A 57671-nucleotide genomic window follows, 5' to 3' on the forward strand; every position below is an offset into this window, starting at 1 on the left:
GCTGTTAATTTTTGTATATTCCTGTTCGGATTGATGGCCTTGTACATCTGGATGGGGCAAGCGGCAATGGCCTGCCACTAAACTTCGCTCAGAATTTGATGAATGCGCTTCCCTGATTTATCATCTATGAAAAGGGCTGTCCACAACGTCAAATGCAGACAGCCCCTTCCTAGTCTCCTTCTTGACTTCCAGAGACACGGATATCCTCAAACATCCGCTCCCACTGGTGATCCGAGTTGTTTCATAAAGGTATTTACATTCAGTACACCGACTCTAATAAATTTCCGCCGCATATTCAGCTCACACGAAAATTCCCCAGACATTTAGCTGGGGAATTTTCAAATCATATCATATATCAAATAATTTACCGCCGGATGCTTCAAATAATCTAGAGTACATTTTTAGCGCGTAATTATCAGTCATTCCTGCAATATAGTCACAAACCAGTCTTGCATTATGGTAGTCCGACGAAGCGCTCCATCGGTTTTTCACATCTTCTGGCAGCAGATTCTGATCATGTATCATGGCGTCGAACAATTTATCAATGATTTGACCGCCACGCCATTCAAAGGTTTGAACTCTTTGCGATAAGATTACATGCTGCTCCACCAGCTTTTTGAGGCTGTCCAAAAAGTTCATCGTATTCTGCGGCATAACAGCCTTAAACCGCAATCGGTTTGAAATCAAATGCGGCATCTTTTCTTCCAGAGATACATCATTGATGAACCCGGAAACCAAATCGGCAAACAACTGCTTAACCGGGTACCCTCCGGATTCTTTTTGAGCAAGATACGTAACAATCACGTTCTTTATCCGCCCCGAGGCTAGGTCCGCATGCTGCTCCAACACTTCATAAAGATGATTATGGGATATAAGATTCAGCTTTAAGGAGTCCTCCAGATCGTACGTTGCATAAGCAATATCATCCGCCAGTTCAATAACAGAGCACTCCAGCGTCTTGTTTATCGTTCTCAGATGTTTTCCATCTTCCATATCAGAACACATGAGCAGATACTTCTGTTCCTCCGGTGTAAACTCTCCAATGAGCCATTGAAAGACGGCCTCATCTTCGTCAAAAACGCTGCATTTTGGCGGTTTCTTCACTACTGCATGATTATTAACGTTTTTCATGACGGAAGGATATTTTAGAATAGAAAGCAGAGAAGCTCTGGTTAAATTAAGACCAATCTCCCTCTGTCCTTCCAAGCAGGTCAACAGTCTAAAAGTATGTGCATTTCCTTCAAAATTCAAATCGAAGGTCCGCATGCATTTATTTAGGGCGCGCTCGCCTTGATGTCCAAAGGGTGGATGTCCCAAGTCATGCGCTAATGCAGCAGCTTCAACCAGAGAAATATCGATATTCTCCTCTTTATCTTTCAGAAATTTATCATTATCATTTAAGGACGTACCAATTCCCCTTGCAATCTGGGCAACTTCCAGGGAATGAGTTAATCGCGTTCTGTGAAAATCACCTTCGCTGACTGCGATAACCTGCGTTTTAGCCTGCAATCTTCGGAAAGCAGCTGAGTGAATAATTCTCCCGTAATCCCGTTCAAAATCATCACGCACAGAGATCCGCTGCTTGGCATTTTCCTGATCTACTTTTCGCTCGATATCTTGTTCATTATAAAATGGATTTCGGAAAGGTTTATGAAGGATCATTACAGTTCACCTCGGATTCAGAGATTCATTTTCTTACTTTTTATCCCATATGTTTCAAGTCCAAGCTGTTTGATAAATTATACCATACTCCAAAATAGGAAGGATGAATGGTTCTGGGAACTATATTCGTATTGTACGGGCCCTCTGCATCGGGGAAGACCGAAATACAACGCCACTTGACAACAGATCATTTATTTCGAATCATTACGGTCACTACGCGACCGCCTAGAGAGCATGAAATCCATAGTATCCACTACATCTTCACGGATAAAAAGCAGTTCAAGCAAGGTGTTGCCGACAATCAATTCGTAGAGTGGACGCAGTACAATGGCGAATTTTACGGAACTTTAAAATCCAGCGTTGAAGAAATCATCACTGGAGATCAAAATGCGGTGATCATTTTAGATATTGCAGGCGTTCGCGCACTAAAGAGCTTGTACAACAACGTTACAGCGATTTTTATCGGAGCAGATTTGGAAAGCCTTCAGCGAAGACTGGAAAACCGTAATATGTCTAGAAAAGAATTGACTGAGCGGTTAAACAAAGCCAAGTTTGAAGAGTTGAGCGAGCCTTATCTTAACCTCGCGGATGCCATCGTGTGGAACAGCGATGAAACTCCTCTGGAACAGTCCATTCACCGAGTCCAAACAATCATATCGCATGGTGTCAGCGCAGAATAAACATGACTGTTGCTCAACCTCCACGCTGGACGGCAAGGGGCTGCCTGGACAAAATCTTATTCAGACTTTGCCTCGGCAGCCCCTTTTACGTTGTATTTCTTATTGATTGAGTAGAAATTCCTCGCCTGCAATACCGGGCGAAGTCATATGGTACGGATCCAAAATCACACGGATCTGTTCTTCGGTCAGAAGACCTTTCTCCAAAATAATCTCTTTCACATTCTGTCCTGTCTGCTGCGCTTCTTTCACGAGACGGGAAGCGACATCATACCCCAGATGCGGATTCAAAGCGGTAATAATACCAAAGCTTGTGTCTACATAATGCTTGCATCTGTCGATGTTAGCCTGCAGATCCGCAATGAGGTTTTTGTTGAACACATCCATGCCGTTCTTCAGAATCTTGATGGAATGCATCAAATTGTTCGCCGCGACCGGCATCATGACGTTAAGCTCGAACTGTCCCGCTTCACAAGCCAGACAGATCGTATGATCATTGCCCATGACCTGGAAGGAAATCTGATTCATCACTTCCGCCATTACCGGATTGACTTTGCCCGGCATAATGGACGATCCCGGTTGTCTTGCCGGTACCAATAGCTCATTAAATCCGGCCTTTGGCCCGGATGCCATCATACGAATGTCATTGCACATCTTGGATATATTGACAGCACAAACCTTCAGCGCCGCCGACAGCTCCAGATAAGCATCCGTATTTTGCGTAGCGTCAACCAGATCCTCAGCCTGCTCCAGAGCTATTTGGGTCTGCTCCTTCAGCAAGCTAACAACACTCTCCATATATTCTACAGGTGCGTTGAGGCCCGTCCCTACGGCCGTCGCGCCCATGTTTATTTGTAACAGACCTCGTGCAGCCCGCTCAATGCGTCCGATGTCTCTGCTAAGCACTTTACCATAAGCGCTGAATTCCTGGCCCAAACGGATTGGCACGGCATCCTGAAGGTGGGTCCGGCCCATTTTGATGACATGGTCAAACTCCTTAGCCTTCTCGTTAATACCGTTAACAAGGTTACGGAATACTATCAGCAAATCCTGTGTCAAACGGTAGGCTGCGATACGAATGGCGGTCGGAATGGCATCATTGGTCGATTGGGACATATTTACGTGATTGTTAGGATTACAGTAGAAATAGTCCGCTTTTCCCTTACCCATTAACTCCAGCGCCCGATTAGCCAGCACCTCGTTCATATTCATATTAATGGAGGTACCTGCTCCACCCTGAATGGAATCGACGATAAACTCTGAACGAAACTGTCCTTCGATAACCTCATGAGCCGCTTCTACAATGGCATTGCCGATACCTTTTGGTAGCAGACCCAATTGCATATTCGCAAGCGCCGCAGCTTTTTTCACTTCAGCCAGTGCGGAGATCAATTCTCCATGGATAGGAACTCCACTGATCGGAAAATTCTCCACTGCTCTGACCGTATTAATTCCGTAATAAGCCTGTGCGGGAAGCTGTCTCTCACCGAGGAAATCTTTTTCAACCCGATAATTCACGTCCATGATCTTCATCACCATTACCTTTCGAATTCCAGCATGTCATGTCTGGTACTGTAAACATTCGGTTCCGCCTATAATATTCCTTTAATTTTATTAAATATTTTGTAGAATAATCCATGGATTCTTTAGACGGTCATTTCGAACTAATTAAAGCATATCCTTCACCGAACGGAAAAAGACGCTCTATGTTCAACTTCACAATAATTTCTCAGACTTTTGATTTCATCATTTGCCCACTTTTCAAGTGATTCAAATCACCCGACTTAACCACAGCACTCCCTATACTTAACCATATAGAACAGCTTTTAACTTTAACAGTCACCGCTTCGATCTCTATAGAACTGCTATAAACAGGAGGTTTTACACATGAGTCAAATCACGCTAAACACGCTTGTTGCCGATATTGTTACCGCTGTTCCTCAGACTGCCGATCTGTTCCGCAAGCTGCGGATTGATTTTTGCTGCGGTGGGAAAATCGCGCTGGAACAAGCATCACTAAACCGTAACTTAGACCCGCTGCAAGTCCTCTCTGAGATATTAGATATAGACAAGAAGCAAAAGGAGTATGCGGAACAACACATGGCCGCAGAGCGTAGTGAAAAAGAACTGATCACCTTCATTCAGCAAAAACACCACGCTTTTTTGAGAGACGAGCTGCCCCAGCTAACTCCATACGTTACAAAACTTGCTCGTGTGCATGGGGAGAACCATCCTCATCTCTTACGTGTACAGGAAATCTACTCTAGTCTGAAGCAAGAGCTTCTGGAACATACCGAGGATGAGGATCAGGTTGTATTTCCACGAATCATCGATTTCGTGAATGAACCAACGGCCATAGCCGCTGAGGCACTCAAACCCCATGTTCTGGAGCTTGAGAGCGAGCACGAAGCCGCAGGCGATCTGCTTAAGGAGCTTCGTGAAATCACGCATGACTTCGAACCGCCTGCCGATGCCTGCGGCACGTATCGTCTCGTATACCAGCGTCTGGCGGCTATCGAGAAGGACACCTTTGAGCATATTCATCTAGAGAATAATGTGTTATTCGAAAAGGTCCGCGCAGCCATGTAAGTAAGAAAGACCTGTCCCGTTACGATCTGGGGCAGGTCTTTTTGCTATTGTTGAAGGGATATAACATCAAACTGACAAAAAGCCGTTTCGGATAGACCTCAGGTCTAAACGAAACGGCTTTTATATGCCGACTATATCGCTGATGTATCTACAAACAGCGTATCCACAAAACTTCTGCAATACTCATCGGCAATCTGCTCCGCACTGTATCCCTTATCGCGCATATACAGAATAATATCAGCCCGTGGAAGTGAAGACAGTAATATGGATGTGAATTCCGGATCCATTGGCTTCAGCTCTCCTCGCTCAGCCGCATGCTCCAGAAGGCTTTTTATCTGTAATCGTAGATAAGTGAACGGCGGGTTTTCACACAGCTCGTTCTTGGTGTCCTCCAGTCGGCCGGTGGACAGTATAATCCGCAGCCATTCCAGATCTTCATTGAAGTGAAGAATCAATCTAGTCATAATAGTGCGAATCCGAACGGCAACCGATTCTTCACCGCTGCTCTGAAGGTAGTCATCCAATTCTTGCATAAATCGATCGATCTTCGCTTCCATCAGGGAGAAGCAAATTTTGCTCTTGCTAGGATAACGGCGATACAAGGTCCCTTGACCTATACCAGCTGTTTTCGCCACCTGATGCATGGAAACGTCCTCGACTCCGTATTTATTAAATAAAGCTTGAGCCGTATCCAAGATTTTCCGACCTAATACGTCATACTGTTTTCTACTCGCCAATGCATGCATCCCTCTCTAATCGAATACACGGCAACCTTTATGCGGCGGACTTTTCTTCTGCGGACGGTGAATACGTACGCTTAACAAAGAAGCCCAGCACCAAGGCAACTACTGCAAGAACGAGTCCGGTTATAAAGGCACTATGAAGGCCTGCAACCATACTCTCCACCGGATTCAGATCCCCGGTCGTCTCAACGTAATTTTTAGCTCCTGCTGTCATGATACTAATAAAGAGTGCCATACCAATAGCCCCTGCTACCTGCTGCAAGGTGCTCATAATCGCTGTTCCATGCGGATACAACAAACGTGGCAACTGATTCAAGGCCGTCGTCTGAGCAGGCATCATGACCATCGAAATTCCTATCATCATCATAACATGAAGGAAGATCACATAACCACCCGTCCATGAAGCATCAACGCGTGAGAATAGGAAGATGGCGATACACAAAAGAGTCAGCCCAGGTATAACCAAAACTCTCGGTCCGAATTTATCAAACAGCTTACCCGTAATCGGTGCCATCAGGCCATTGATAATTCCCCCAGGCATCATAACAAGACCTGCCGACAGCGCAGTTAGCCCCATCACTTTTTGCAGGAACAACGGCAGCATAATCATGGTCGAGAACATACTCATCATCAACACAAGCATCAGCACTGTCACCAATGAGAACATTGGATATTTGAATGTGCGCAGATCCAGCATAGGTTCCTTCATTCTTAATTGACGCCATACGAAGAGCAGCAAACTGATGGCGCCTGCAGTAATACACCATACGACCTTCCAATCAGACCAGGTACCCTCTCCTGCACTACTGAAACCATACACAATCCCACCGAAACCAATCGTCGACAATATGATCGAGATGAAATCAACCTTCGGTTTCGTCAGTTCCGTAACGTTCTTCAGGTACATACTTGCAAACAGAATCGAGAAAGCTGCAAGCGGAATGATAAGGAAAAATAACCAGCGCCAATTAAGCGCATCAACAATCAGTCCCGAAAGCGTAGGTCCGATGGCTGGGGCTGTCATCATAACCAATCCGATCATCCCCATCGCTGCTCCGCGATTTTGAGGCGGATAAATACTAAGTATCGTATTCATCAGAACTGGTAACAAAAGCCCTGTTCCGAAAGCCTGCAAGATACGACCGAACAGCAGCACCCCAAATACCGGTGAAAAACCACAAACAATCGTACCCATTAAAAATAACGTCATTGCGCCTATAAACATCTGCCTTGTTGAAAACCACAGCTGGAGCAATGCTGTCACCGGTACCAGAATCCCGACAACCAGCATGTAGGATGTTGACAGCCATTGAACCGTCGATTCCCCAATACCGAACTGCTCCATCAAGCTTGGGAAAGCAATATTCAGCAGTGTCTCATTTAAGATAGAAACGAATGCGCCAATAATCAGTGCAGCTACAATCGGCCCTCTTTTTATCTTGCTTAAATCAATTTTGGCCGAACTTGGCCCCACTCCCATATCCAAGACCTTATCCTCCCTTGTTTCTGTATGCGGACAATTGTCCGGTAGTGCGTTTTTTATTTTATCGGACAATTGTCCGCGAGTCAATCCGAAAATTTATTTAAATTTTATGTACCAATTACATCGTATATTGTCATCAAAAAAAAGATCCGCCAGCTTCATAGTCTGGTCAGATCCTTCGCATCCTATATATTCTTCTATCAGATTCAATCTACCTTGATAGGTATTCGGTCAAGGACTACATATTCAGAGCATGCTTCTCCTTGTATACCTTCGCCCATCCCTCCAAATTATTCGTAACGATGAGCAGTTCAGGATACTGCGCAAGAGATTCTAGTACCGCTTCATTGTCAGGCGTCCAGACGATGAGCTGGATGTCTCTCTTACGTGCTTCCTCCATAAACCGGGGTGTCACATACACATATTTTACAGAAACATAGCGTGCCCCAATCTCAGCCAAGTAAGGAAATACAGAGGGTGTTGCTCCGTAAATAACCAGACCCAGTTCAATATCAGAGTCAAGCTCTCGTGCCCGCTCTATCGAATAATGGTCGAATGAGGTCAAGAACACCTGCTTCTCCATCCCTGTTTCCTTCACGAGGTCGATGACCTTTTGTTCCAGGCCAGGATACGTATTGCCCATCTGCTTCAATTCAATATCAACGATCATCCGATCCTTGGCAAAACGCAGTGCTTCCTCCAACGTGGGAATGACTTCTCCCTGACCAGCATCCAGTTTACGAAGCTCCTCCAGCGTGAAGGACTTGATCTCTCCTGTCCCATTGGTCGTCCGGTTTACTGTCGGATCATGAATAACGACGGGCACACCGTCCTTCGTTAACTGGACATCCAGTTCCAGATGCGTAAAGCCCAGTTCCAACGCTTTCCGAAAAGCCAGCATCGTGTTCTCCGGATATTTTAGCGGATACCCTCTGTGGGCCAATCCCCGTACTTCCATGCGCCATTCCCTCCATATGTGAAGTTATTTAAATGTCGAATTCGCCATAGCGGCTACGATATGCTTCTGCATGACCGTAAATACAAGCACGATCGGTATAATCGCCATCACACTGGATGCCATAATGACATTGAAGAACATGGCTTCATTCCCCGCGATGGAATCCCGCAGCATGGCGATACCTACTGTCAGTACACGCATATTGTTGTCATTCGTCATGATCAAGGGCCAGAAATACGAGTTCCAGGATGAGATAAAGATCAGGACACCCATCGTGACAATGGTAGGCCTCGCCATCGGGAACAACAGTTTGTACAGAATAGAGAATCGTCCGGCTCCATCTACACGCGCCGCTTCTAACACGTCGTTGTTAATCGATTTGAAGGCCTGCCTGAGCAGGAATATCGCATAGGCGGAAGCACCATGCGGCACGATGAGTGCCCAGAAGGTGTTCAGCCAATCAAGCTTGGACATCATGACATACACTGGAACGAAAGTAACCTGCTCCGGTACAATCAGCGCTGCCAGAACCAGGAGAAACAGAGCATCCCGTCCCCAGAACCGTCCCTTGGCAAAAGCATATGCCGCCATCAATGCCACATTAAGCTGCAGAATAATAGTCCCCACCGCCATAATCAGCGTATTACTGAAGAATCGCGCGTAAGGGATGACCCGGAAAGCTTCTCCAAAGTTCTCCCAGGTAATGGTCTCCGGCCAGAATGTAGGAACAGCCATCCGCATCTCAGACTGTGTCTTGAACGCGCTAATCAGGAGCCAATACACCGGAAAGAACATGACCAGTGTCACAAGAACCGCTGCACTAATCCGAAGCAGCAGTAGCAGCTTGCGGTTTTTCGCCGATCCAGCCATATAATTATCCTTCATAATGCACCTTCTTCCTGCTGACCAACCATTGAACCAATGTTAACAGCAATATAATGACGAATAGAATCATGACAAGCGCAGACGCCCTACCTGTTTTAAACTCCGTGAAGGCCATCGTATAAATCCAATACACGATTGCGTTCGTTGCTTTAAGTGGACCGCCGTTGGTCATCACATCAATCGACTGGAACACCTGCATTGACGATATAAAGCTTGTGATGACAAGGAACAGAGTCATTGGGGATAAGAGCGGCAGCGTGATATTGCGGAACTGCCTGAACTTGCTGGCTCCATCAATAGATGCTGCTTCGTAATACTCTGCCGGAATCCCGCGCATGCCTGCAATAAAGAGAATCATCGCGAAACCTACGCCCTTCCAGACCGAAACCGCGACTAGCGCCGGCAGTGCGGTAGAAGGATTGGTCAGCCATTCGACCGGATCCATTCCGAACCAAGATACAATCCCGTTTAGAAGTCCATATTGTCCGTTGTAAATCCATGTAAATACCATGGCCGCCACAACCATCGAGACATAATACGGCATAAAGATCACACCGCGCATAAAGCCGAATAGACGCGAAGATGAAACATTGAGCAGCAGCGCCAGCAGCAGCCCTATGACAAGCGTGAATACAACATCCATCAAAGTGTACAAGAACGTGACCTGTAAGGACTGGTAAAAGTCCTCATTGGTCAACAGGCGGGTATAGTTGTCAACACCCACAAATTTTTTCGCCGGACGCGTCATGTTCCAGTTCGTGAAGCTTATATAAATGGAATAGGCAAGTGGATAATACAAGAACACGCCCATGAACAACAGTGCGGGGACAGCAAATGAAAAATCCTTCCATTTCTCGATCAGCGTGTGAGACATCCGTTTAGAGACCGAAGCGGTCGCCCGATTGGACGCCGCCTTTGTCACTTGATGATTGGTCTCCATAGGCTCACTCATAGTCAGCCAGAATATCGTTGATCTTCTTGGCTGCATCCTGCATAAGTGGTGTCGGGTCTTTTTTGTTCAGTACCATTTCCCCTACAACTTCTTTGTAAACCTCACTGAATTCAGGATAAGCCGGGTGCTGCATGCGCGGTGTCACTTCATCGAAATGCTCGTATACCGCTCTGTACTGTGGCCATCTTTCGAAATATTGCTCGCCTTCCTCAGACTCAATGGCCGATTTTCTTGTCGGAAGGTAACCAACGGATTCAGCCCACTTGATATTGTGTTCAGCCGAAGTCATAAACTCAATGAACTTCCACGCTGCTTCTTTCTCCAGATCCTTGGCTCCATCCATCATGACGATACCTGCGCCGCCAATGTTGGAGGTACGGACTTTGTCCCCAGGAAGGAAGGATACACCCACTTCAAAGTCTGCATTTTCACGGTACATTTTGAGCATAGCGGAAGTATGCTGCACCATAGCAATCTCCCCATTCAAGAACATTTGACGCATGTTGTCAGAGGCACCTTTACCGAAGCCCATATGCATGCTGCCGTCATTTTGCCATTTGTAGAAGTTCTGAATGTAACGAAGTGACTCTTCATTCTCAACAGCCGAGGCACTCAGGTCTTCAGTCAAAATTTGCCCACCGCCGTTAATGTTCCAAGGATCATAGTACCAGGAATCCCAGCCTGGAACGGAGAAAGCATAACGTGTCGTTTTGCCGCCTTCTTTCTTCGCTACTTTTGCATTGAAGTCCTCAATCTCATCCCACTTCTGCGGCGGCTCTACGCCCAACTCGTCCAGTATCGTTTTGTTGTACACAAACACGCTGGTACTTACAATCAGAGGGAATCCATACTGCTTACTGTTATATGCGTAAGCGTTCAGCATCCCTTGGGAGAAATCGTCCATCTTCACTTCATCACGCTTGATCCATGGACTCAGGTCTGCAAATACACCGCTGTCCGCAAAGTTCGCTAGAGATGATACCTCAACGTTGGTTACAGCTGGTACATCATTCGCAGCTACTGCAGCCGACAGCTTCTTGTGAAGATCACCATAACCGCCCTGGAATACCGGCTCAACTGTGATATGAGGGTATTTCTTCTGGAACTCCGCAATCATATAGTCCAAGCCTTCAAGCTGGGCATCCGCATGTGAATGCCAATATTGGATTTTGATTGGAGTCGTGTCATTCTTCATATCCATCGAAGCAGCTTCCACATCATCCATGGAAACCTCTCCTCCGGCACTCTCACTTCCACCGCCGCCTCCGCATGCAGTGGAAATGACCATAAATACAGTCAGTAACGTCAACAACCATGTTTTCTTTTTCATAGAATTTCTCTGGCCCCTTTTCGGATTATGTACTCTTCCTACCCCTTTAAAAACGCACAAAAAATAGAGACATCAAATGAGTGCAACCTAAGAGCCACCACCTCCTAAAAAGCTAAAGTAGTTGCTACTCGGGTTATCTCATCGTCTCCACCCCTAGCAAAATATGAGATTATAGTAAATTCATCAAATACATGGGGATTCATACTTCCAAAAACGCGTATCTCCTTTACCCGACATCCTTATGATAAAGCGACATAATCAAGCAGGTATTAACGGTATGTAAAATTTATGTAAACGACATATAAGTACGACAATCGAAGATATTCTGACGAACAGAGACCCGCAGATAGAAAAAGTGCTATCGATAATAAAATAAATAAGCCTGCACCCGTTACAATTCTGGGGCAGGCCTTTTGTTCTATTTGTTGTTACATCGTATTATTTTTTGAAAAATAGTCCCCCTCTCAGCCTCTTTTTACAGATCGAGAGACCATAAATGCCTGGATTTCCCCTTTTGAGGGGATGGAGGTTTGCGCTCCCGGCCTCGTAACCGACAGGGCTGCCGCCGCAGTAGCGAAGGTCAGCGCTTCTGTCGTCCCCAAGCCGTCCGCACAAGCGGCGGCGTATGCGCCGATAAACGTATCGCCCGCTGCCGTTGTATCGACTGGCTTCACGCGAAAGGCCGGCACAATAATCCGCTCTCCGAGCTTGTTCATATAGAAACAGCCCTGCTCTCCGAGTGTAATAATGACATTCGATGTCCCTCGACCAATGATATGCTCTGCCGCAGCCTCGGCGGAGATAACATCATCGACCTTGACACCCGTGATGACGTTCGCCTCAGTCTCGTTCATAATGAGCGTATCCAGCTGGGGAAACAGCTCCTGAGGCATGTCTCTGGCAGGTGCGGGATTTAACCAGACGCGAACGCCAGCGGTACCCGCCGCACTTATGACATGCTGTGTCGTCTGCCACGGGATTTCGTTCTGGAGCAGTACGGCGTATACACCGTCCCATTGAACCTCCACGTCAACATCGTCCCCTGTCAGCTTGCCATTCGCGCCCTCCGACAAGACAATGTTGTTCTCGCCTTCTTCATTAACGGTGATGATCGCGAAGCCCGATGTGCCTTCTTTGCTTAAAATGGATTTAACTCCGACTTGACGGTCCTCCAAGCTTGCAACCAAGGTATCCCCAAAAGGGTCCAAGCCGACCGCCCCTACCATGGCGCAATCTGCCCCGGCCTGGGCCGTAGCAACCGCCTGGTTGGCCCCCTTCCCTCCCGGGAAGAACATCGTACCGCTGCTGTGAATAGTCTCGCCCGGCAGCGGAAATTGACTTACGCTGCTTACAACGTCCATATTAATACTTCCTATAACCAAAAGCTTTTGCAACGTTTTCCGCTCCTTTCTTCTTCACGGCTTCATTTCGGCATGAACCCGAACATCGCTAATCTCGTTCTCCCCTTGTTCAAGACAACCGAAGCCAAACATACCGTGATCGAAGGAAGCGTCCTTGCATTCCAGTACATTATCACCATTAATATACAGCGTGAACATATCTTTCTCCGCGACCAGCTTAAACCGGTACTCCTTGCCATGTTCCCAGTCGTAGCGGACGCTGATCAGCCGCTCATGTCCGAAATCCTGCCGAATGAACGAAACCGTGCCCGGACCATCGAAGCCTGCCAGATAGTGACGCATGATACCATTCGCTCTTGTAATCAGGCAATGGCTTGCACCGGAAATGGGCTTTATCGTCGCCTCCACAACCATATCGCCAGCATAATAATTGCCGGAGTAAGAGGAGCAATCGCCATCCGCCGTGCAGTGCAGCGTGCCGCCGGCAAGCTCCCACTTGCCCCTGTGATGGGAGAACGGTGTGATCGAAGCGAACTCCTTCACCTGCTTAGCAAAATCGATCGTGTAGTCCGCCGTACCAGTAATGCAGAATTGCCCGATGAACAGGCTGCCTAAGGCGCGGTTCAGGAGCGGCGAACGGCTCTCCAATATCCAGCCGATCTCGTCGATCATAGCACCCTCCGTATCCGGAAGGTCGAAGATGATGTCATTCCATTGGCCGCCCACCGGTGTGATGGTCACCAGCCGTAAGTCCTCCCGAGTATGCGTATTCCGCACATACGGCGTCAACGTAATCGGCTCGCCTTCCCACTGATCCACATAGATTTTGGCGGATACCGTCTGGCTGCTATATGCCATCGGTGCAAAGGTAGGCTTGTATTTTTCGTCATTAAATTCTTCACGTCGGTAAAAGGGCTTATAGTATATTTTGCTGTTGTCGCCCTCAACCAGTCTGTCAAAGACGACCTCCAGCGAGCCTCTTCCGTCACATACATGCTTATTAGAATGGCGAACAATAGGTGTCTTGAAGAGATTACTTGTCCGGAAGCCATGTGTTGAGCCCGGCAGATCAAAGTCAAAGTAAATCTCCCCTGGCTTCACCCGCTGAATCAATTCTTCCGGTGCCTTCTCGCCATTTAACCGGTAGCCTAGCAGTGCAAGCTCACGAGCGAAGGTTGGAAAGTCAACGAGATTCAAGTAACCGGACACGCTGGACGCAACGATAAAATCATTAATTGGCTTGCGGTAGTGCTCCGGAATGCCGTCCAGACCGCCGAACACACCGAGGATGGTTCCGACGTTGCCCGCATTGCAATCCGTATCCCAACCGCACATCGATGCGATCTCCACGGTTCTCGCGAAGTCTCCCTCACCGTACAGCAAGGCCAGTACGCACACGCCAGCATTCGGAATAATGTGGCAGACGCCTGTATATTTATCGTAGCCCCAATGGTCCTCCAAGTATTGACGGCAAGCGCGGAAGTCGGATGGATTCTCGCGGTGGAAGTTGATGACGGCATGCACGACGCGTGCATATGTAGAGTCTTCAGGAATCATACGAAGTCCTGCAGCCATGATCTCGTCCATGGAGGACGCATCGAAAGCCTTCGCGATGCAGGCTGCCATGAAGCGGGCGCCATACAAGCCGTTGCCGTCATGCGAGACACTGGCTGCTTTCTCGGCGTAATCCGCCGCCTTCTCCACCTGACCTGGGAACAAGAGTCCCCATGAATCAATGAAGATCTGGCCTCCGATCTGTTCCGCCATCTCGGTACCGTTCACTTCAATGGAGCCGGAACGCGGAGCTGGAATCCCTTTTCGCAGATTGACATAAGCCCGATGTTCCGTGCTTATATCCTCGCCGCCCCACCAGAACATGCCAATGCCTTCACGTGCATAATTGAGCCATGCTCTGCCTACATCCTCCGGCTCAAGCTCACGATCCACCGCATCGTCGTATAACGCACGGATAAAAAATACAGGCCCGTTCGCATCATCGTCGGCGGCAAAGGTATTGTATGATTTCACATAATCGCGAATATCGCCATACACATCCCGAATACGTTCATAGGTCCAGGCAACAGGCTCGATAGGTGCGCCAAGCCGTATGCCAATGTTCATCCCGATAAATCCCGCGTATACCGTCTCTACATAATTTTTAGGTATCATTTGCTCTCCCTCCTAGCCTCACAAGCTTGTCATCACTACGAATGCGGATCATACCTATGATTCCGCCTTCTCCGTTGAAGTTCATGATTCTTTTGCTCATGTAATATTAGCTCGAGATCATGCTCAATCTCGCTTCATTAATCCGAAGATCATCCTCAATAATCTTGGCAGCAACCTCGCTAAACCGGTCGGCGATCGTGCACAAGTCGAGTCGATTAACCTTATTCAGCTGCTCAATATCCTCCTTATGAATGACCTCTGAGCCGTACATGGCACCAAGGATGACACCGATCATGACCCCGATGGAGTCCGTGTCCCGTCCGGAATTGACGCCGTCCAGAATCGAACGGTAATATTCCCCTTCGTTTAGGACCATAAAGGCAAGTGCCATCGGCAGCTCCTCAATCGACCATAGGCGGCTTGGTGTGTAATGATGGCTTGGAATGCCGACCTTGTCGATATGACGGCTAACATCATCGCCCATCGGAGAATATTTCATCATAATCGACTGAAACACATTGATTACTTTGTCCATATCATCCCGTTCCTGCCGCAGTTTGCGGGCCGCTTCCGTCAGCTCGTGAATGGCTGCTTTTGTCCCGTCTTTTGCTAGGCTGATCGCGGTATCAACAATGTCATCCACCGTCACACCAAGCTCAAAAGCTTTGGCAACGCAAGCTGCCAGGACCCCTGCCGCCTCCAGCCCGTAGCTGCTCTGATGACCCATCGCGAACAGAATCGCTTCGTCATAAGCAGCCTTGGGATGGCCTGCATTAACAATCCCAATCGGGGCGATGTACATCGCCGCCCCGCAGTTTACCATATTCCCGATGCCGCCTTCTCTCGGGTCGCAGTTCGCAAGCACATGGCGCATGAAGATATATTTTTCAGGGTAGAACAAACGGTCAATAATGAACGTCTCTTGATTCAGTTCGGGTACGAACGTTTTGCGAAAGGCGATCTCTTTTACGAATTCATTGCCCATATCATAAGCGTCCAAATGTCTGCCCTCAGTGAGGTACACATTCATAAGTGCAATGGTCATGAGCGTATCGTCCGTGACAATACCGTCGCCTCTTACCCGGCCGAGCCTCGCGTCTGCATGTAAATCCATCTTGTGCCATCTTGTTATCAGAGACTCCACCCGGCCATATTTTGATTTAATCTCCCCGTACGTTAGCTTCTCAATCGGTGCTCCCATTGCATCTCCGAGCGCGGTAGAGATCACCACGCCCCTTACCCGGTCACGAAACGAAGTCATAGTCATTAAGCTCCTTACTTGATGTTTTCGTTAGCATACTTCGTAATTTCTGCTCCGCCAGCCGCATTCCATGCCTCTACAAATTGATCGAACTGGGACAGATCTTTCTTGCCTGTAATAAAGTCCGTTGAATATTCCTTATACAGATTGTTCATCGCATCCCAGTTGGCTGTGAACTGCTCGGGAATGATGAAGTTATTATCTTCCGTATAAAAATCGGTCGCCAATTTCAGCGATTCTGTTCCCGGCTCTCCTAGCAGCGGCGTTTTAAGCGGGGTATCCGCCTTCATCTCCGTCGGTTCCCAGAAACGTGCATACCATTCGCTATAATATTTCTCATTCAGTTCAATCTTGCCATCGGCAACAGTGTAATGTTCATTCTCGAAACCGAGTCGATCCAGCATTTGCCCCTTCGGACTTGCCAGATAATCAAAGACCTTGAAAGCAACATCTTTATGCGGCGACTGTGTAGAAATAGCAAGCCCTCGTGATTCCTTCGTAACGTCGGTTGCGCCAAATCCTTGGGCTTCACCCTTAGCAGGCGGCAGCACGATCAGATTTGCATCATCCCCGCCCAGTTCCTGCATTCTGCCATTGTATAAATCAATGATTTTACCAGCTGTACCCGTAATAACAGCTGCATCACCTTTATAGAAGGCATCTTCCTTCGTATCCCACTGCTTTGTAATAAACTGCGGGTCAAGCAATCCTTCCTTGTAAAGCTTGTTATAGAAGGTCAGCTTTTCCTTCTCTTTTTGAGATACTTTAGAGTATTCATAAGTTCCGTCATCCTTCTTCAGCCAAGTCGTATCAAGACCGAAGGCGGTATTAAAAATAAAGTTGATCTCCGTAATATCTCCCGCTGCTGTCAGGGCATAGCTCGGCTTTCCTTTTCCCGGCTTCTTCTCCACCAATTCCTTAAAGAAGGCGTAATAGTTGTCTACAGTCGGGTCATCCATTAGCGCTTTGGAGCTTTCCATCGAATTAAACCAATCAGCACGGACGACCGGAGTTTTCGGAGCAAGCGGCTTAATCCACAGCAAGTACGGATAACTCTCCATCCGCGTTATGTTGTGCGGCTCAATGATGTCTTTAATGTAAGTTGAACTTTCAATGTACGGAGTCAAATCCTCCAGCAGCCCTTGATCAGAGATTTGTTGGTCACCGCCCTGGAAGTAAATAATATCCGGAATGGTGCCGCCAAGCAGAAGGAGGTTCAAGTTCTCTGCATAACTACCTTGTGCCAAATCTACAAGCTCAAACTTCACGTTTAATCCTTCGTCTTCCGCAAGTGATTTCTCCAGTGTTTCAAAGAATTTAACGGAGACAGGGTTCACCGTTCCTTCATCCTTGTACACGATCTTCAATGTAACCGGATCACTGTTTACCTCAGGTTTGGTACTCCCAGGCTCTGGCTGACTCGCACCTGGCGAGGTCGATTTCGATGTACATGCAGACATGACCATAACCAGCATGGCAACGATTAATAACAGGCTTACCTTTTTCATGTTCATTTTTCTCCCCTTTTTTGAATTTGAACATCATAGCTGCCACTAAGCTGCCCTTCCCCGTTTAATCCTTGACCCCTCCTTCCAGTTCACCTTTAGCGTAGTATTTCAAAATGAAAGGATATAGGAATAGCAGCGGCACAATCGCAATCATAATCGTACCTGCCTGCAGGGAAGCAAAATCAAAGTTAATCGCGCTGTCAAACATATTCTGGTTTCCAATCAATGAGGTATTGTCCTTACGAACAACAAACTGTCTCAAGACAACCTGCAGCGGCCATTTGCTTGGGTCTGAAATGTAGAGGGTTGCTCTGAAATATTCATTCCAGTGATACACTCCATAGAACAATCCCAATGTCGCGAGCCCTGGCTTCGACAGCGGCAGGATAATCTGGCTGTACAATCGGAAATGACCTGCGCCATCGATTCGGGAGGCCTCCAGGATTTCCTCCGGAATATCCTGAATGAACCGCATTAGAATAAAGAGATAATACACATTGATGGCTTTATACAGTATCAGTGAAGTAAGCGTGTTCATAAGTCCGAGATCCTTGACCAGCAGGTACTCGGGAATCATCCCTGGCTCGAACACCATAATGACGATGAGAAAAAACAACACTACTTTTTTACCAATAAATTCGGTTCTAGCCAGCACGTAGGCTGCCATGGAGGTAAGTAGCAGATTTAGAAACGTACCTGCGACGGTAATCCAGACCGAGTTCAGAATACTTCCCGTGATCATTGGATTGGATAATAAAAGTTGATAGTTGATCGTTGAGAACCCTTTAGGAATGAGATCCAGTCCGCTCATCAGATGGACCTTGCCTGGATCTGTCAGAGACAGCGCCAGCAGATTCAGGAGAGGAACCAGTACCATGAGTGTGAACACAAATAGCATCAGATATATGACAATTTTAGAAAACTCCAGCCGTCTCATCGTAAATCCCTCCTTTACCAGACACCCTTACCCGAGATGCGTTTCGATATAAAATGCGTACCCAGGATAAGAACGATACCGATAACGCCCTTAAACAAGCTAGCTGCAGTGGCGTAAGCAAACTGTCCGTTTCCGATACCAATTCGGTAAACATAGGTGTCCAGAATGTCCACCACACTAATGATAGAATTGTTCATAAAGTTAAATACCTGATCGAAACCAGCATTCATGAAGAAGCCAAGATTCAGAATGAAGACGGTTACAACTGTGCTGTATAAATGAGGAAGCGTAATGTATCTCATCTGCTTCAGCCGGGTAGCACCGTCAATCCTGGCTGCTTCATACAATCCTGGGCTGATCTTCATAATAGCTGCTAAATAAATGATGGAATCCCAGCCAGCACTCCGCCAAATTTCTGAGAAAACGAGTACCCAGCGAATATGCTCCTTGCTAGTCATGTAATCAACCGAAGGCAGTTGAAAAAAATTCGCAATCAGATTGACTCCGCCGTCGGCAGGATTCAAGAGGCTGATCCAGATCCCTGCAATAACGACCCAAGATAGAAAATGCGGCAAATAAACAACGGATTGCACATATTTGCGGTATCGGGAACTACGCACTTCATTAATCAGCAGCGATAGCATGATGGGGATCGGAAATACAAATATAATTTTCATCAAACTGATAATGATAGTATTCTCAAGTACGCTGGTGAAAGCGGGTGAGCTAAAGAGCGTCTTGAAGTGTTTCCAGCCAACCCAGACATGGTCACCCAGAATACGATAATCCTGAAAAGCGAGCTTCATGCCGTACAGCGGAATAAGGTGAAAGATAAAAAAGTAGAGCAGAGGTAATGACAGCATCGCGTACAATACCCAATCCTGTCTCAAGCGTCTTAGCACCTTCATAGACTACCCCTCCCCCGAATGATCGATGGTCAGCTTCATGAGAGGAGCATGCTGCTGGGCTCCATACACATCACGGTCGCCGACGTTGCCGGACGAAATGTCCCGCGAAATGGTAATCTTGAAACCGAGCGCCTGGTCGAAGAATACCAGGTGATGAATCTGCTCCTCCTTGATCTGATACAATTCACATATCGTTCGTTTGGTAATACAGCCGGATTGTTTCACTTTGTCATACTGCTCTTTGGAATCAAACAGCACGTCTAATGTAATTTCGAAGGGGCCGGAGTTTTTACTTCGCAGCACCTTCGCCAGGTCGCCGAGTTGAGTCACAATTTGATCCTCCTTATCGATGCTCTATCCGAAAAGCATTATTTTTCATTTCCATCAGGTGATACACGGAGAATTCATAGACAGGGCCGAACTCGATATCGCTTGGTGCGAATGGGAACGCCAGATTGCCAGCCGTTGATTTACGGCCCTCGTATCCGTAATGAAGGAAGGTGGAGCGGACCGTCGCGCAGATGCTGTTCGCAAGTTCCTGTGTCTTAGCAACCACTTCAAACATAACGCCTATTTCGTGCCCATTGAACGATTCAGGCTCCTTGTTACCTAGAACACCATTCATGCCGTAGTTATAAAATTGAATTTGGTAATCCGACTCCGGAATTTCACCGTAGTACTCCCTCGCCTGGTTTCGGACATAGTCCTCGACCTCAGCGAGCTTCCCGATCAGGATCGGGTCCCGGATGCCCGCTACGACGAAGGTGCGGTAAGCCACGCGCCGCGCCCCTTCCAGCTTGATATAATACTTCGCCGCTGGCAGAAACCGGCTGCCCGTTACACGGACCACACCTTTCTCGATTTCCTCAAAGCGGCAGTTCTCGAGATCAAGTGTGAAGCCTGGACCGTGAAGAATATATGGGTGCTCCTTCTCATAGAAGGTATGGGCAGCAACACTGGTCGGGCTGCATGTTCGGTCAGGGTTAAGTGATTGAACGGTAAAAGAATCATCGCTAATCGTCCCCAGTATGCTGTCCTTGGTTGTTCCAGGTTCCGCGCAAAGCGCGCCGCATTCCAATATTTTGCCCAGATGATAGGAGAGACCGGGATCTTTGCCATGATAAATGCCGATCGCTGCAAATGGCGACGGATCATAAGCACGGCCGCAGACGATAATCTCCCCTCCATCTTTAAGCGCTTCCACAATCGGCTCATGTCCCATCTGTGCAACGATACTGTTGGTCGTATCAATGTGCTCGGTTGTAAGCGGAGGAATATTCGGACTCAGGGCTTGAATACGTCCTTCCTCATTCGCCTGCTTGATTTCCTCTTGAGTAAAGTCCGCCCATATAACGGACACTTTCGCTTTCAATTCACGCTCTTTCAAGATTTCATCAATGATATCAAGCGTCCAGTTCACATGTGTCCGTGCTCCCGATCCCCCTGCAGAACCGATAATGATCGGGATCTTGCGGGCCAATCCGTTCGGGATAATAATGTCCAAATCCTTCTTGACCGCACGCTTGCTGACGATGGATACACCTGCGCCCAGTTTGTGCGGCCCCCCGTCCGTGGAGCCTGCATCCACCACGATTCCGTGCAGCTCATATCCCATTCCGTTCCTAAAGGACTGCTCTGGAAATCCGTATCCCAGCATGCCGCAAGGCGATAAAATTCGAATGTCTGTGTTCATGCAATCCCTCTTTGCCAAAGTATTCATTCACACCTATTGGATAATTGGATTACCCAATTTAACAGTAAAGGGTAGAAATTACCCTTTAGGTGTGAATGTAGTTTTTCTGTATGTTTTCCTTAACTTTGTTGAGATGGTTAAGCAAGGCAAGCTTCGCCTTTACCGGATCGCGCTGCTTGATCGCCTGCACGATGAGCAGATGCTCCTCGTATACCTCGCTCTTTCGGCCTGGAATCTCCAACGTCTTATTGAGCGTCCTCTGCAAAAGATCCATGTGCAGCTCGATCATATTGATAAGCACAACGTTATGTGTCGCTTTCGCGATGGACAAGTGGAAGGCTTGATCCGGCTCTGATCGGTCTTCTCCTTCAAGATCGATCTGCCCCCACTTTTCGAAGGCAGCTTCAATTTCTGCGATGTCCTCCTCGGTTGCACGCTTTGCCGCCAGCTCCACGATCCCCGTTTCGAACAGCTCCCTCGCCTCCAACAGCTCGATAATGGTCGCACGTTCGATATTGTCCATAATGCGACTTCTGTCTTCTGCCACATCAAGCGCCTTGCTGAGGTAGCGTCCTCCTCCCGGTTTGACCTCAATCAGCCCTTCACGCTCCAAGATGCGAAATGCTTCCCTCAAGGTGCCCCGGCTTATGCCGAACGACTGGGCCAGCTCGCGCTCCGTCGGTAGGACGTCTCCCGGTGACAGATTTCCTTCCAAAATGAGATTCTTAATCTGCTCAATAACATCCTCGTAAACCCTATGGTATTTAATTCTCTTAATGGTCATATGAATTTCCCTTACCCCTTCAATCCTTCTATCTCTATCCTGCGCATAAATTGGATCACCCAATTACCCGCATGTATAGAATAAACGCATCAAAAAGGGCTGTCAAGCATGAATATAGCGCTTACAATCGTGCTTTTAACAGGTGATACCATTTACAGGCTGTCACTGCGATGCAGAACGGCTAGGTTACATGCAATGATAATTCGTACATTTTAGCCTGATTTTATCAACACCTTAAGCAATCTCAGCGCCGACCGCATACGGGGACGCTTCAAATGCTCTTGTACATAACGGTAATCGGTCAAGATCACTTTCGCATCGCGCATCGTATAAGCGAAATCATCATCAAAAAGCAGCCGGTACTCCCACACTCTTTTCTGCCAATGCGGAATGTTCTCCAACATCCAAGGATCATCAGTGCCGGGATGGAAGTACGTTTCACTGACCCCGTCTGGAAGCTTGTAAAGCTTATCCAGAATGCTCTGTTTAAAGCTTTCATAGGTTTCCCCCTCAAGCGAACCGAAGGGATGCGAGAGCAAATAATCCGGAATCGGCACACCGAACGTATCCGCGAGCGCTGATGCGAGGGCAACCGGACGTTCAACATTGGACAGCGAGCTTAGAAGCGGGTCCTCCTTATAGATGTAGCGAAAAAACCGTGATGGCAGCCCCCAGCGGGACGTCTTCCACAGCGTCTGCGGAAGCAGGCTACGCCCGGTCTCCATGCCGTACAAACTGCCCATATGGTTATCGACATGGCTTATGTTGATCCCAGCCTTTTTCACGAGATTGAACTGCGCCTCGATTTCCTTGATCACCGCTTTTGTCTCTGCCCCCTGCTCAAACTCCTTCACCGTGCGGTACTGGTATCCGTACTCGTCATGAAGCGAAGAGTGCCCCGTCAAGCTGCTCCACCGAAGCGTTTCAAATTCGCTTGTCATCGTCAGATGAAGTCCCACATTCCGCTGCTTCCGCCGAGCGCTCCAGTCGGCCGCCTCTTCAAATCCGGGAGCAGGGGCCATAATCGTTGCCGACGATGCTTTGCCCTCCTCCAATATGTGCATAATGGCCTTATTCATGGCCGCACTCTGGCCGAAATCGTCACAGTTTATAATCAGCCTTTTTTCCATGGTCGATGCCGCCTCCCGCTTGGTCTTTGAATTCGATTTTTGTAACAAAAGAGATTAGGAAAGATACCAGGAGCAGACACAACGGAACGACACTGATCAGATACCTGAATGTCGATTCCGGATCAGATCCGGGGTTATCACCGCTTTCATAACCGAATATCAATCCGACGATGAAGAACGCCAGGGCCGAGATCAGACCGCTTGAGCGGGTAATAAATCCGCTGACCGCTGTGTAAATGCCCTCTCTACGTTGTCCTGTTCTCTCTGCATCCTCATCAATAATATTGCCGCTGACCATGGCTGGTGTCACCAGAAAGCCTGCAAGACCGAAGCCAACCGCAATTCCTGCCGTCACACCGCTGACCAGATCATATCCGAACCAGAGGGGAATAACGGACAGCCCGTACACCGCAAGAGACAACCGCCATGCCTTGACTCCATCCATTCTGCGAATAATCCAGTACCAGACGAAGACAAGCGGAATAACCGATATAAATACCGACGCCAACAGGATCGACACCTGTTCTTCCGGAATTTTAAGGACATACTTGGCGTAAAAAGGAATGATCGAGCTAATGAGTCCATTTACCGTTTGGGCGAACGAGTTGGAAATGTTAAACACCCAAAACTTTTTGTTCCGCAGCGTCTGACGAAACGCATCAACCAGCTTAAGCGGTTCGCTCTCCACCGGATCGTATCTTTCCTTCACACTCATCATACAGATGAACATAAAGGCACCAAAGATAAACGCATACAGTATTGCCATGTTGGAGAAGCCCATCGCACCGAACAAAATCGGGGTCAATGCTGTACCAATAAGAAGCGCCACCACCTGATACCCCTGTTGAATAGCGGAAGCTTTGGCGCGGGCCCGGTCTCCGCGGAACAGCTCGGGAAACAATGCGCCGTAGTTCACCCACAGCACGGTTTCCACCGCCTCATACAAAATAAGCGCCACCAGAAACCACGTAAACAATCCGTTCTCTGATAATCCTTCCGGTGGTGAAAATACGAGTACAAATGTCAGCATAAACAGTGGAATAGCCCCGAACACCCACGGCCTGCGGCGCCCAAATCGCGTCTTGGTACGATCCGACCAGTACCCAAATAAGGGGTTGTTAACTGCATCCCAGATGAGAAAGATCGTCCTTGCCAGCGTTGCCAGTCCAATGCCGAGCCCCAGCTTATCCACATAAAAATAGCTGTAAAATGAACTAAATGCCTGACTTGGAACCATCATCGCAAACATCCCTAACGAAAATGCATACGGTGAATTCATCCAGCTGCGCTTCATGCGCTTTCCCCCTATACGGTAAGATCAAGGAATAATAATGGTGTACAGTATTCGGCAGAGTCCCAGATTATTCCTTTAGTATAGAGGCGGGGGAGAATATTCCTATGGGACAAAAAAGCCTGACCGTATCCGGTCAGGCTTCAAGCTCGTTCTATCTCATGCTATTTCACAAGAACTAGTTTAGACGCATTGCCAATTGGCGGCAAGCTTTTTGTCAGCACAGGGCTGTAGAAAGCAAGGAGCTTGTCTTCCTTTTTCAGTTCGCTCGCTTTCACTTCCTTGCCGTCCTGATCCACAATGATTGTCTCAGGAGACAGGTTCAGCACTACTTCCTCTGGCGAGGTCTCCGTCATACCGAAGCCTTTCACCGTAATCTTCGTGCCAGCATCACTGGAAGCAACCTCCGTAACCGATCCTGACGTTCCGATCCAATCTTTCACTTCGGAATCCTTCTTCACCTTGATCTCATAAGCGTATGTCTGACCTGGCAGACTCATCGTCATAGCAAGGCTGTGCTCCACATCGATATCAAGACCGAGAGACAAGTCTTTAAGCTCAATCTTGTCACCGGCTGCATTCAGGATGACTGTGTTCTCATCCACATTCAAGATCGTACCTTCCGTTCCTGCGCCATTGATATGTACCGCTTTGCGGTCCGCATCGTTGTGAACCGCGGTAATGACGCCGCTGGATGTCATCGTCTTCACATCCTCTGCTTCTGACGTAATGCTCACACGTGCGCCGTCAACCGCTACGCCATGGTGAAGGACGTCGCTGAAAAACTTTGCAGGTACATACAGATTACCGAGGTTGTTTACTGGGGCCGATCCAAGCTCCACATTCATTTTGTTCACATTATACTGGTCCTTATCTGTTTGCACGAGGGTCCATACCGAAGTATCCTGCTTCGTTAACTCTGCAGAACGTTCCTTGGCGTTCCACTTGATTTCATAGCCCAAAGCTTCTGAAATCTCACGCAACGGCAGCATAATCTGTTTGCTTTCCTGATTCATAAACCCGGTGTTTTTAGCATCCTTGCCGTTAATGGTTACCGAATAGTTCAAAATGGCTGAGATCACTTCGGCTTGCTGGAGATCTCCTCCTTGGCTTACATCAGCGCTTGGTGCGGCATAAACTGCCCCACCGGATACAGCCAGTGCCGAGACCAGAAGTGCTGCTGCCTGCTTCTTAAGATGTTTCTTCATGTTCATCATCCTTTCTGGTTTGTCTGGGAAGTCAATTCCTTCTTGTCTATTGACGCAAAACTCCCTCATGATGTTGCACTATTAGAGAAATCGATGAATACTTCATGAAAGTTAGATGTGCTTGTTTTGTACAAAATTAAATACCAATGATATTTTTTGTCCATTGAGTAGAAGAAAGAAATCCTTTATTATTCACTTTATTAATCATTATCTATAATATTGCCATCTACTCAGGAGGAAAATACATATGAAACATACTAAAGCAATCTATACGTTTTTACTATTAGCTACATTGATCGGCTCTTTGTTAGTAGGTTGCAGCACGAATTCTGAAGAACCAAATAATGAAATGCCAACAAGTGCCGAAAACACCTTGCCTGCTTCGGATCAAGAAGCTGACAATACTAAAGAAATGGAGTCTTCCACACAAAAATATACAGATTATTTAGGTCATCAAGTGGATATCCCTACATCCCCGCAACGTGTCATTTTTGCTGGCGAGACATTTGGAGATCTAGTAGCACTTGACGTAACTGCTGTCGGAGGAAGTTATATAAAAGATCACGTGTTTGAAGATCAAGTGAAAGACACCGAAGAAATTGGTTTTCCAATCAGTTTGGAAAAAACACTTGAACTTAATCCAGATTTGATTATTACAGCAAATACGGATGAAAGTGAGTATGAACAGCTTTCCAAAATAGCTCCTACATTAATGTTTGATACTTTCGCACCATTGGAAGATCGGATGACCTTATTAGGCGATATCCTCGGGAAACAGCAACAGGCAAAAAAATGGCTCACTGAATACCAGACTAAAAACGAAGCGATGTGGAAGCAGCTTCAGGAGGAAGTCATAGAACCTGGAGAAACTGCTTCTGTCTTTACGTATTATCCGGGAGATAGACTGTTTGTCATGGCAGGCACAGGACTTCCACAGTTCTTGTATGATCCTAATGGCTTTAAACCTGTTGACATGATTCAGGATATAATCGATGCAAAAAAAGGCTTTGAACATATCTCACTGGAGCTATTGCCGAAGTACGCCGGTGACCGAGTTTTTATTCTAAACGCAGTCGGTGATGAAGCACAGCAGTCGACAGCAAATTTAATGAAGAGCAAAATCTGGCTTGATCTCCCAGCAGTTAAGAAAGGCAACGTCTACTTTATTGATATCATTAAAGCAAGCAGTGATGCCTCGACAAGAGAATGGCTGCTGGAGGAATTACCGCGAATGCTGAAGAAATAAGTGTTGATACCCATAATTGGAACAGATCAGAAGCGTTGTAATCTTTATTGCAATGCTTCTTTGTTCTTTATACAATTGAACTTATTTGATAATCATTATCAACCGAGAAAGGAGACCTATAGAGATGCTTCATCGCAAAAAAACGTCTGTGCCACTCCGTTCTCTTCTGTTTCACCTGGTGGACATTAATTTATATAACAGGCCTGCAGGCTGGGAATCCGAAAAACTATCGACCAATCAACATACACTTTACTTTTTTTCTAGCGGGAATGGAAGGTTATCTATTAATCAATATCCCTATCAATTATCTATCGACAAATGCTATATGGTTGCTCCTGGAACGATGCTCCATATTGAAAATATGGTAGATTCCCCTCTCTGTTATTATCAAATCACTTTTAATGCAATTCGAGTCGGGGATACCACCCACGATACATTTACAAATGACATTATTTCCAATCACAATGGATTTACTATGCACCACTATTCACGATTCATTCGACTTACTGAAGAATTACATTCCAATAAAAATAGTATTTCGGATATGGAATCTTTTCGGCAGCACCTTCGATTTCAAGAACTGATGGGCTTGTTGTTCGAGCATAACCTGTATTCTGATCAATCTTATATCACTGCTCTGTCGGTCAATAATACAATTCAGTATTTGCAGGATAATTACATGCATAGGATATCGGTCAAACAGCTTGCTGAGTTAGCAGAAGTTCCTTTGTGGCAGTATACACCCATTTTCCATAAATTAACCGGAAAGAAGCCTCTCGATTATTTAAACGAGCTTCGCATTAATCACTCCAAAGAATGGTTGATGTGTTCGGACGAACCACTGCGCAAGATCGCTCATCGGGTTGGTTTTGAGGATGAATTTTACTTCAATCGCCGTTTCCGACAAACGACGGGCATCACTCCAAGGCAATATGCCAATTCGATGCGCAATAAAAATCGTGTAAAGGATTGGACAGGCCATCTGGTCGCCATTCCGGATAAGCCCGCACGTATTATTTTCCATAGCGAGACGTTCGGTGACTTACTGGCTCTAGGCATTGAAGCAGTCGGGGGCGGGTATTCATTCATAGCACAAGCATTACTTGAGGATCAGATTCGCAATGTAGAAGATGTAGGGTGCCCGATTGATGTCGAGAAGTTAATCGCTATTAAACCCGATTTAATTATTTTTGCTAATGCTGACGAGAACCAGTATCAGAAGATCTCGCAGATCGCCCCAACCGTAACATTCAACTCCTTCGCGTCCCTTGAACAGCGTCTGCTTACCTTAGGAGATTGGTTTGACCGCAAACAAGCAGCTGAGCAATGGTTGAATATCTATCATACTAAAGCCGTTGCCATGTGGAAGCAGTTACGCTGTGAGATCAAACCCGGTGAAACAGCATCCGTGTTCATCATTGAGCATGGCAAACGGCTGTTTGTTATGGGTACAATCGGGTTGTCTTCCGCACTGTATCACCCGCTCGGCTTTCAGCCTGTAGAAAAAATCCAGGAGGTGCTTGACTTAGGTGAAGAATTCAGGGAAATCCCTAAAACAGATTTACCTGGATATGCCGGTGATCGGATTTTTATGCTGCTGCCTGACAATCCGGTATCCCGGAAAGAGGCTAACGGCTTGATAAACGATCCCATTTGGAAAAATCTATCTGCTGTAAAAAATGGTTGTGCTTATATCCTTGAAGCAAACGAGTGGAACCATAGTGACGCCTTAATTAGAGAAAAAGTGCTGGATATGCTGCCTAATTTACTGATAAAAAACAAGAGAGCACAGCTTTAATGCTTCATTTCATTAACAAACAATCCATTTTGCAACCCGAAGCCAACTTCGATAGACTTATAATATAGATATCCGGCTTAGCTGATAACCATTAATGAAACAGCAAACTTCATCTCACCAGAGGAGGAATTCCCCTCTATGACCATAGATAAAACATCCCTTGCTCTCTCCTTTAAAAGAGCCAATTCGGTAATGAACCACTCCTTAAACCGGATAGAGCAACCGGAGCTTACACTCGACATTCACTATTGGGGATTTATGCCCCAGCATTTTGATAATACGGAGCACAAGCATTCCTTTTTCGAAGCCTGTTATGTTTTGACGGGATACGGATCCTATTGGGAAGGTCCTAATCATTATGCCCTATCACCAGGTTCTTTGTTTCTCTCCAGACCGGGTGTCCTGCACTCAATCAAGAGTGATGAGGGCCTGTCACTGAGCTATGTTGCCTTCGAACCAGAAGTGTCAGCCTGCAGCGAGCTTTATCAACAGGCGTTCGGAATGCTCGCTAAACAGGGCACACCCGTGATACAAGAAAGCCTTCTGCAACCTCCGGGAATGTTATGGAATTCGCTCATATCCTTGTTCCATCATGACATGACCTATCCACCGCTCGCCCTGCAAAGCACGGCCCTATCCTTAATATTGTCCATTCTCGTGGCTCATGGGCCAAAACTGCATATGGATTCCGTTGATATTGAAATGAACGAAGAAGGGGCATCTATCGTCCACCAGGCTGAATTATTTATAAAAGATAATCTGAGTGAACCTCTTCCGCTCCAGCGGGTCGCCAATCATTTGCACATCACCTCACGGCATTTGACGCGACTGTTCAGTAAATACGGGCATCAATCATTTGTTCACTATGTTCAGGAGCAGCGTGTGCAAAAGGCCAAAAGCCTACTTCTGAACAGTGATCGGCAGATCAAAGAGATTGCCGTCATATGCGGGTTTGAATCTGTTCACTACTTTACACGCGTGTTTACAGCGAAGCTTGGTGTAACCCCCGCACGATTCAGACGCTCACAATTTACGGAAGGACGCTTCGATTCGAACCTGTAAACTGTAAGGTTTACGCACATACATGTCCTGATCGTACAAAAACCCTTCCTCTTTTTATAAAGACGCTTCTCCCTTCTGCTTCTACAATGAAATCGTATCACCTTACAGAAGGGAGGAAGTTTTACCCCATGACAACCTTTCAATCATTGCCGATCAACCATGTAAACGTTCAGGATGAATCGATTTCCATTCATCGCGGTGCGGATGCTTGGTGTTCTCAGATCTTATCAACATATAAACAGGCTGCCGAAGGCGACCGGGATTCAAAACATACCGTGTTTATATCTCTGGATGGAACGAATGGTGCAGACTTTCATACATTGCTTCATTCGCTTCACTTCGCATGTGAGCAGGAGAACATTCCTTTTACCAAACACTTCACAGCTGAATTTCTAAAATCCGAATCAGAGCTACGTTCGGAGATGGCGCATTATTTGACAGACAATCGTGCCTTCGGTTATACAGCGACTGATGTTCAACCCATTCAATATTTTCAAGAAGGAACAAGAAAAGCCTGGTCACAACGGACTCCAGAGCTATCCGCTAAAGGAGGCATCGTTGTTTTATTTGGACCTGGCGCATCGCTTATCTCCGGCGGGGAATCAGATCTGAACTTTTATGCAGATTACTCCAGAGAAAATCAGCAGAAGCGTCATTCACCGCAATTTGGCAACTTTGGATTCGGCGGCTCCTCGGACCGCGTTGAAATTTATAAACATTGCTATTTTCTCGAATGGCCCGTCTGGGAGACTTACCGCAATGACTGGCTAGCATTTTGGGCAGATCAGCCACATCAGAATGCTTACTACATGGATATGAATCGTCCCGATGAGCCAATTTGGCTGCCGGTAACATCATTAAAGCATGTACTGCATAAGACCTCTCGCCAGCCGTTTCGTGTAAAGCCGTTTTTTGCACCCGGCATCTGGGGCGGACAGTATTTGAAAGAGCTGTGCGGACTTCCAGATGAATGGCCGAATTGTGCTTGGAGCTTTGAGCCAATTGCTCCGGAGAACACTCTTCTACTCGGTATAGATGGGATTACGCTAGAGGTTCCTTTTACACTGCTGATGGAGGCTTCGCCCAATGACATTATGGGCAAACGCAATGTAGAGCTGTTTGGCAGCTATTTCCCGATCCGCTTCAACTATCTCGACACGATGGATGGAGGCTATCTGTCACTACAAGTGCACCCTAATCAGGAATATATAGAGTCCCAATTTAATCAGCATATGACACAGCAGGAATCGTACTATGTGATGAAAAATAAACCCGGTGCCAAAGTCTATCTCGGCCTGAAGGACGGTGTGACGGGAGACCAATTACTCATAGCTTCAGAGGAAGCTCATCATAGCAGAGTACCACTGGATCTGCCTTCCTATGTTAACGAATGTCCTTCTGAGAAAGGGACTCTTTATCTCATCCCTCCGGGAACGGTGCACTGCTCTGGCCAGAACAATCTGGTTCTTGAAATCTCTTCGACCACCTGGTGGTTTACGTTCAAAATATATGACTATTTGCGCAAAGATGCCGATGGCAAGCCGCGTCCGATGAACCCGGAGCATGCGCGCCACAATATCAATGATTCCATAGACACCTCGGCCGTAGAAAGCGGACTTATAGCCCGTCCTAAGGTAATCCGCAACCACGGTAATAACTCGGAGGAGCTGCTGGGACAGTGTGACGATCTTCTGTTCCAGGTCCGCAGACTGACTCTGCAGGATACCTGGACTGCGGACACTGGCGGAGAATTTGTGATGTACAATCTCGTAGAAGGCGGGCGTGTCCGCCTCGTGCCGACGGCTAACGAAGAGGCTGCGGTTGAGTGGGGATATGCCGAAGCCTATATCGTCCCGGCTAGTGTAGGAGAATACCGCCTGGAGAACCTTTCCGGTTCCGCTTGCACCCTTATTGCCGCCAAAGTGAGTCCGGACTGGAACCTTCCGCTTCTTCCACCTAACCGGACCTCAGGCACGGAGGCCTTCGATGCGTTCTGGTGACGGACCCGATTTCGGCACCGGCGCACCTGCCGGAAAACCAGCCGAGATCACGCTTGCACTGGACGCCGGAGGCACCGTTTTAAAAGGAGCTCTGCTCGTAAATGGGCAGTTCGTGCCCGGCACGTTCATAACCCGGCCCTCGGCGTCCCAGGGTCCTGCTTCTGATACGATCGCCAGCTTCGCCGACGCATGTCACGAGTTGCTGAACTTTTACACTTCCGCCTACGGACCTTTGGATAAGAACGAAAGGGTCCGGATCGGATTTGCCTTTCCCGGGCCGTTCGATTATGCGGGAGGGATAGCACTGCTTCAGGGCGTAGGCAAATATGAAGCACTGTACGAACTGTCTGTTCGTGATCTGCTCCGTGCAGAATTTCAGCGGCTTAAGTCAGCATGCGCGGACACGATGATTGATGCACTCGCTTCAGCTAATATCCGGTTCGGCAATGACGCCTTCATGTTTGGGCTCGGAGTCAGCCTCCGGTTTCCGTCAGAGCGGTTGATATGCCTGACGCTCGGCACCGGATTAGGCTCCGCTTTTGTTGATAAAGGATATCTCGTCTCCGGCAAAGGCGGGATACCATTAAACGGAATGCTGTTTGCCGAACCTTACCGGGACCTTATCGTTGACGACTATTTTGGAAGAAGAGGTATTCTGAAGATGGCCTCCGAGCGGGGAATCTTCACAGAGAAGAATGATGTGGTGGATCTTGCGGAGGAAGCCACAACCGGCAACGCAGAAGCTGCAGATTTGTTCCATGAATACGGCCGCAGGCTGGGAGAAATGCTGCTGCCTTATGCTGCTGCTTTTAAGCCGAACCGCATAGTGCTTGGAGGACAAATTTCGCGCAGCTTTCCCCTCTGGGAGAAGGACATACAGCAGACTCTCGGTACGTTTTCCGTTCCGATTCTCCAGCTCCAGGATGGGATGATTGATGTATTTAGAGGCATTCATAAGCTATTCGAGGGTACGGATAAACAACCATCCGCCTCGATTCATAAATAGGAGGTTATCGTAATATGAGCATACCAACCAAAGGCGATCATAAACCCGCACGCCCATGGACCATCTATGTGATTCATCATTCACACACAGATATCGGTTATACGGAACGCCAAGAGCGGATCGAACAATATCATATCGATTTCATTCGTCAGGCGCTAAGCATCATTGAGGCAGCCCGTAGCGGTGACAAGCCGGAATGGAAGCCATTCCGATGGACTTGCGAGACTTTCTGGGCCGTAGAGCAGTTCTTGAAAGTCGCTTCCCCACTTGAAAAAGAAGCTTTTCAACAAGCCGTTATCCGAGGAGATATTGAGCTGTCAGGAACGTATCTCAACATGACAGAGCTGCCCGATCTGGACCTCCTTCTGCGGAATCACAGCAAGGCTCAGCAGTATGCCAAATCCTTCGACCACCACATTGACAGCGCCATGACTGCCGATATTAACGGATACAGCTGGGGTTATGCTACCAGCTTGCTGGAGAACGATGTTCAGCACCTGTTCTCCTGTATTCATACACATCACGGAATGTACCCCCTTGGCCGCAAGCAGACCCCGTTTTGGTGGGAGGCACCTGACGGAGGCAAGCTGCTCGTATGGAACGGAGAGCACTACATGTTCGGTAACGAGCTAGGCTTCTGCCCGAATGCGTTGGGGAAATACATCATTAAAGACGAACTTCAACATACCTTGTCAGAGCCGGAAGATCGGCACAATGAAGTGGCCACCCTGCGAATCAACCGGTATTTATGGAATCTTGAGCAGGAGCAGTATCCATACTCCTTCATCCCTGTCATGGTATCGGGGCTTGGTACGGATAACGCATCACCAAATGCCGAAATTGCGGAATGGATCACCCAGTGGAATGAACAATTTGGCGATCAGATTAAAATAAAGCTGGCTACCTTATCTGAATTCTTCGCCACCCTGAAGCAGGAAGACTTGTCCTCGCTTCCAGTACATCGCGGGGATTGGCCGGATTGGTGGTCCGACGGTGTAGCGTCAACAGCACTTCATACAGGAATATACCGTGATGCCCAGCGTACACTCCGGAAAGCAAAAAGGCTTGTTCAGCAGGATGAAATGGTGAACACAGCTGATATTGACGCGGCTTCCGAAGCATTGACCATGTATGCGGAGCATACATGGGGATACCATTCCTCCGTGTATGAGCCATGGCACCCCCAGGTGCAAATGCTTGAAGTGCGGAAGCAGGCTTACGCGGCCGAGGCCAGCAAACGGGCTTATCGCCTGCTGGATCAAGCTCTTGTCGCACGCCATGGAGCTCTTTTATCGCCTAATCGCCCATTGCGTTACGAGGTCATCAATACGGAACCGGCGGCCGCAACACTTCAAGTCACACTGCCGTTGGATGGATGGGAAACGACCATCCTCAAAGGGGATTTCGAGCTTATCGATGAATCGACGGGAGATGCCCTTCCGTACCAGATATCTCACAAGCATACAATCGTAACAGAGCTCACCCTTCTACCGAATGAGGCTCGGATTCTTCATATTAATGTGCTTCGCCAACAGGGAATGAAGAGCTCACGGAACAGCATGGTCACGGCGTGCAATATTAAGCCCGTGAGTTGTGAAGGGGTCGACGACATTTGGGAGCCTTCATCGTCTACCAATCCGATCATGGTGGACAGCTGTTCGATGGAATCGGAGACGATGCGGATCGAGTGGAAAATAAATGAGGGCATCACCGCTTGGATCGACAAACGTCTCTCCACTGATCTGCTGGACACTAACCGGAAGCATGCTCCATTCACACCGGTGTATGAAGTTACGCCTGTACAGGATGAACACAATCCGTCCCAGGTATGCTCAGCCCGTTCTCGAATGGGACGCAACCGAAAAGGAGTAAACGTTCAGCGAGATGCTGGCCGTCTAACCAGAGTACAGGTGCTCGACAACGGGCCACTGTTCGCCACGGTCGAGTTCGTATTTGAAGTGAAAGGGCTTAGCTACTACGCCCTTACCCTCAAAATGTTTGCTAACCAGCCACGTGTCGAGGTGTCTGTCCGCCTTCACAAGGAAAGCGTCTGGCTCCCCGAAAACGTGTATGTGGCTCTGCCATTCTCTATGGGAACCGAAGCTGAGCTTTATGTGGAGAAAGCAGGATGCCTTGTTCGACCATGGGCGGATCAACTCCCAGGTTCTTGTCTTGACTACACCTGTATTCAAGAGGGATTGTTATGGCATTCGGCAGAAGGTGATGAAACGCTTATTCTTTCCATGCCTGATACACCCCTGCTGCAGTTAGGAACTTTGGATCACAGCCATCGCCAGCTGCACACCCAGCAAACCGGGAACAGCGCGCCTTCCACATACGCTTGGATTTTGACGAATTACTGGGAAACCAATTTTAAAGCAACGCTTGGCGGATTCTATGAATTTCGTTATGCCATTGATCGCTTGCAACATACGACACCAGAGCAAGCCGTTGGGGCGCTTCATGCGTCTACAGGACAATTTACTGTACACCGTATCAAGTTAAAGTAACAAAAAAATCAGGGGCAACTCTTGGATCTTGATGATCCTGGAGTACCCCTGATTTTGTATATTAGATCTAACCGCTGCTATGCAACGCCACACCCTGCTCCGTAAAGAACACCGGCCTCTACCCCTTAACCGACCCGGCCACCATACCCTTCATGATCTGTTCCTGAAGGATAAGATAAATAACAATCGTCGGGATGACCGCTATTGCCATGGCCCCCATCGTAAGACTGTAGTCTGTCCCGAAACCATCCGAGAACAGGGACAGGCTGAGCGGCAGCGTCTTTAGTGCCTGTGAATTGATAAACACGAGCGCAAAGGAAAAGTCGTTCCAAAATCGAAGGAAAGCCAATATCGATATCGTCGCTACAATCGGGGTACATAGCGGCAGGATGATCCTTCCGAATATGCCCCACCAACCGTTGCCGTCGATCATAGCCGCTTCCTCAACCTCCCGTGGAATGGAGATCATGTAAGCCATCGCCAAAAAGATCGCAATCGGCAGCTCGAACGCCGTATACGGCAGAATGAGTGCTCCGTATGAATTGAGCAATCCGATTTCCTTCATCATGAGAAATAACGGAACCAGCGTGCTATGGATCGGAATAAGCATCCCGGCCAGAAATAACGCCATTACTACCTTTTTGAAACGGAACTGAAACCGGGCAAGCACATATGCGGCCAAAAGACTGAGCACAATCGTGAGCAAAACCGATGTAATCGTAACGATGGTCGAATTGAGCATCGCCCGTCCCATATTTCCCAAATCCCACGCCCGGACAATGTTTTCTTTCATCCATTCAACAGGCAAGCCATAGGGATTATTGAAAAAATCCTGATTCGTCTTGAACGCACTAATAAACAGCCAATACAACGGATACAGCGTGATCAGGGAGTATGCCAGCAGCAGCAACTTGACTAACCCGGATATGCCTTTTCTAGCCAGCTTTCGGTTCGGGTATGCGAGACTTACGGCTGTCTCTGCTGGACGTGTCTGTTGTTGTTTCACATGCCTCTCCTTTCCATCAGCTTTCTTTCCTTCGAGTCAGCACAAAATTAATGGCGATCAGTAAAGCGCTGATGATCATAATCATAGTGGACACGGCTGAACCGTACCCGTACCGGTAGACATCAAACGTATTGTTGTACATATAGGTGGCAAGCAGTTCTGTGGACTGCGCCGGTCCCCCGCCTGTCATCACAATGACATGATCAAACGCTTTCAGGCTTCCGGAAATACAGAGAACGAGTGTCACAACGACGGTCCCCCAAATCATGGGAAGTGTCACCTGAATCAGCTTCTTCCAGCCGTTCGCGCCATCAATTTTAGCAGCATCGTTGATCTCAGGAGAGATGTTTTGCAAAGCGGCGATAAAGATAACCATATACGGACCGATGTTGCTCCAGTTGATCGGGATCGAGATCGCGAACATGTTTACCTTCGGATCGGAAAGCCAAGCGCGTGTCCAGGATTCTAGTCCGATAATCTCGAGCACTTTATTCGCAAGACCGAACTGCGGATTGTAGATGTACCCCCATATAAGACCGACCACGACCGTCGAGAGTACCATCGGCATAAAGACGGCAGAACGAATAATTCTGGAGAAAAATGAATTTTTGAGAAGCAGGAGCGCCAATATTAAGGCAATCGGAATCTGTCCTATAATGGATGACACTACAATGATCAGGTTGTTCCGCAGTGCTCTCCAAAATATTGGATCGTGCAATATTTCATTGTAGTTACCAAAGCCGATAAACTTGGCCTCGCCTAACCCTTTCCAGTTAAAAAAACCGTAATACGCCGACCAAAAAACCGGGACGATAACAAACAACAGGAACAGCAGAAGCGCCGGAAGCAGAGCTAGAACTATAAATCCTTTACTTCGAATGGCTGTTGGCACTTAAGACGCCTCCCTTCTTCTGACACCCTTGGAAGTCTCATTACTGTGCTGTGGATCTGGCCTGCGCGTCCTGAAGTTTCTTCGCCACGCTTTCAGGTGTTCCGCCCATCATAATTTCCTGAAGACCGTTATTGATCGCTTCGCCTGCTTCAGCGGTTAGGTAAGCGTCATATACCGGCGTAATGCCTGTCTTTTTTACGAGATTAAATGCTTTATAATACAGCGACGTTACTTTGGCTTGATCGATGTCCGTATCATACATAACCATCGAATTGCTCTCGGCAATGGCCTTCTGTGCTTCCGGTCCGCTGACCGTGTAAATGAGCTTTAGTGCGGCTTCTCTGGCGGCACCTTCCGTTCGTTTGCTCAATGCGAGACCGCCTCCTGCTCCGCCGGAAATCGTATTAGGATCGCCTTTACCTCCCGGAATTGACGGCAGAACGGTCACATCAATGTTCTTCATCTGTTCTTCACTCGCAGAGGATGCAAGGTTCGTAAGTGTCCAGGCTCCGCTGACCATCATCGCTGCATTACCCTGAATGAAATATTGCTCCGCCTGCGTGTTATCAATGCTGTTCGCTCCCTCTTGGAAAGCCTTGTTGTCGACAAGCTGTTTAAAATATCCGAGCGCCTCCACGAATTCAGGATCTGTGAATTTGGCTCCTTTTTGTTCTGAAGCATTCTTGAACCATTCCGTCCCGGTCACGCGGTCCGCCAGCGAACCAATAATTGTTGACTGTGCAACCCATGGCGCTTTATTGCCGAGGGCAATCGGTGTCACTCCGTTATCGTTAAACACCTTAATCGCCGTCATCATTTCTTCCCAAGTCGTCGGAACTTTGACGCCGTGTTTCTCAAACAGAGTTGTGTTGTAATACAAAATCGAGGTGGCCGACATGGCGAGTGGAGCTGTGTAAACCTCTTTTTCCTTAAAAGTGAATGGATCAAAAGCGCCCTGCAGGAACTTATCTCTCCATTCCGGATTCTGGTCCAACACGTCCGTGATCGGTTGAAGCAGATCGGCTTTATACAATTCGGCGGAATGACTGCCTGCATATACGAACATTAAGTCCGGCAGCTCATTCGCAGCCGCTACTGTGCTGAGACGCTGGCGGTAACCGTCTACCGGAATCGCCTGTGCATCAAGCTCAACATCGGGATTATCCTGGGCGAATTGGTCGATAAAGCTCCGTACGGTTTTGGCCCGGAGATCATCACCGGCAAAGTTGTGCCAGACTGTCAGCTTGACCTTATCCCCTTTGTTAGCGGTTTCACCATTCGGTTTACTGCTTGATTCCCCGCAACCTGCCAAGATCAGTGTCAGCATGAGCAGGACTAGACCCATTTTTTGTATTGGTTTCATTGTCAATCCTCCTTGATAGCATGAATAACCCAAGTATAGAAGAGGAGGGCGTAAGTCCGTAGGGGACATAATTCAGTCGATAGAGGGATAAATTTCAGCATTTGCCCGATATTCAGAAGGGGTCATTCCCGTAAATTTTTTGAACAGACGGTTGAAATACTTCATATCCTCATAGCCGACTTCATTCGCCACTTCACTGATTTTGGCAGGGGTTTCAAGCAGCAAAGCCATCGCTTTCTGCATTTTGGCCTGTGTTACGAACTCGATATAGTTCTGTCCGGTTTCCCGTTTGAACAACTCGCTGAAATAATTTGAATTCATATGCACATGTTTTGCAACTTGCTGCAACGATAACCCTTGACCCAGATGCTCATGTATATACGCGACCGCGCGCTGAACCGGACTAATACCGGATACTAGCTCGGCATGCTGCTTCATTAGCGTTTCAAAATGGTGTAACAGCACCTTCTCCGGTCTTTGCGCAAGTTCAGTCATGTCCAGCTTCTCCCCATTCGGCGGTTCATATGAACGGCCGATAGACAAGGCAGCACGCTCCAGCCAGCGGTGTCCGGCAACGATCAGAGTCTGAAGATAACCCTGCACCGAGCTTGGTGTCGCTTGATGATCACGCCGGATACGTGCCAGCAGCTCTGCGATTCCACTCTTCAGGACACCAGCGTCCTCTGCCCGAAGCCATGCTGCCAGCTCCTTCTCCTCTTCCATCGTGCTGAATACCCGGACACCTTTACGTTCACTTATGTCTTCGTAGCGCACATAATCTTTATGGCCTAACAGCCATTCATAAGAACCGGCTTCCATGGCTGTGTCCAGAGCCCGCCGCAACTGCCTTACATCACCGATCGGCTGCCCGCAGGCGGCAAAGGTGTCGCAGTTCAGTTCTTCTCTCGCTTTCCGGATTATATATTCCAGTTGGCTTATGCCCTCGCGTTCCACCTCAGTTCTGATCAGCATCAGGATCGAGTCGTCCCACTGCAGCCACTCACAACCGTAAGGGACGAGTTCGGTCAATCTCTCCCCAAAGGCATGGTAGAGAACTTCTGGTACACGCCCTTCTTCTCCGGCAGTATCGTCATGACGGAAGGTAACGATCCAGACCTGCAGTTGGTGCTCCCCCTGAGTAATCCTCAGATCGGGATATCTGTTCCACATCTCCGTTACCGTCTTCTCATCTGGAAGAGTAGCCGAGGCAAGCAGTCTTCTCAGGAAGCTGCGGTTGACTGCTCTTTCCTGCGTCCTGCCCAGTTCATCTTCCTGCCGTCGCTGTTCAATCCGAGCCTTCGCCCGAATCGCCGCCTGTATTATTTCGTCGGGCCGGCTTGTTTTCAGCAAATATTCACTGACACCTTCCCGCATCGCCTGCTGGGCATATATAAACTCATCAAAACCAGATATAATGATCATTTCTGTGTCCGGCCGCTCGTTCATCACTTCACGGGCCAGATCAATCCCGCTCATGCCAGTCATCCGAATATCGGTAAAAATAATATCCGGCTGTTCACACGGAATCCGCTGTAGTGCCTCTTCCGCTGAAGCGGCCGGCTCCAATACAGAAAACCCGCTGCTCTCCCAGTTAATTACCGTGCTCAACCCCGTCCGAATGATCACCTCGTCATCCACAATCAACACCTTCATCCAAGATCATCTCCCTTTCCCTTCACGTGTGTGATTCAGCCCTATTCGATCCCCGACCTGTCCTCTCCAATCGGGATCGTAAACATAACTACTGTTCCTCTTCCTTCCGTGCTCTCAATCCGGAGAACGGCCTCCCTTCCGTAATGAAGACGAAGTCGGTTGTTCACATTGCGGAGCCCGTAGCTCCCTTGGGAAGACCTCTCCTTTTCATGAACGTGAACCGGATGCTCCTCCAATTGAGTACGCAGCCATAACAGTCGTTCCTCACTCATGCCTATTCCATCGTCCTCCACCATCAAATGGATACCGTGTTCATCACAGCTTGCATTGATCGTAATCGTACCCGGTCCTTCCCGTTTCAGAATACCGTGCAACATCGCGTTCTCAACGAGCGGCTGCAGCAACAGCTTGAGCATGGTCAGATCACGCACCCGATCATCCATATACACATGAAAGATTAATTTATCCGGGTAACGGATGGACTGAATGTTCACATAATTCCGGACATGCTCCATCTCCTGGCGGACTGCGCAATATTCCTGGCCGTTATTCAGGCTGAATCTGAGAAAGTCGCTCAGTGAGCCGACCATATCAGCGATTTTGCTGTCTTTATTCATCAAGGCAAGCCACTGGATGGAAGACAGGGTATTGTACAGGAAATGCGGGTTGATCTGTACCTGAAGTGCCTGCATATCCGCTTCTTTTTTCAGTGATTCACTTAGTTTCACTTCCTCCGTCAGCTTCACAATCCGGGAGCTTAGACGGTTATAGCTGATGACCAGCTGTCCTACCTCATCAATCGTTGTTACGGGAATCGCGGGAAGCGGCTCCTCCGGACTTGAGTTTTTGAGAAATTTGGTCAAAGTGGATAACGGCTTCGTAATTTTCTGTATCAGAAAGACAACGAGAATGATCACGAGAAGAAACGCAACGGTGACCGCAACGGCCATCAAGGTGAGCACATACTGGTTCTGTGAACGGTATTCTGCAGCTGGAATGATGCCGACCAGCTTCCAGTTCACATCCGATACCGATTTGTAGAGTACGGTCTTCTTATCCGTCCCTTCCCCGTAATTTAAAGTCCCACTTGGTCCTTCCATCAGCTTCATGCCCGGATAAAAATCAGATAGCGGGCGGTTACTTTCCATGTCGGGTGGACCGGCAATGATCCGGTCATGCTCATCCAGCAGCAGGACAAATCCGCTCTTCTCTAGAGCCGCCTGCGTGACCTGATAAGCAATCACGGCTTGGTCCACATTGATCTGGACCTTGCCGATCGGCTTATATTTATCTGTACTTCGAATCGGCCGGGCTAGCGTTACGACCTGCCGCACTCCGTCCGACGTCCACTGCCGGTGTACGTTAGACCACCACTTGGGATGCCACTTGTAATAATCCGGAATTTCCTCGGTAATGTCGGTAAACTCCGAGCGGATCAACGATTTGTGCGAAATCGGCTGCTTTGCTCCAAGCGGCTCAATAATGATGTTCGCAATATACTCCTTCGAGAACGCCAGATTCGTCAAAAAAAAGATAATCGATGTCTGCTGCGTATAATTGCTATCTCTCTCCGGCGACTTCAGATAACTCTGGACCCCACTGTGCCCGATCAGAAAAAGAGACATGTTTTCCACGTCCTTCACCATCGTCACCAGGTAAGCCTCAAGCTGCCGCAACGTATTCATCCCTGATATTTTGGCCTTTTCCTCAGTAATGCCGCCCGCCATATTGTAAGAGAATAGACCGAGAAACAGGAGTGGAACCATCGTCGCAATGATGATCAGCAGTGAAAGCTTGTGCTTAAGCGATTTGCCGAGCCATTTTTTCATTCCTTCACCTCAGTTCTTATGTGCCTAAACCACACAGTTGCTTATCCCATGAGCTAGTTGCCAAGCGCAACCGCTTTCAGCCCAATAGATTAAAATCTATCTTAGAGTAATCCTTCTGTCGGAGTAAATGATTTCTTAGTCATAGAGGGGGATAAAATTATCCACTGGACCTGCTGTAGTATTTGATATTGAAGCTGGTCATGACCGATAAAGACGTCCAACACACAAAAAAAACCCCTCCCAGAAATGACAGGAATAACATCCGCCATAGCCCAAGAGAGGGGTTCTTAATCATGATTCAATTACAATTTTACGATGCTTCCTGTTGCCTGAGACTCAAATGCACCCAGGATAACGTTCAGCGAACGCAAGCCTTCTTCGCCGGAAATCGACGGTGGCGTGTTGGTGAGAATAGATTGTACGAATGCGTCAATTACACCGCTATGGACCTGCTGTTCGTTGGTTGCCATCGCGCCGACCTTGTAGGTCTCTACAGTACCGTTTGTCAACTCAACGATAACCTCGTCCCCATCTACCGCACCAATCTTCATGACGCCATTCTCGCACCACAGCACGGTGCTGTTGTCACCGGATCTATAATGTGTCCAACTGGCCATCAACGTTCCGACAGCGCCGCTCTTCATGCGAACGATACAGGTCGCGTTGTCATCTACGTCTGTTCCGTCCTTATGAATCGTGCCGATAAATCCCGCCACTTCAGCAATTTCATCACTCAGCAAATAACGGATAAAGTCGGATTTATGCACACCGAGATCACCCATGGCACCCATAATTGCTTCTTCTTTGCGGAAGAACCAGCTGTCACGTCCATCCAGGCTCCAGCTCTCCGGACCACCATGACCGAAAGAAGTACGGAACGTAAGCACTTTTCCAAGCTTGCCGGAATCGAGGATTTCCTTCGCCTTTACATGCGGCGGCATCAGACGCTGATTGTGGCCAACCATCAGGTACACGCCGTTTTTGCGTGCAGCCTCAATCATCTGCTCTCCTTCTTCGGCTGTAGTAGCCATCGGCTTCTCAACCAATACATGCAAGCCTGCATTCGCTGCCGCAATGGTCATCGGCGCATGCAGGTAGTTCGGCGTACACACGCTGACTGCATCCAGCTTTTCATTTTTCAGCAATTCTTCATAGCTTGTGTAAGCTTTTCCGCCATAAATCTTAGCAACCTCTTCAACACGTTCTTTTAACGGATCAGCGAAGGCAACCAGCTCTACGTTAGGATTGGCAGCATATTCAGGAATGTGTCTGCGCTGGGCAATAGCACCGCAGCCAAATACAGCAATTTTGATTTTGTTCATGTTGATTGTCTCCTCTGTGATTGAAAATATAAATTTAGAATTGGTTTAGATAGTTCTCTTTCAGCCAGTTCAAGCTGTTCGATACGCTTTGCAGCGGTGGATTCTGGCATACATCCTGCTCTACGATCAGCCATTCTGTGCCTGCATCCGAAGCGGCCTTAATAACAGCCGGCAAGTCAACCGAGCCTTGGCTCAGCTCAAGCGTCTGCATGTTGCCATCGGCATCCTTGCTGAAATCCTTCAGGTGAAGGAGTGGCAAACGTCCTGCATATTTTGGAATGTAAGCAAGCGGATCTTGTCCGGCAAACTGTACCCAGCATACGTCCATCTCAACTTGAACCGCATTCGGTGAAGTCGTTGAATACATGGCATCAAATACAAATTGGCCATCCACTTCAGCTTCAAATTCAAATGCATGGTTGTGATAACCAAAGATCAGTCCCTGCTTGCGTGCTTCAGCACCTACTTCTTCCAGGAAGGCAAAGAGGTTCTTCCAACCTTCTGCATCCTCGCGGTCTTCTGGAGCTACATATGGACACATCATATACTTGGCGCCGATCGTTTTCAGGTAATCGATCTCCTTTTGCAGATCGTCGCGAAGAAGATGCAGTCCCACGTGACTGCCGATTGCCTTAAGACCCAGCTCCTGAAGAAGCGTTTTCATCTCCTCTGCCGGAATGTCGCCATAGCCTGCGAACTCCACACCTTCATATCCCAGTTCCGCCACTTTGCGAAGCGTACCGCGGAAATCCTGCGCAGTTTCGTCGCGAAGCGTATACATTTGCAGTCCGATACCCATTTTTCTCATGGAAGGACACCTCTATTCAATGGATTGTGTTAATGCTCTATATGGTACCATCTTACATGAAAGTAGGCTAAAATGAACATAAACTATATTGTCATAACATGAACTATTTGCTTACTTTTTTTCGAGTGGAGGTTAAGTCATGGTAGAGTCAAGACTGCTGATCTGCGATTATTCCTATCACACTGCGCCTTTTAGCAACAGTCATAAGAACGGCTTGACAACCTATCTGTTCCGTCTGCAAACCGAAGGCTCTTGCGAGGCTTGCTGCAACAGCAAGGAGTACCATTTACAGGCCGGTGATCTCCTGCTGCTTAAACCCGGAGATAAATACGAGCTGCGGGTAAGAGAGGAAACGAATGACGGACGTGTGTCGAGCGGCGATTACTTTATTTTTTGCGATGGTACTTGGATCGATGTCTGGTGGAGCCGCATGAGCCGCCACATTGTCAACCATATCAGCATTGACGACCATTTGCTCGGCTTGTGGAGGCAGCTTCTGCTGGAGAAGCGCCGCGGGCCGGAGGGGGAGAATGTTGAGCTAACCGGTTATTTACTACAAGGCCTCTGCCTGTGTCTGGATCGGGCGATTACGGAGACAAAACCTACGGACCGCTCAGCCTTCATGGCATTACGCTTGAAGAGATTCATTGAAGAGCATGCTACCGTTACGTTTAAACTTGAAGAGGCTGCTGCTCATGTCGGCCTTAGCTTGTCTCGAGCTGTTCAGCTGTTCAAAGCCTGTTATGGCAAAACCATGATCCAATATGCGCTGGAAATCCGGCTTAATGCTGCGGTTGAACGTATCAAGTACAGCTCCCTGACACTGGAGGAGATAGCTGAGACGTGCGGATTTGCCAGCTATTCGTATTTTCATCGTGTATTCCGAGCCAAATATGGCATGCCCCCGGCGAGATTCCGAGAGATAGAAACAACGCCCGTCGGGTCGGTTGAGTAAGCTCAGGACGATATCAAGTGAGTACATGTTGTTTTCACCAAACGAAATGTTCATCGCATCACCTGCAAGCTTTCTTTAGAAAGCCTCATCGGAAGCATGAAAGGGTGCGCCCACTCAAGGTGTGTTGTACATTCCAGGTTATAGCATAAAAGCCCCGATATTCGGGGCTTTTTCCACTCTATTTCGATCTACTCCGCAATCAGGCTGTACACCAAAAATATCTTAGTTGGCCGCGCCGAATGCACTCGCTCACTGCTGTTTTTCCAATGTGCGCGCTCTCCGGTATTTCTTCGTCCGCTCATCCTCAATGACACCATTCCAGTTAAGGCCGAAGGCAAAATCATAGGTATGGTTCTCAGAGTCTATGTGACATTCCATATCATGTGCCACATCCTCAAACTGCTCTTCCACCGTTCTCATATTAGCCGGCATCTGCATCGGCAGCAGGCCTGATGGCTCAACTGCACCAGTGAGCACCTCCATGATCGCTTGATCCTGAACGCCAAAGTTGACGAGGATAGCATCTACCTCCGCTTCAAATTCTTCAACGACGGTCGGATTCGACAAGAGCATGGATACAATAACCGGTTTGCCTTTCATCATTTCCTTTGTTTCCATCACCATGTCCAGATCGGTTGTATTCTGAGGGGTAACGGATTTTCCTTTATAGGAACGGTTCAACACATCACACGTACGTGCATCGCCAGCCAGGCTCACTTCGCGCGCATGCTCTGCCGTATATGTCTTGTATTGCAGACTCATCGGCACATAACCATTGCCTCCCTGTTCCTCATCCTCCTCGCTGTAGCCGGTTCCCGACTTCGGTGTGCTGATAAATACAAGGCCGAAGTCAGCTTCATCAGGATTATTCGTAACCTCAAAATATTTTGACACGATGTCCAGATTTACCGGATGCTCGAGGCTTTCCGGCGTCGGATTGCCAAACCAATCCTTTCCGGCCGCCATAAAGCGTTTCGGAATGTAGACCTTGCTCTTCTGTTGAAGAGGCAGTACGCCATTTTTATTTTTCAGCATGACGATCGATTTCAACTGTGCTTCATATCCCTCACGCATAAACTCTGCATTCCCCACAACTTCCGCACTTTGCAGCGGCTCTACATACGGGTTTTCAAACAATCCAAGACGGAACATATTGCTCAGCAGGCGTACCGCAGACTGTTCAAATCGATCCCGCATATATGCTTCTCCGTGCTCTTCAACGCCCATCTGATAGGCAGCCAGTACAGGTTCAATCTCGTTGTTGCCGCCAAACTGGTCAACGCCTGCCATCAGCAGCTTGTAATGCCGCTCCGCCACCGTCAGTCCCTCTACACCCCATGGCTTACCGGTAAGGAAGGAATCCCGAGGGCCGGATTCGTCAGCAGTAATCAACCAGTCGGTGCAGACCACACCGTCATATCCATATTTCTCCCGCAACAAATCCTTAATAAGATAGGAGTTATAAGAATTGCCGACATTCTCCCCGTTTACGGTATCCTGATCCGTAGAGATTGTGTAGTACGGCATGACAGCTGAAGCCATACTGGTCTTTCCATCCAGCTTAAAAGCTCCATCCACAAATGGAATCAAATGTTCATCAAAGTTGTTTCCCGGATAAACCGCATATTTCCCACAGCTGTAATGAGCATCTCTTCCGGCCTCGCCTGATCCGCCGCCAGGCCAGTGCTTCACCATGGCGTTAACACTGTCATATCCCCAGCCCTCGGAAATTTCTCTCTCTCCCTCCGATGTCTGGAACCCATCAATGTAGGCACGAGCCATATCGGTAGTTAACAGGGAATCCTCGCCGAAGGTACCGTTAAACCGGAACCAGCGCGGCTCTGTAGCAATATCAATCTGTGGGGAGAGTGCTGTTGCAAGGCCAAGTGCACGATATTCTTTGGAGGCAATCTCGCCGAATTTCTTGGTGATGTCCGGATCAAAGGTTGCAGCCAAGCCCAGCGTCTCCGGCCACATGGAGATATGCCCACCGGAGCCCGCATTAAACTCCGAACTGGCATCTGAACTATGCCGTGGGTCTGAGCTGTTGTTTGCCGGAATCCCAAGTCCCGTACCTTCCGCATAAGCTTGCACTTTATTGTTCCAGCGTGCTGCAACTTCCGGACTCTCCACCGTTGTCACCAGCACATGTCTCAGATGATCCTTGACGAGAAAGGCAAGCTGTTCATCCGTCAGCGCCCAAGGCTTCACTCCACTCTCCTCATAGGATTTACCGTCATAGGTGCCTGAGAACCAAGAGTTGCTTGCAGCTGGAATGGATTGATGCCTGCTGTACAGCATCAGGCCTGCGATTTGCTCAATAGTCATTTTTGACGCCAAGTCCTTAGCCCGTTCCTTCGACGATAACCGCCAATCTTCATACCGATCTAGCTTGCCATCACGGCTCAAATCCTTGAAAAACAGATCGTCCTGCTCTATGATCGTTACGCCTGAGCCAGGAGAGTAACCCAGCTTGGGGCCTCCCGGGTTGTTCACATATTGTACGTTGTCTCCACTTACATTCACGGTTTGGATCGTTTGATTGTTCATTCTGGTTCCCTCCACTCCAAGTTTGTCTCTCCTATGCACTACGCCAGAATCAACACAGTATTGATTCCTTGTATATACAGCTTCTCTATATTTATAGTCCCAGCTTCTGGTTCAACGCATCAATCACTGCCGTCAGTTTTTCCTCAGACATACCGCCAATCATGCCTCCGATTGAACGGAGACCGTCGTATTTCTTCCAATGCACAACGGCATCAAACAGCTCGGTCAAACCGCTGTCCATGCTATCTGCAAACATAGCTCCCATCTGCTTAATCCGTTCCATACTAAGCTCCATAAGCTCTGAAGCGAGAGGCGCTGTTTCCGGGATCGCCAGCAGCTCATAAAACTTCGTATTACGTGTAACTTTTTTAAATGGAATTGCTGTTGAAATTACGTTAATGGACACAGACAGCGGTGTATCCACAGATGATCCGCCGACTAAAACATCATATACGCCGGTTTCCGCGAACCAGTCCTGAATTTCTGTATTGTAGTAAGCGAAGGCACGCTTATCGAGCGTAAAGCTCACCGTCTTGGCTTCGCCTGGCTCAAGATGAACTTTCTCGAAGCCTTTCAATTCCTTCACAGGCCGGACAACCGTACTATCAAGCGGCTTCACATAGAGCTGTACCACTTCCTTGCCTGTACGATCCCCTGTATTACGAACCGTCACGGTAATCGTCGCAGACTCTGTATCCTTCACTTGATCCTTATCTATTGAAATATTCTCGTAAGCAAATTGAGTGTAACTAAGTCCATGTCCGAACGAGAACAACGGCTGCTCCTTCTTGGCTTCGTAGTATCGATACCCTACAAACAGCCCTTCTCCGTAATACACTTCACTCTTGCCGCCCGGGAAATTAAGATAGGCCGGGGTTTGCTCCAATGTCACAGGAAAAGTCTCGGCCAGCTTGCCGCTTGGATTCACAGCTCCATACAAAACGTCCGCTGCTGCGGAGCCTGTTGCCTGACCTGCCAGATATCCTTCAAGCACGGCTTTCACATCAGACAACCAAGGCATGGAAACTGGTGATCCATTAGAGAGCACAACAACCGTATTCGGTTGCACCGCTGAAACCCGCTTGATCAGCTCGATTTGCGAACCCGGGATATGAAGATGCGTACGATCGACACCTTCAGATTCAAATGAATCCGGCAAGCCTGCAAAAATAACAGCCACGTCTGTCCCTGCTGCAGCCTCTACAGCTTCAGCAATCAGGTCTTCATGAATGGCATCGCCTTTTAGGCTGTAGCCTTCAGCGTAAGCCACCTTGCCCTGTGCCATCTCCACGATTGCATCATAAGCCGCATCAAGCCGCGTTGGGGCAATATGTGAGCTGCCGCCGCCTTGATAGCGCGGATTTTTAGCAAATGCACCAATAACAGCAACCGACTGCTGAGGCCCCAGAGGGAGCAGATTGTCTTCATTCTTCAACAGGACCATACATTCCGCTGCTGTACGGCGGGCCAGCTTGTGATGCTCCTCTTGGTCGTAGGTGAAGCCCGGCTTCTTGTTGTCAAAGCCCTTGAAAATCACCGTCAGCAGCCGCTCTACTGTACGGTCTAGCACCGATTCATCCAATTCACCGGATTTCACAGCTTCGACGATCATCCCATCATGCTCTGGCCCAACATAAGGCATCTCCAGCTCAAGCCCGGCCTTTAAGCCTTTGACCCGCTCGTTAATGGCCCCCCAGTCGGTCATAACCAGACCTTGGTGTCCCCATCTTTCTTTCAACACATCGGTCAGCAAGTCTTCATTCTCCGAACAGAACTCTCCGTTCACCAGATTGTACGCGCACATCACGGTCCAGGCATCCCCTGCTGTGATCGGTCCTTCAAAGCTGCGGAGGTAAATTTCATGCAATGTTCTTTCATCCACAACGGCGTTAATGGAGTTACGGAGCGTCTCTTGGTTGTTGACTGCAAAATGCTTTACCGAGGTTCCAACGCCTTCACCCTGTACACCATATACGTGATGCGTTCCCATCTCCGAGGACAGGTATGGGTCCTCGGAGAAATATTCAAAGTTTCGGCCGCATAACGGTGAACGCTTGATATTGACAGCCGGTCCAAGAATGATCTGCACATCCTCCGCCTGACACTCTTCGCCAAGCGCCTTGCCGACTTCTTGGATCAACTGCCGATCCCATGAGGAGGCAAGCCCGGCGCCGCTCGGAAAGCAGGTGGATGGAACGGTTTTGCTGGACATGTCTGCGAGGTCCCCCTGTTTCCGCAAGCCATGTGGGCCATCCGTCATTGAAATCGACGGTATTCCGAGCCGTTCTACCGGCTTGGTCTGCCACATGTTCAGACCGGAACAAAGACTTGCTTTCTCCTCCAGAGTCATCTGTGTAATGATTTCTTGTATATTTCGATTCATATTTAAACGTCCTCCTTACATGTTTTGCATACTTGGTGTTGTGATGTCAGCGGAAATGTCCGATCCGCCTTCGGTTGCAACAGGTTCCCCAATTTCAGGCAACGGCTTAATGGAAATCATACCGATCACCATAAACACGGCGAGTGCGATATAGAAGAAAGTCCAGTCTCCAATGCCAGTCATCGTGCCTGCGCTAAGCAGGAACGGCGCGATTGCAGGTACAATCGATTGCGGTAGCGCGTTCGCCACGTTCATAATGCCGAAGTCTTTAGCGGAATCTTCTTTACGAGGCAGAATCCGTGCGACGAGCGCCATATCAACAGCAGAGAAACAACCGAACCCGAGACCAAGAACCGCTGAAGCGATTACAAATGCAGTGAAGTTAGGAACAAATGCAAAGACCAGTGTTGCCAGAACCATAATCAAAGCCGACAAATACAGGAACGGTTTTTGCTTACGGAACTTATCAGACAGCACTCCGCCAAATATACTCGTAACGGCCATCGCAATCATAGAGATAATGTTCACGGTTGCTACGCTGGCCGTTGCCTCGGCTTCCGTATAGCCCATCCGGTTAACCAGCATCATGGTGAAATAGAGACTGCTACAGTAACCCATCATTAACAGAAACTTCGATACAACCGCCCAGGTGAAAGCCGGAAAACGACGTGGGCTAGGGTAGACCTTACTGAGCTTCTCGCCAAACGGAATCTTTTCTTTTTCCTTATGAACGGCCTCCACTTTACCATCCTGAATCAGGAACAAGCTGAGGACCGGGCCCACCACCCCAATCACAGCGAGCAAAATCCATTTCGTTACTGAAGAAGCATCCGTCATGATCGTCATCATGACCATACCGATCGCAATGGCAACCGGCAGCACCAATCCCAGAAGTCCGGATACGGTACCTTGTTTCTCCTGCTTCACCTGATCTGGTATCAGCGCGGTATATGCTGCCATCCCGAAGTTGAAGAATAATTGTGCAATGGCCCAACCGATAATAATGAGCCATAACGAGGACGTCATACCAATTAACAGAAGAGCAGCACAGCCGATCAAAGGACCTATCAGAATCCATGTCCGCCGGCGGCCAAACGATATGTTCGTCCGGTCACTAATCGCACCGCCCAGAGGGTTCCCGATCAAGGCAAAGAATGCGCCAATACCAGCAACCAGACCATAAGAAGATGTATATCCGTTCGGGTCAATCTCGATCATCTTGAATGTCAGCAATAAGGATGCCGGTGTCATTAATGCCAGCATCATACAGCCGTAGCCTAGCATAATGCCGAAAGTCAATCTGCCCAAAGGTGTTCGAACCTGCCCTTTCACCTTAGCTCCAGCCATCTATATAACCCCCTCAATCAATATGAAAACGATTACAATTATAGTATAAAAGAAACCACCTTCTTCAAGACAGGCGGCTTCTTACAGACTTCTATGCTTATTTTTAATGTTTTATTGTAAACGCTTTCCTTATTTCGGTATAAGGAGATTAAAAATCAACACAATTTTAGTCATAGGTCGGCATCAGTTCAATTAGCTCCACTTCATGTGGTGCGAGACTGGAATGAACGGTTAACGCCGCCTCATCCACCCTCACATATTGAACATGTCTGCGGGGACAGGAATTCGCCTTTAGGTATTGGATATCCTCCTGTGTCAGAGATTCCGGTGCCCCCATTGTTACCCAGGCATCATAGCTGCTGCCCTGGCTGCGGCTGATCGTATGGGTAATCATCTTGTAATGACCATTTGGTAGATTGCTGAGAGCTATGTCAATTTTTAATGTCCGCTCATTCTTGAATCCATTATAACGGTGAGTTGCATCAATAAATGAAATATCACCCATAGCATAGAGCTCATCGAAGTGGCAGTAATTATAAGTCAGGACCTGATATCCCCCGCTCCCCGCAGTCACAATATACCCGTCTCCTTGAGCTATAACGGTACTCCCTAGCTTTGTTAACAGCTCATATGCATACATCGCGGGTTTCGGGATACCATACTGTGCAATCAAACCGAGTCCACCGTGAAACAACTGTTGCGATGGAAACGTCTCCTCAATATTGTCACTAAGCACCCAATAACCGAATCCATGAACGACGTCCAGATTATCAAGCAGATTTTTCGCAATATAAGCAGCCTTGTACAACGTATCATTCGTGAGCTCTCGATGGTATCCCGTCGAATTCCATTCCGTAAGATAAATCTCGCAGCCGGATAATCCGTACTCTGCGATCAGCTTAAGCTCATCTTCCAGCTTCTCCTTTAAGAAATCCGGATTCGAAGAGATTCCGCGAAATTCTTCAAGCAGCTGATAATAGGAGTCTGTATCGTACTTCTGAGCCATATATTCCTTGTTCATCAACTTCTCAAAGCGCTCGTGCGGATAGAAGTGAAGTGGAATAAAGTCTGGCTGGCAACTATTCTTTCTGCAAAATTCAAAAAAATCCTTAACCATGGACATGGATTCCATCGTAATAATCCGTCCTGGAGCTCCAATTTGGAGTGCCTGTGATATATTTTTGACCGTCTGATAGGTTCTGTAATACAACTCATTGTATTCATCGTGTGACGCTGGCCAGAATATATGAAGCTCCGGCTCGTTCCAGAATTCAAACTTCCAGCTCTTCACTTCCGCTGCCCCATACCGATTCATGCAGTGACGGATGAATCGGTCAACCAGCTCGCACCACTTATCCACGGACTTGGGCGGACTGGTATAACTGGCTCTGTAGAATACCGATTTATCCGTATCAGATGCCAGAGCAGAAGGCATAAATCCAAGCTCTACAAAAGGCTTTAGCCCGACAGACAGCAAAAAATCGAACAATTGGTCCACAAACCGGAAATTATAACGGGGCTTCCCGGCTCCATCCTCATCGTAAACCATCATCCCGTCATCAAAGATGCCGTGGAACCGCAAATAACGGAACGGACTCTTCTGCTGTACATGCTTCAGCTGCTGCTGCACATCTGCATGCAGCCCTTCCTTCGCTTTTCCGATGGTGATCAGATTCTTCCACGTATGCTGAACGGTTGTTCCTTGGATTGCAGTATCAATTTTATAGGCCCTAGTTTCCAAAGTCTGAACTTTCTCTACCTCCCGAGACTGGCTCCGCTCCAGAAACTGACGGATAATGCCAAGCGCGCTGGAATGATTAAAGTTCAGATAATGAGAGGAGATATCCTCATTCTTCTTCTGGACCATATCCGGACGGTACTGCTTACGGTACTCATGAGGCGTCATATGGTAGCGGTTCTTAAAGGCGGTGTAAAACGACTTGGCATTCGGGAACCCATGATTCAAAGCAAGATCCGCGATCGGAATCTCGTCATAGTTAAGCAGATCCTCTACTGCATTTTTCAGACGGATGCTGGTCAGATAGGATTGAAAATTCAGTCCGATATTTTCACTGAAAAATTTGGACAGATATGGAACCGAGAGAAATTCACGCTCTGCCAAAGACTGAAGCGAAATCGGATCTTTGTAGTGTTCATCAATATAAGTAATAATACGTAGCATTCGTTCCATATACTTCTCGTTTATCGCACCGCTCGATCCGGTCGTCCGGAATTGCTTCAAGAGAATGGAGAATACGGCCAACATCCGAATCCCCATGTCCAGTTCATAAGCTTCCTCCTTCTTATTGTTCAGCTGCACCATTTCCGCGAGCAAATGGCGGATTTGATCGAGGGCTCCACGCTGCTCGGACCGTGCTGTACGAGATTCACATTTGAATAGAATATTCTCAATGCCCCTAATATTCTCTTTCAAATAGGATATAGGAATGAGAAACGTAGCGATAATGTTATTATTCAGACCAATCACTTCATGAACATGACATTGATTGATCAGAAATACATCCCCTTCAGCCAAGGTGTGCTGCTGACTCCCTACCGTAACTTCCAGTTTACCGTTCAATACAAAAATGATCTCCACACTGTTATGCCAATGGCTTGGCACATAATTGACTCTGTGCAGTGATACATCAAAAGGTAATGCGTCCCCGGTCTCAACCAGTTCGTAGATGGATGTCTTCAATCTATTTCCCTCCTTTTCTTCGTCGTGTTCAACATGCTAAATGCCACCTTAATATGATGAATTTCAGTACAATGGCCTGCCAATTATGTTAAAGTTAGATTGTGTTTGTTATATTTTGGAATAAAAGGCCCTATGTCCTTTGTCTAATCTTATAAGTATGTAGACCTACCATGCAAATATTTGGGGGATTATACACCGATTTATAGAGAATTAATGAAAGGAGGTGAGTTTATGGGTATGGGTATGGGAATGTCCATGTTTGGATTATGGCCAACTTTGATGTTCATAGTAAACGGGCTTTTCTTACTACTTGGATTGTATGCACTATATCTCCTCATTAAACTTTTGATTCGGGCCATAACAGCGGTAGAACTCTACATAGATGAGAAGAGGAACCGGCGGTTTTAAATCAGAGCCGGATATTTGTTTCAAGGTCTATGCGCTATTGTCGTGTGAAAACAAGGAGAAATAAAAATAGCTGTCGAGACGCTCGACAGCCTGAGCCCCGATACTCGGGGCTTTTTCTATTTCGATCTACTCCACAATCAGGCTACACGCCAAAACATACAATATATTTCCATGAAAACATGCCTTTCTCTTCCAACTTATTTATTACCGGCATTGGATATGGTAGATTAGAGTCCATAAAACTATTAGTTTCAGGAGATGGATTCCTCATGAACCTTATCCAGCCGCTGGATGATATACAATGGCAGACACTCATACAACATACAGCCGCATACTTCAATGACCTGACAGTAAAACGCGGATTTCAATATTACAAGCAGGGCCGGGTCTCTTCGCTGCAGCTGTACGAATCCGGTCATATCGAAGCTGTAGTGGAAGGAAGAGAAACTTATCACGTCGACCTTGTCCCGGGTTCTCTGGATGACAGCCGCTGCACTTGTCCGGTCAGAAAGAGCTGCAAGCACATGGTAGCTGTCCTGCTGGATGCTGCAGGCAAGCAGGGGCGATCCGTTCACGCGCTCGTGAACGCCCATTCAACCAATCTCATCCGGTTCGGCGAGTTGACTTCAACCGAGCACGGGGCTTCTCCGTATTCGGCCCACACAGCCGCGAACAGACAAGCAGCCACCTTAGCAAACTTCAAAGAACAAGCCAACCGACTATCCGAAATGCCTATCTCTGATTGGCATAAGCTGTTTGGCCAATGCACCACAGCACTGGGGGTCAACACCTTAAACTCCCTGTACTCCAGAAATGCACTGGAAGCCATCTTCCGCATCAAACCTGCTCTTAGCGGAGTCATGGATGTGCTGTTCGAGCTTCATGCTCGACTGTTCGTGCTCGAAAGGCTGGTGAGACAACCGCAGAGCCACAACACGGGCTCCGGTCTATTTATGGGCTATCACGTCCAGATTGCTGCGGATGATATCCAGAAAGACATCGAGCAGCACTTCGCATCTGGTCACTTCTCCATTCCAGTTGAAACAGAGCATTCACAGCGTATGAGCGAAACGTTAACTTATTTGCGAGATAAAATGCTGACCGAAGCCCGAAACCACTCATTCTTCTCCAATATCTACAACCAGCTTTGGGTGTACGGCATTCATTCCAATGAACGGGATACACAACTGTACTCCGAAGAGCTGGACCATCTGAAATCGGCTGAGGCGGAACTCGGTAACGCATATTCGCGATCTGCGGGTATGCTTGCGCAAAGCTTGATGCACTTCTTTCTCTCCGAGGATCAAAAGGCTTGGGAACTGCTTCGATCTGCCGACAAAGGACTTTACATTCAACCTGAGCAGCTGATCCATTTCCTTGATGTGCTTTCTCAAGATCAAGACTGGACGCGCTTAACGGGGTGGCTCACCGAGATCGGCCCGCTGCTGGCCAGCTACCGAAATCACAATTTAAACAGCTATATGGCCTACTGGGATCAAGCGATACAGCAGCTGCCGCAAGCAGAGCAGTCCCTGTGGGACACACTGGTGGACATGCTTCCTTATTCCAAGGATATTTACCAGGAAACACTGCTTGCCCATGGCAAATGGCAGCAATGGATGGATTTTCAACTAAGCACCGGCAAAGAGCCGCTGGAGTTTCGTGTCAGCGTACTGCAGCCGATCGAGAAGCATGCACCGGAACTGCTGCTGCCTTTTTTTCATCAGGCGGTAGAACGATACATTCTTCAAAAGAACAGAGCCAGCTATAAAGCAGCAGTCAAGCTGCTCAAGCGTTTGTCTAAGCTATACAAAAAAATGAAGCAGGAAGACCGCTGGGATACATTCATTACCGCCTTTGCCGGACGGCATAGCCGGCTTCGCGCACTCCAGGAGGAGCTTCGGAGAGGAAAACTGATATCATGAGCCATCATACTGAAACCATCACCGTCCAGATTACGTTAAGCGCCTATGGAGATGCGCTCATATACGGTTCCACCCTAATACAGAGCTACTTGTCCGGACAATACCTGAAGCAGCGTTTGTTTGCCTGGCACGAGGAATCTTTTTATGGAACAGAGTTGGAAGTGCAGCAAATTCAAGATGTTGAGCTGGTTCTCCTGCCTGCTGAGCAGGTCATCCCTTTCTTTGCAGAGATGAAGCTGCTGAATCATATTGAGTGGGTGTGGGGTGAGGAAAGCACTCCATTCGTCCAGCTCGCCCCGATGCTTTACGAGTGTATCAAGAAAAGAGCATTTATCCCGAGCTTTAACGCCTATCAAGACGGAAAGCTGCAGTGGACCTGGGATCCGGAGACTATCGATCCGGAAGGCAGAGCAATCCTGTCACAGCTGGGGGACGATCCCTTGCTTAGCGAAGGGTTAGGAGCAGCCTTCTCGGCTTCTGTCTTTCAAAGGTGTTACGGGACAGAAGCCGAGGCTGCCGATTTACGCCGGGAATACCCGCTACTCTTCGCCAAAGACCGTTCCGCTGCAGCCGGGATGGATGCACAGTCCTGGCTTATTGCCATTGGCTGGAAAGCAGACACGGCTCCCTTCCGCCCGCTTCTCCAGCTGCTGGAGCCGGACGAAGAAGAAACGGCTTGGCGGCTGAGGCTTGTCCTTCAAGACAAGCAAGACCCCGCGCTGCTCTGCCCAGTCCGGCTTGCGGAGGACGGCGAAGCTTCCGGCTCATGGCCGGAGCACTGGACGCCGCATATACACGATCGTTCCAAGGCATGGCTGGAACGTCTACGCGCCGCGCTTCCAGCGAAGATGCTGGCGGACGGCGGACAGGATATGATAAGCACCGAGCTGTCCGATGATGCTGCGTGGCAGTTCCTGACGGTGGACAGCCATCGTCTGCTGCAGACCGGCTGGCAGGTGCTGCTTCCGGCATGGTGGGAAGCTGCCACCCGAAAGCGGCCGAAGCTGCGGGCGAAGGTCCACTCTGGCGAAGGCAGCGAGCGCAGCACCGGAAGTTCGCTATTCGGGCTAGATTCACTTGTGAACTTCGATTGGCGCATCGCCATTGGCGATACCAGCCTCACAGAAGCCGAGTTCACCGACCTTGTCGCACGGAACGAACGATTAGTCCGTTTCCGTGGCCAGTGGATCGCGCTCGACCCTGCGCTGGTGGCGCAAATCCGCCAGGCCATGGCAGGAATGGATTCCTCGCAGGGCTTATCCTTTCAGGATATCCTGCACCTCCATCTGCTGGGAAGCGAGGATGCACCAGAGAACAGCGGCCAGGAACCCGAAGAGGAAGGTCCTGAACGCATCCGGCTTGAGGTCGAGCTGAATGA

General features: G+C 48.2%; 44 protein-coding genes (2 of these 44 cut by a window edge). 13 read left to right on the forward strand and 31 right to left on the reverse strand.

Annotated elements, in window-relative coordinates; genetic code table 11:
• A protein-coding gene (locus B9N86_RS27110) for a hypothetical protein (RefSeq protein ID WP_208916155.1) crosses the window boundary here: on the forward strand, window positions 1–81 show its end. Its footprint begins 906 nt before the window's first position; only the last 81 of its 987 coding nucleotides appear in the window; the start codon falls outside the window, past its left edge; its stop codon occupies window positions 79–81.
• A 267-nt stretch (window positions 82–348) separates the two neighbouring features.
• On the opposite strand, the gene B9N86_RS27115 is transcribed toward B9N86_RS27110, so the two are convergent.
• The gene (locus tag B9N86_RS27115; RefSeq protein ID WP_208916156.1) at window positions 349–1662 is read right to left on the reverse strand and encodes an anti-phage deoxyguanosine triphosphatase; all 1314 of its coding nucleotides are present in this window, start codon (window positions 1660–1662) and stop codon (window positions 349–351) included.
• A 107-nt stretch (window positions 1663–1769) separates the two neighbouring features.
• On the opposite strand from B9N86_RS27115, the gene B9N86_RS27120 reads away from it, so the two are divergent.
• Window positions 1770–2342 carry a guanylate kinase gene (locus tag B9N86_RS27120; protein WP_208916157.1) on the forward strand — a complete coding sequence of 191 codons (573 nt, stop codon included), beginning with the start codon at window positions 1770–1772 and terminating at the stop codon, window positions 2340–2342.
• 99 nt (window positions 2343–2441) lie between these two features.
• Here B9N86_RS27120 and B9N86_RS27125 read toward each other — a convergent pair whose 3' ends face one another.
• The gene (locus tag B9N86_RS27125; RefSeq protein ID WP_208916158.1) at window positions 2442–3863 is read right to left on the reverse strand and encodes an aspartate ammonia-lyase; all 1422 of its coding nucleotides are present in this window, start codon (window positions 3861–3863) and stop codon (window positions 2442–2444) included.
• 363 nt (window positions 3864–4226) lie between these two features.
• On the opposite strand from B9N86_RS27125, the gene ric reads away from it, so the two are divergent.
• Window positions 4227–4928 (forward strand): iron-sulfur cluster repair di-iron protein, encoded by a 702-nt coding sequence (gene ric / locus B9N86_RS27130; protein WP_208916159.1) that lies wholly within the window; start codon window positions 4227–4229, stop codon window positions 4926–4928.
• Between the two features lie 131 nt (window positions 4929–5059).
• Here ric and B9N86_RS27135 read toward each other — a convergent pair whose 3' ends face one another.
• The 18 genes from B9N86_RS27135 to B9N86_RS27220 all read right to left on the reverse strand — a co-directional run bounded on the left by B9N86_RS27135 (window position 5060) and on the right by B9N86_RS27220 (window position 25529).
• A complete protein-coding gene (locus B9N86_RS27135; protein ID WP_244562864.1) occupies window positions 5060–5665 on the reverse strand; it encodes a TetR/AcrR family transcriptional regulator in 606 nt (201 codons plus the stop codon).
• A gap of 37 nt (window positions 5666–5702) precedes the next feature.
• Entirely contained in the window at window positions 5703–7151 is a 1449-nt protein-coding gene (locus tag B9N86_RS27140; RefSeq protein WP_425298624.1) for an MDR family MFS transporter, read from the reverse strand.
• Window positions 7152–7392: 241 nt separating this feature from the next.
• Window positions 7393–8112 carry a glycerophosphodiester phosphodiesterase gene (locus B9N86_RS27145; protein WP_208916162.1) on the reverse strand — a complete coding sequence of 240 codons (720 nt, stop codon included), beginning with the start codon at window positions 8110–8112 and terminating at the stop codon, window positions 7393–7395.
• Window positions 8113–8136: 24 nt separating this feature from the next.
• On the reverse strand, window positions 8137–8997 hold the full coding sequence (locus B9N86_RS27150) for a carbohydrate ABC transporter permease (RefSeq protein WP_208916163.1): 861 nt from the start codon (window positions 8995–8997) through the stop codon (window positions 8137–8139).
• Window positions 8987–9949 carry a carbohydrate ABC transporter permease gene (locus B9N86_RS27155; protein WP_425298556.1) on the reverse strand — a complete coding sequence of 321 codons (963 nt, stop codon included), beginning with the start codon at window positions 9947–9949 and terminating at the stop codon, window positions 8987–8989. The genes B9N86_RS27150 and B9N86_RS27155 overlap by 11 nt, the downstream gene beginning before the upstream one ends.
• Window positions 9942–11279 carry an ABC transporter substrate-binding protein gene (locus B9N86_RS27160; protein WP_208916164.1) on the reverse strand — a complete coding sequence of 446 codons (1338 nt, stop codon included), beginning with the start codon at window positions 11277–11279 and terminating at the stop codon, window positions 9942–9944. Before B9N86_RS27160 ends, B9N86_RS27155 begins: the two co-directional genes overlap by 8 nt.
• 464 nt (window positions 11280–11743) lie before the next feature.
• Window positions 11744–12673, reverse strand: a complete 930-nt coding sequence (gene rbsK, locus B9N86_RS27165; RefSeq protein WP_208916165.1) for a ribokinase — start codon at window positions 12671–12673, stop codon at window positions 11744–11746.
• 21 nt (window positions 12674–12694) lie between these two features.
• Window positions 12695–14809 carry an ADP-ribosylglycohydrolase family protein gene (locus tag B9N86_RS27170; protein WP_208916166.1) on the reverse strand — a complete coding sequence of 705 codons (2115 nt, stop codon included), beginning with the start codon at window positions 14807–14809 and terminating at the stop codon, window positions 12695–12697.
• 106 nt (window positions 14810–14915) lie between these two features.
• Window positions 14916–16070, reverse strand: coding sequence for an ADP-ribosylglycohydrolase family protein (locus B9N86_RS27175; protein ID WP_208916167.1), 1155 nt, complete (start codon window positions 16068–16070; stop codon window positions 14916–14918).
• A 14-nt stretch (window positions 16071–16084) separates the two neighbouring features.
• The gene (locus B9N86_RS27180; protein WP_208916168.1) at window positions 16085–17578 is read right to left on the reverse strand and encodes an extracellular solute-binding protein; all 1494 of its coding nucleotides are present in this window, start codon (window positions 17576–17578) and stop codon (window positions 16085–16087) included.
• A 64-nt stretch (window positions 17579–17642) separates the two neighbouring features.
• The gene (locus B9N86_RS27185) at window positions 17643–18515 is read right to left on the reverse strand and encodes a carbohydrate ABC transporter permease (protein WP_208916169.1); all 873 of its coding nucleotides are present in this window, start codon (window positions 18513–18515) and stop codon (window positions 17643–17645) included.
• Window positions 18516–18529: 14 nt separating this feature from the next.
• Complete coding sequence (locus tag B9N86_RS27190) at window positions 18530–19423, reverse strand: ABC transporter permease (RefSeq protein ID WP_208916170.1); 894 nt, start codon at window positions 19421–19423, stop codon at window positions 18530–18532.
• A gap of 3 nt (window positions 19424–19426) precedes the next feature.
• Complete coding sequence (locus B9N86_RS27195) at window positions 19427–19753, reverse strand: DUF4387 domain-containing protein (RefSeq protein ID WP_208916171.1); 327 nt, start codon at window positions 19751–19753, stop codon at window positions 19427–19429.
• A gap of 13 nt (window positions 19754–19766) precedes the next feature.
• Entirely contained in the window at window positions 19767–21116 is a 1350-nt protein-coding gene (locus tag B9N86_RS27200) for an acyclic terpene utilization AtuA family protein (RefSeq protein WP_208916172.1), read from the reverse strand.
• 85 nt (window positions 21117–21201) lie between these two features.
• A complete protein-coding gene (locus tag B9N86_RS27205; RefSeq protein ID WP_208916173.1) occupies window positions 21202–21900 on the reverse strand; it encodes a FadR/GntR family transcriptional regulator in 699 nt (232 codons plus the stop codon).
• Between the two features lie 212 nt (window positions 21901–22112).
• Window positions 22113–23030 carry a polysaccharide deacetylase family protein gene (locus tag B9N86_RS27210; RefSeq protein WP_208916174.1) on the reverse strand — a complete coding sequence of 306 codons (918 nt, stop codon included), beginning with the start codon at window positions 23028–23030 and terminating at the stop codon, window positions 22113–22115.
• Window positions 23002–24324: an MFS transporter gene (locus B9N86_RS27215; RefSeq protein WP_208916175.1), complete on the reverse strand. Its 1323-nt coding sequence runs from the start codon at window positions 24322–24324 to the stop codon at window positions 23002–23004. The genes B9N86_RS27210 and B9N86_RS27215 overlap by 29 nt, the downstream gene beginning before the upstream one ends.
• Window positions 24325–24485: 161 nt before the next feature.
• Complete coding sequence (locus B9N86_RS27220; RefSeq protein WP_208916176.1) at window positions 24486–25529, reverse strand: copper amine oxidase N-terminal domain-containing protein; 1044 nt, start codon at window positions 25527–25529, stop codon at window positions 24486–24488.
• A 247-nt stretch (window positions 25530–25776) separates the two neighbouring features.
• Here B9N86_RS27220 and B9N86_RS27225 point away from each other — a divergent pair, with 247 nt between their 5' ends.
• The 6 genes from B9N86_RS27225 to B9N86_RS27250 all read left to right on the forward strand — a co-directional run bounded on the left by B9N86_RS27225 (window position 25777) and on the right by B9N86_RS27250 (window position 35151).
• Complete coding sequence (locus B9N86_RS27225; RefSeq protein ID WP_208916177.1) at window positions 25777–26775, forward strand: ABC transporter substrate-binding protein; 999 nt, start codon at window positions 25777–25779, stop codon at window positions 26773–26775.
• Between the two features lie 124 nt (window positions 26776–26899).
• Window positions 26900–28573 carry an ABC transporter substrate-binding protein gene (locus B9N86_RS27230; protein WP_208916178.1) on the forward strand — a complete coding sequence of 558 codons (1674 nt, stop codon included), beginning with the start codon at window positions 26900–26902 and terminating at the stop codon, window positions 28571–28573.
• 138 nt (window positions 28574–28711) lie between these two features.
• Window positions 28712–29635 carry an AraC family transcriptional regulator gene (locus B9N86_RS27235; RefSeq protein ID WP_208916179.1) on the forward strand — a complete coding sequence of 308 codons (924 nt, stop codon included), beginning with the start codon at window positions 28712–28714 and terminating at the stop codon, window positions 29633–29635.
• Window positions 29636–29763: 128 nt separating this feature from the next.
• Window positions 29764–31635 (forward strand): class I mannose-6-phosphate isomerase, encoded by a 1872-nt coding sequence (locus B9N86_RS27240; protein WP_244562865.1) that lies wholly within the window; start codon window positions 29764–29766, stop codon window positions 31633–31635.
• Window positions 31622–32641, forward strand: coding sequence for an ROK family protein (locus tag B9N86_RS27245; RefSeq protein ID WP_208916181.1), 1020 nt, complete (start codon window positions 31622–31624; stop codon window positions 32639–32641). Before B9N86_RS27240 ends, B9N86_RS27245 begins: the two co-directional genes overlap by 14 nt.
• Before the next feature lie 14 nt (window positions 32642–32655).
• Complete coding sequence (locus B9N86_RS27250) at window positions 32656–35151, forward strand: glycoside hydrolase family 38 N-terminal domain-containing protein (protein WP_208916182.1); 2496 nt, start codon at window positions 32656–32658, stop codon at window positions 35149–35151.
• Window positions 35152–35269: 118 nt separating this feature from the next.
• Here the strand turns inward: B9N86_RS27250 and B9N86_RS27255 are convergent, their stop codons facing one another.
• From B9N86_RS27255 to B9N86_RS27285, 7 genes are all read right to left on the reverse strand, one after another.
• On the reverse strand, window positions 35270–36094 hold the full coding sequence (locus B9N86_RS27255) for a carbohydrate ABC transporter permease (RefSeq protein WP_208920853.1): 825 nt from the start codon (window positions 36092–36094) through the stop codon (window positions 35270–35272).
• 79 nt (window positions 36095–36173) lie between these two features.
• Entirely contained in the window at window positions 36174–37049 is an 876-nt protein-coding gene (locus B9N86_RS27260) for a carbohydrate ABC transporter permease (RefSeq protein WP_208916183.1), read from the reverse strand.
• Window positions 37050–37089: 40 nt separating this feature from the next.
• On the reverse strand, window positions 37090–38412 hold the full coding sequence (locus tag B9N86_RS27265) for an extracellular solute-binding protein (RefSeq protein WP_208916184.1): 1323 nt from the start codon (window positions 38410–38412) through the stop codon (window positions 37090–37092).
• A 72-nt stretch (window positions 38413–38484) separates the two neighbouring features.
• Window positions 38485–40065, reverse strand: a complete 1581-nt coding sequence (locus B9N86_RS27270) for a helix-turn-helix domain-containing protein (protein WP_208916185.1) — start codon at window positions 40063–40065, stop codon at window positions 38485–38487.
• A 41-nt stretch (window positions 40066–40106) separates the two neighbouring features.
• Entirely contained in the window at window positions 40107–41894 is a 1788-nt protein-coding gene (locus tag B9N86_RS27275) for a cache domain-containing sensor histidine kinase (RefSeq protein ID WP_208916186.1), read from the reverse strand.
• Between the two features lie 302 nt (window positions 41895–42196).
• A complete protein-coding gene (locus B9N86_RS27280) occupies window positions 42197–43216 on the reverse strand; it encodes a Gfo/Idh/MocA family protein (protein ID WP_208916187.1) in 1020 nt (339 codons plus the stop codon).
• 34 nt (window positions 43217–43250) lie between these two features.
• Window positions 43251–44024, reverse strand: a complete 774-nt coding sequence (locus tag B9N86_RS27285; protein WP_208916188.1) for a sugar phosphate isomerase/epimerase family protein — start codon at window positions 44022–44024, stop codon at window positions 43251–43253.
• Window positions 44025–44163: 139 nt separating this feature from the next.
• Between B9N86_RS27285 and B9N86_RS27290 the strand changes: the two genes are divergently transcribed.
• The gene (locus B9N86_RS27290; RefSeq protein WP_208916189.1) at window positions 44164–44979 is read left to right on the forward strand and encodes an AraC family transcriptional regulator; all 816 of its coding nucleotides are present in this window, start codon (window positions 44164–44166) and stop codon (window positions 44977–44979) included.
• Window positions 44980–45228: 249 nt separating this feature from the next.
• On the opposite strand, the gene B9N86_RS27295 is transcribed toward B9N86_RS27290, so the two are convergent.
• The 4 genes from B9N86_RS27295 to B9N86_RS27310 all read right to left on the reverse strand — a co-directional run bounded on the left by B9N86_RS27295 (window position 45229) and on the right by B9N86_RS27310 (window position 53960).
• Window positions 45229–47529, reverse strand: coding sequence for a glycoside hydrolase family 3 protein (locus B9N86_RS27295; protein ID WP_208916190.1), 2301 nt, complete (start codon window positions 47527–47529; stop codon window positions 45229–45231).
• A 91-nt stretch (window positions 47530–47620) separates the two neighbouring features.
• Window positions 47621–49912 (reverse strand): glycoside hydrolase family 3 C-terminal domain-containing protein, encoded by a 2292-nt coding sequence (locus B9N86_RS27300; RefSeq protein ID WP_208916191.1) that lies wholly within the window; start codon window positions 49910–49912, stop codon window positions 47621–47623.
• A 15-nt stretch (window positions 49913–49927) separates the two neighbouring features.
• A complete protein-coding gene (locus B9N86_RS27305) occupies window positions 49928–51259 on the reverse strand; it encodes an MFS transporter (protein ID WP_208916192.1) in 1332 nt (443 codons plus the stop codon).
• Between the two features lie 166 nt (window positions 51260–51425).
• Window positions 51426–53960 (reverse strand): GH39 family glycosyl hydrolase, encoded by a 2535-nt coding sequence (locus tag B9N86_RS27310; RefSeq protein ID WP_208916193.1) that lies wholly within the window; start codon window positions 53958–53960, stop codon window positions 51426–51428.
• 231 nt (window positions 53961–54191) lie between these two features.
• Between B9N86_RS27310 and B9N86_RS27315 the strand changes: the two genes are divergently transcribed.
• The 3 genes from B9N86_RS27315 to B9N86_RS27325 all read left to right on the forward strand — a co-directional run.
• Entirely contained in the window at window positions 54192–54368 is a 177-nt protein-coding gene (locus tag B9N86_RS27315) for a hypothetical protein (protein WP_208921005.1), read from the forward strand.
• Window positions 54369–54637: 269 nt separating this feature from the next.
• Complete coding sequence (locus B9N86_RS27320; RefSeq protein WP_208916194.1) at window positions 54638–56293, forward strand: SWIM zinc finger family protein; 1656 nt, start codon at window positions 54638–54640, stop codon at window positions 56291–56293.
• Window positions 56290–57671, forward strand: partial view of a DEAD/DEAH box helicase gene (locus B9N86_RS27325; RefSeq protein WP_208916195.1) — the beginning only. The gene runs 1570 nt beyond the window's last position; only the first 1382 of its 2952 coding nucleotides appear in the window; its start codon is at window positions 56290–56292; the stop codon falls past the right edge of the window. Before B9N86_RS27320 ends, B9N86_RS27325 begins: the two co-directional genes overlap by 4 nt.

The sequence above is a fragment of the Paenibacillus uliginis N3/975 genome (assembly GCF_900177425.1).
GTDB lineage: Bacteria > Bacillota > Bacilli > Paenibacillales > Paenibacillaceae > Paenibacillus_AQ > Paenibacillus_AQ uliginis.

What these genes read in the sequence shown, in the direction of transcription:
- B9N86_RS27115 (WP_208916156.1), bottom strand. Translation starts at nt 1,662, where the DNA reads ATGATCCTTCATAAACCTTTCCGAAATCCATTTTATAATGAACAAGAT.
- B9N86_RS27120 (WP_208916157.1), top strand. Translation starts at nt 1,770, where the DNA reads ATGGTTCTGGGAACTATATTCGTATTGTACGGGCCCTCTGCATCGGGG.
- B9N86_RS27125 (WP_208916158.1), bottom strand. Translation starts at nt 3,863, where the DNA reads ATGGACGTGAATTATCGGGTTGAAAAAGATTTCCTCGGTGAGAGACAG.
- ric (WP_208916159.1), top strand. Translation starts at nt 4,227, where the DNA reads ATGAGTCAAATCACGCTAAACACGCTTGTTGCCGATATTGTTACCGCT.
- B9N86_RS27140 (WP_425298624.1), bottom strand. Translation starts at nt 7,151, where the DNA reads ATGGGAGTGGGGCCAAGTTCGGCCAAAATTGATTTAAGCAAGATAAAA.
- B9N86_RS27145 (WP_208916162.1), bottom strand. Translation starts at nt 8,112, where the DNA reads ATGGAAGTACGGGGATTGGCCCACAGAGGGTATCCGCTAAAATATCCG.
- B9N86_RS27150 (WP_208916163.1), bottom strand. Translation starts at nt 8,997, where the DNA reads ATGAAGGATAATTATATGGCTGGATCGGCGAAAAACCGCAAGCTGCTA.
- B9N86_RS27155 (WP_425298556.1), bottom strand. Translation starts at nt 9,949, where the DNA reads ATGAGTGAGCCTATGGAGACCAATCATCAAGTGACAAAGGCGGCGTCC.
- B9N86_RS27160 (WP_208916164.1), bottom strand. Translation starts at nt 11,279, where the DNA reads ATGAAAAAGAAAACATGGTTGTTGACGTTACTGACTGTATTTATGGTC.
- B9N86_RS27170 (WP_208916166.1), bottom strand. Translation starts at nt 14,809, where the DNA reads ATGATACCTAAAAATTATGTAGAGACGGTATACGCGGGATTTATCGGG.
- B9N86_RS27175 (WP_208916167.1), bottom strand. Translation starts at nt 16,070, where the DNA reads ATGACTTCGTTTCGTGACCGGGTAAGGGGCGTGGTGATCTCTACCGCG.
- B9N86_RS27180 (WP_208916168.1), bottom strand. Translation starts at nt 17,578, where the DNA reads ATGAAAAAGGTAAGCCTGTTATTAATCGTTGCCATGCTGGTTATGGTC.
- B9N86_RS27185 (WP_208916169.1), bottom strand. Translation starts at nt 18,515, where the DNA reads ATGAGACGGCTGGAGTTTTCTAAAATTGTCATATATCTGATGCTATTT.
- B9N86_RS27190 (WP_208916170.1), bottom strand. Translation starts at nt 19,423, where the DNA reads ATGAAGGTGCTAAGACGCTTGAGACAGGATTGGGTATTGTACGCGATG.
- B9N86_RS27200 (WP_208916172.1), bottom strand. Translation starts at nt 21,116, where the DNA reads ATGAACACAGACATTCGAATTTTATCGCCTTGCGGCATGCTGGGATAC.
- B9N86_RS27205 (WP_208916173.1), bottom strand. Translation starts at nt 21,900, where the DNA reads ATGACCATTAAGAGAATTAAATACCATAGGGTTTACGAGGATGTTATT.
- B9N86_RS27210 (WP_208916174.1), bottom strand. Translation starts at nt 23,030, where the DNA reads ATGGAAAAAAGGCTGATTATAAACTGTGACGATTTCGGCCAGAGTGCG.
- B9N86_RS27215 (WP_208916175.1), bottom strand. Translation starts at nt 24,324, where the DNA reads ATGAAGCGCAGCTGGATGAATTCACCGTATGCATTTTCGTTAGGGATG.
- B9N86_RS27220 (WP_208916176.1), bottom strand. Translation starts at nt 25,529, where the DNA reads ATGAAGAAACATCTTAAGAAGCAGGCAGCAGCACTTCTGGTCTCGGCA.
- B9N86_RS27225 (WP_208916177.1), top strand. Translation starts at nt 25,777, where the DNA reads ATGAAACATACTAAAGCAATCTATACGTTTTTACTATTAGCTACATTG.
- B9N86_RS27230 (WP_208916178.1), top strand. Translation starts at nt 26,900, where the DNA reads ATGCTTCATCGCAAAAAAACGTCTGTGCCACTCCGTTCTCTTCTGTTT.
- B9N86_RS27235 (WP_208916179.1), top strand. Translation starts at nt 28,712, where the DNA reads ATGACCATAGATAAAACATCCCTTGCTCTCTCCTTTAAAAGAGCCAAT.
- B9N86_RS27240 (WP_244562865.1), top strand. Translation starts at nt 29,764, where the DNA reads ATGACAACCTTTCAATCATTGCCGATCAACCATGTAAACGTTCAGGAT.
- B9N86_RS27245 (WP_208916181.1), top strand. Translation starts at nt 31,622, where the DNA reads ATGCGTTCTGGTGACGGACCCGATTTCGGCACCGGCGCACCTGCCGGA.
- B9N86_RS27250 (WP_208916182.1), top strand. Translation starts at nt 32,656, where the DNA reads ATGAGCATACCAACCAAAGGCGATCATAAACCCGCACGCCCATGGACC.
- B9N86_RS27265 (WP_208916184.1), bottom strand. Translation starts at nt 38,412, where the DNA reads ATGAAACCAATACAAAAAATGGGTCTAGTCCTGCTCATGCTGACACTG.
- B9N86_RS27270 (WP_208916185.1), bottom strand. Translation starts at nt 40,065, where the DNA reads ATGAAGGTGTTGATTGTGGATGACGAGGTGATCATTCGGACGGGGTTG.
- B9N86_RS27275 (WP_208916186.1), bottom strand. Translation starts at nt 41,894, where the DNA reads ATGAAAAAATGGCTCGGCAAATCGCTTAAGCACAAGCTTTCACTGCTG.
- B9N86_RS27280 (WP_208916187.1), bottom strand. Translation starts at nt 43,216, where the DNA reads ATGAACAAAATCAAAATTGCTGTATTTGGCTGCGGTGCTATTGCCCAG.
- B9N86_RS27285 (WP_208916188.1), bottom strand. Translation starts at nt 44,024, where the DNA reads ATGAGAAAAATGGGTATCGGACTGCAAATGTATACGCTTCGCGACGAA.
- B9N86_RS27290 (WP_208916189.1), top strand. Translation starts at nt 44,164, where the DNA reads ATGGTAGAGTCAAGACTGCTGATCTGCGATTATTCCTATCACACTGCG.
- B9N86_RS27295 (WP_208916190.1), bottom strand. Translation starts at nt 47,529, where the DNA reads ATGAACAATCAAACGATCCAAACCGTGAATGTAAGTGGAGACAACGTA.
- B9N86_RS27300 (WP_208916191.1), bottom strand. Translation starts at nt 49,912, where the DNA reads ATGAATCGAAATATACAAGAAATCATTACACAGATGACTCTGGAGGAG.
- B9N86_RS27305 (WP_208916192.1), bottom strand. Translation starts at nt 51,259, where the DNA reads ATGGCTGGAGCTAAGGTGAAAGGGCAGGTTCGAACACCTTTGGGCAGA.
- B9N86_RS27315 (WP_208921005.1), top strand. Translation starts at nt 54,192, where the DNA reads ATGGGTATGGGTATGGGAATGTCCATGTTTGGATTATGGCCAACTTTG.
- B9N86_RS27320 (WP_208916194.1), top strand. Translation starts at nt 54,638, where the DNA reads ATGAACCTTATCCAGCCGCTGGATGATATACAATGGCAGACACTCATA.